Raw genomic sequence first — 57671 nt, 5'->3', positions numbered from 1 at the left:
ATTGCTGCACTAGAGATTGGTGCCGTCAAGGCAAGTCCCATTAATGTTGCCACAAGAATTCCCATGATAATGGGCTTTTGTTCCGTCGCCCATACGATCCAACTTCCAAATGTTGTCATAAACTTCGCCATCGGAGGTCCGATAAATTTAGCCACAGCAAATCCTGCAAATATCGTAACAAACGGCGTTACGATAATATCTACTTTTGTTTCTTTGCTCACCATTTTCCCAATTTCAGTAGATATCACAGCAGCTATATAGGCTCCAGCTGGTCCGCCAAGTGAAGCTCCAGCAGCCCCTGTCGCAACCGCAGCAAAAATAACTAATGGAGGAGCCCCAAGCCCATAGGCAATCGCAACTCCAATTGCTGGTCCCATCAATCCCATCGCCAAGTCGCCCATTTCCATAAAAAATGGCCATGTAAATTGCTCACCAATTGTATGAATAATTAAACCTATAATCAAAGACGAAAAAAGTCCTAATGCCATATAACTGAGTGCATCGATTAAATATGCTTTAGTAGAAACATGCACTCCTTTTCTTTTTAAAAAGTTCTTCATTCTAAAACCTCCTGTAATTCGCTTTACATAACTAGTGTAAAGACAGGTGTATGTTTTGTCTATAACTTTTTTAAAAAATAAGCACTCCCTAGTTACCGGAAGTGCTTGCACAAGCATTATTCATTTATTTTCGTTGAGGAGGCAATTTTCATTAATAACTCAGCGTCTTTGGAAAGATCTTTTAATTCCGACTCAGTCGTGACCTTCACACCACCCACACCAGTAGTTATTTCGTAAAGTCCGTCCCCATCATCCATAATGATTAAATATCCTAATCGATTATCTTTTTTAAAAGTTCGATCGACAAGAATATTTTCTTCATTACTTTTTTCTGTTTTATATAATGCTTCGCTATCCATGTTCTCAAATGGATTATAGAATAGAATATAAGAATGTGAACCTTTTTCCAATATAACATTATTAGGCTCTTCATTTTTAACTACGAGACCTGTCGGTAGATGAAATTCAACCTCGTCTAAAGTTTCATTAATTGGTGATATATTTAAAAATGCTTGTTCAGCACGATTCTCCGCTTTTACTTTTTCCTCTTCAAATGATTGGCCACATGCAGCAATGAAGATAGCTGTAAATGCCATCATCAGGCATAATGTGATTTTTTTCATAATGATCCTCCTTGAGTGATAACTATTTACCATCATACTACTTTGAAAATCTACTTGACAACCCTATTTTATAGTGAAGCATGCAACGGGATTATATTTTCTACTGATGGTAATATGAGGGTATGATAATGGAGGAGGGGAATATTTAATGAGGTTAACCGTTTATTTAGCTGGTGAAATTCATAGTGATTGGCGTACCGAAATGAAAGCGAAGGCAAAGGCTCTCCAGCTTCCTGTCGATTTTGTCGGACCTATGGAGGATCATGATCGCTCCGATGGAATTGGCGCAGAAATTCTAGGTGAACAACCTAATCCTGTTTTTCATGATGCTGCTGCATCTAGTTTTAATAACTTGCGGACAGAAGTATTAATGCAAAAATCGGATATTATCATTGCCCTCTTTGGGGAAAAATATAAACAGTGGAACACAGCGATGGATGCTAGCGCTGCTATTGCTCTTGGAAAGCCGCTTATTTTGATTCGACCGGAGGAACTGCATCACCCGCTTAAAGAGCTCTCTAGTAAAGCAAACACTACGGTCCTAACAGTCAACCAAGCGATTAAAGCACTTGCTTATATTTTTGAATGAACAAGGTCATCGATATCCCTACAACCAGTGGCGATATCGATGAGACCTGACCATTTCAGACTATCTAAGCTGTCCAATAAGCATCTTCATAATATGTATAAACATATCTGCCCGATCGATTGCACCATTCGTAAATATTCCAATTGCCCCTTCGTTGGAGCGCACATTTTTTCGCATACTATATTCATCCATTAAAGGTCCTAACTCTTCACCCGTTCGCAATCGCACAGCAATTTCTTCAGGTAGCTTGATTCTTGCTCCTCCTGCTAAAATCGTTTCCCTTTCTCTCCTTGCTACTGCACCCCAATTGCATAAAAACAATCCGAATGAAGTTTCCATTACTCCACCTTCTAAACCAAAAGCCATATCGATATCAGGATTCCCCAGACAGAATTCCGCTCGATTTATTGCTCCTTGCATCGTCTCTTCGTCAGAAAATGGCATATTGCTCACATTTGATGGAGCATCCACTTGTAATAATGTTGATGTGTACCCCGCATTTATTAATGCTGTTTCTACTGCTTTTACCTTTGCGATATTGCAAGAACCGATAGCGACATTCATTTTCTACTCTCCTCGTTTAATAAATTCAATTCCATTCTTATAGAATCGATAACCTACAAGGGGCTATCTTAACCAATTTTGCGAATAAATAAAATTCGTTCGTCCGCCAGATATTGTGTTTCTCGCCTTTTAGTACTTTGCTTTGATAATGAACGAATGTAAATAACGCCCACATTTTATAATAAACACTTATACTTATATTATAATGGATGATGCGATTTTGTTGTATCAAAAATAAGGCTGTCCTGCAGTCAATAGATTTACTGACTACAGGAACAGCCTTATTTTAATACATCTTTAACTTTTTACAGCACCATCTGTAATACCCGCAATAAATTGCTTACTAAATAAAAGGAATACAATTAATATTGGGATTGTGGCCATAAATGTACCAGCAAGGATCATAGAGTAATCTGTAAAATAAACATCGTTAAGTGTCCTCAATGCAATTTGAATGGTATGGGCGCTTTTATCTTTTAATACAATGAGTGGCCATAAAAAGTCATTCCATGCTCCCATGAATGTGACAATTCCAAGTGTTGCTAAACCTGGTCGGACTGCAGGAATAACGATATTCCAATATGTTCTAAAATTGCTACACCCATCAATTCTTGATGCCTCGATAAGTTCGTATGGTACTGCTGATGAAATAAATTGTCTCATCCAAAACACCCCAAAAGCAGAGACCATTCCTGGAACGATAACTGCTCTTACATCATCTAACCACCCTAATGCACTAACAATCATAAAGTTAGGAATAAGCCCTAATTGAGGAGGAATCATCATTGTAGCAAGCAAGAAAATAAACAATCCATCCCGCCCTTTAAATTCTAACTTTGAAAATGCAAAACCCGCTATGGAACAAAAGAATAAAACCGATAACGTTATCGCTGATGAGATAATCAACGAATTCAAAATAGCACCAAAGAAATCAATTCGTTCAAATACTAGTTTTGCATTTTCAATAAAATTAGCCCCTGGTATTACAACAGGCGGAAATTTATTTATCGCATTTGTTGTATTTGACCCTATAACAAACATCCAATAAAAAGGGAATATTGAAATTAAAGTGCTCAAGGTAATAAATACATACAATAATATTTTTGGTATTTTTTTTTCTCCTACTTCTTTCACAATGCCATCCCCCTTCTTAAACTGATTTGATTCTTTTTGTAAGCAATACATTTATAAGAGAGAAAATAATAATAATAATAAATAATAACCAAGCAATTGCTGCAGCATATCCAAAAGAAAATCTTGTAAATGCTTCTTGATACAAATACAATGTTACCGTTAAACCTTGATTACTACCTCCAACTCCAAATAACAAAGGTTCGGTAAAAATTTGCATACCCCCAATTGTTGATTGAAGCACAGTAAATATGATAATAGGTTTTAATAATGGAACTGTAATATAAAGCAATTGTTGCATTTTGTTTGCTCCATCAATAATCGCAGCTTCATATAAATCTTTTGAAATCCCTTGTAAACCAGCAAGATAAATTATCGCGTTATATCCTACCCAACGCCACATTACCATGGCTGAGATCACAACATGCGTTCCAATATAAGAGCCCGCCCAATGAATTGGATCTATTCCTATAAAAGATAATAGATAGTTAATAACCCCATATTTTGTACCAAACATAGCGGAAAAAACAATGGCTACAGCAACAATGGAAGTTACATTAGGCATGAAAATTCCTAACCTAAAAAATGCTTTTCCTTTTAAAAATGCCTGATTTAATAAAAATGCAATAACTAATGCAGCCATTAATTGAGGAATGGTAGATAACGCCCAAATACTAAAAGTATTACCTACAGCCTTCCAAAATAAAGGATCGTTCGTAAATAAGAGTTGATAATTTCTGAATCCTACAAATTCCTTACTCCCCAATATATCCCACTTATGAAACGAAAGATACGCCGTAAATAATAGCGGAAATACCCCAAATACACCAAATAAAATAAAGAATGGAGATATAAATAAATACCCAGATCTCCTATCCGCAGATTTTTGACTATATTTCCTCCCTCTTATATTAATACTTTCTTGAATAGCTAGTTTTTTCTCCACATAGATACCCCCTTCTAAAAGTGTTATATATCGTAATATCAAATCCCATTCCACTTTATTTATTTCGAGACAAACATCTTCTCCAGAGAAGTTAAAACAAATAGTTGACACTTAACGTTTAGAATGAAGAGGCAGTAAGCGATACACTGCCTCTTCATTCATTAGTTCTTTTAGCGTTCAACCTGCCTTTTAACTTCTTCCATTGCTTTATCCCAAGCATCATCAGCTTGTTCCTGTCCATCCGCAATCGTAATTAAAGCATCTCCCATAATCGTATTAATTGTCCCTGTATCTGGTCCACGGTATACATATTTCACCTTTTCAGCTGCTTCAGAAAATATAGCTCCTAAATCATCACGATTAAAAAAGTCATCAGCTAGATTTTGTACGTCAGGTTCTTCATAAATACTCGGGGTAGAAGGAAAGTTTCCACTCTTTTGAAATATTTTCAGTTGAGTTTCCGCAGACATTAGCCATTTGATAAACTCATAAGCCTCTTGCGGATGTTTGCCTTGTGCAGGCAGAGTTAACAACGACCCTCCCCAGTTTCCTGATCCACCAGGCATAAGCGCAATATTCCACAATCCTGCGGTATCTGGCGCATCACTTTTAATATTTTGCAACATCCATGGCGGGAGAAATACAGTAGCAAAATCTCCTGCAGCTAACGATGCAGACCATTCGGTAGTTCCACGTTCTGTATTGTTATGAATATCCATAGCTTCAACTGAATAATCCCACGCGTTTTTAATTAATTCACTATTTTCGATGATTAATGTACCATCGTCATCATAATATTGCTTTTCACCTTGTTCTCTTGCAGCGGCATATAAATCCGCTACATGGTTAAACATATTTTTTCCAGTAGCTGCCTTTAATTTTCTTCCAGCTTCGATATAATCTTCCCATGAGCTCAATTGTGCTGACACCTCATCTGGATCTGTCGGAAGTCCAGCTTCTTCAAATATATCAACACGATATGCCATTGCCATTGGTCCCACATCTGTCGGTATACCTAGTACTACTGATCCATCGTTAGTAGAAGCTTCTCTCCAACGCCACTCAAGATATTCATCTTTTATATCCGCAGCTCCATAATCTAATAAATTAAAGAAATGCTTACTATTTTCTTTAAATTTCTCAATATATCCTGATTCAACCCCAGCAATATCAGGTGCACCAGAGCCTGCCCCTAATGTTGTAAGAAGATTTTGGTGATGGTCACTGTACTCTGCTTCTTGGACCTTAATTTTGATATTAGGATTTAGCTCTTCGTATTCTTTAATATAATCATCCATGCCCATCCCCGGCCATAACCACATCGTTAACTCTATTTGACCACCTGACTTGCTAGAGTCGTCTGATCCTGCCTTATCTGAAGATGAGCAGGCAACTAAACCGAAGATCAATAACATAAAACTAATCATGAGAGCAAATCTTTTCATTTTGATACCCCTTTTCATTTTTTTATCTTAAAAATCCATAAAAACCATCCTTTGTTTTTTATGGATTTAATAAGTATTTAATAAGGTTTCGATCAAATATTTACGTTGCTTCTCAAGTCCTCTAATTTATAAAGCGCTTACAATACTGCTAATTATATTCCTAGTCTACCAATTACTGGGTAGCAGTTAATATATTACCATACTAGCATTCTAAAAATCCAACTGTCAACTAATTATTCTAAATATTATAATTAAATAGAATGAATAGATTTCCCCTTTTCGACTTATCATTTTTCGTACGATCTTTAGCGCAATTGTACAAGAGAATCAATGCTTCTACATGGAAAGTATAAGCAAAATCCCAGTAATCTAATAGTACCAAAATAGCGACAAATAGCCCCCCTTAAGCAAGTAATTTGTTAATAGGGGCCATTTTGAACGTGAGTATAATAAGCTCCAATAAGAGCATGTTTACATGAATTTTAAGTAATAACCTTTAGTATTAGTTAAGCCATAGGGGGAAATCTCTATTTATTGCTAATAATTGAATCAACTGTTGTACGATCACTAGCTTTTACCAACTTAACGATCATTTCTTTTGCCGCCGCATAATCATCTACATGAATAATGGAAGCATGTGTATGGATATAGCGAGAACATATACCAATTACACCACTTGGCACCCCATCATTTGCTACATGTACTCGGCCTGCATCTGTCCCACCTTGAGAAACAAAATATTGATACGGGATGTCATGTGTTTCAGCCGTATCGAGGATAAATTCACGCATTCCCTTGTGTGTCACCATGGAACGATCATAAATCCGCAATAGCGTTCCCTTACCAAGCTGTCCGAATTCCTTGTGATCACCTGACATATCATTAGCGGGGCTTGCATCAAGTGCAAAGAAAATATCAGGTTGGATCATATTGGCCGCAGTTGCAGCACCACGCAGTCCAACTTCTTCCATTACAGTTGCACCAGAATAAAGCACATTAGGGATTGTTTCTTCTTGGAGTTCCTTTAACAATTCTATCGACAATCCACATCCATAACGGTTATCCCATGCTTTTGCCATAATTTTCTTGGGATTTGCCATCGGAGTAAATGGACAGATAGGTACAATCTGTTGTCCTGGTTTAATGCCAATTTTCACAGCATCCTCTTTATCATCGGCACCAATGTCAATCAGCATATTTTTCACATCCATCGGCTTTTTCCGTTGATCGTCACTCAATAAATGCGGAGGAATAGAACCAATTACACCATTAATCACGCCCTGCTCAGTAATGATATGAACGCGCTGTGCTAACAACACCTGGCTCCACCAACCGCCAAGTGTTTGAAAACGAATCATGCCATTCTCCGTAATATTCGTCACCATAAATCCAACTTCATCCATATGTCCGGCAACCATGACTGTCGGTCCGCTTTCATCTCCAACTTTTTTGCCAAAAATACTGCCAACCCTATCCTGGACAATTTCATCAGCATACATTTGAAGCTGTTCACGCATAAAATTTCGAACCGCATGTTCATTTCCTGGGGTACCAGGTAGTTCAGTCAATGTTTTAAATAAATCCAGTGTATCCTTATTCATTCGTATCCACTTCACTTTCCGAATTGATAGTTCACATTTTACAGAACTTTCAACTTCAAAGCCATAAATCTGTGCTTCTTCAGTCGAATAAATAGGTTTATTCCTGTATACTGAAGCTAGGAATAAACTGTGGAGGTGCAATATTTTGAATTGGAAAACATTCCTTACCGGAGCTTGCGCCGGGTTAATTGGCGGATATCTCCTTCGTACTAAAGTAAACGATAAAATGCCCATCTCTGGAGAAAAAGTGCTTGCTAACGTAAAACAAGCATTCAAAAAAGAAGGACGCATTGACGGTTCATGGTTACAAATGAAACCGGAAGATTACCAAAAATATGCGATTAAGACAAAAATTTATCGTGGTGGAATTACGACGAATACTAACGGCACTCGTCAGCAATTTGAATTTATTGCTGATGCTTATACAGGAACGGTACTAAATGTGTATCCGATTTAAGGAAAAAACACCTAAAACAGAGTAAGTTAACTGTTTCAGGTGTTTTTTATGTTTATACCTATTCGTATTTTTATCATTGTATCGTTTTGGCTTTTTATAATTAACCTTGCTTTCTTTCTCTTTTCACCGCTTCCACGATATTGCCTTCTTCATCCCACTTAAGCGCCCGATAATGGCCATCATGATAAAAAGTAAACCAGTCTTTCGATTTCATTGTAGCTGGAATCCATTCCTGTTTCGCTTGGATTGAATCCATTGGATAATCGTCATATGCGAGGACCCATAATACGTTCTGGTGAGCATGTGTCGGCATAAGATCGCCCATATGGACGAGGCGTTCCCCGTCACTTTCAATTGTAATAATACAGTGACCGTCACTATGACCTCCTGTGTGAATCATCTTGATATCATGTTCAATTTCCTTTTCATCAGTAAAAGTTTGCATCTGATCAACAATCGGCTCCCAGTTTTCTTTCCAATACGTATTTCTTGAACGTATATTGGGATTACGCATTTCATTCCATTCAATGTCTGATGCATAAATAACGGCATTTGGGAACATTGAAATTAATCCATTCTCTGTACGTTTTGTTAGCCCGCCAGCATGATCAAAATGCAAATGAGTCATACAAATGATGTCTATATCTTGTGGTGTTAATTCTAACTCAGCCAATGATTCCACTATTTTCGACTCTTCCGTCACCCCATAATTTCGCTTTTGCTTATCTGATAACTTCCCATAACCTAGACCAGATTCAATCAATATATTCTTTCCATTCATCTGCAAAAATATTGGGTCTGTCCTTAGTTCAATCTGATTTTTCTCATTCACAGGATATTTTCTTGACCATAAAGGTTTCGGTACCACACCAAACATAGCCCCTCCATCCATAAAAGTGTCTCCACCATTCAACCAAGTTAGCGTTAAACTTCCGAGTTTCAACGTCTCCATCATGTCACCCTCTCGCTCTCTTTTCCATGATTGTAACATTATTAACTATTTTAGAAATGACAAAAAAACTGATGATTGAAGATCATCAGTCTAACTTATTTTGATATTTTACTTCACAACGATAAATGGGATGCCCTTTAGCTGAAAACTTCTCTTCGTATTCTGTCATAATATTGCCTTCACATTCACTGTTATGCAAATCAAGACTAACATATGTTAATAAAAGTCCATATTTAGAAAAACTCATTAATGAGTATTCAAAAAGTCCCCGATTATCTGTTTTAAAGTGAATTTCTCCCCCATTTACAAGAACATCTTCATATACTTGTATAAACGATTCAAACGTTAGACGACGCTTTTCATGACGTTTTTTTGGCCATGGATCGGAAAAATTTAAATAAACACGCTCTACATCACTTTTTGCAAAAAACTTCCGTAAATCTTCTCCGTTTGTATTTATTAATTTTACATTTGGCAGCTCAGCATCAATAAGTCTATCTAATGCAGCAACAATGACACTTTCTTGTAGCTCTATTCCAATATAATTAATTTCCGGATTGGCTTTTGCCATTTCTGTAATAAAGCGGCCTTTACCTGTTCCTACTTCAATGTGTACTGGAAAGCCATTATCAAACAAAGTACACCATTTCCCGTAATATTGTTTGGGATTTCCAATAACATATTGGGGATAACTTTCTATTTTTTCTTTCGCCCACGGTTTATGTCTTAAACGCATCTTTCATGCTCCTTCTTTTATAAAATGAAACCTTTATTTTATCTATGAATAATCATTAGTCAACTGTTTCATACTAGCATTACGTTCATCAGAAAGGAAGTTAAAAATGTCTCTTACTCATAATAATCAAGTTCAATTATTGGAAGATATTTTAAATAATCATTTAGAAGATTGTTGTGGAACTGTTTCTGAATGTCAGCAGCTAGAACGACTTGTCCAATCATTAATGGAAAACCAAGCCGTCCCTGAACAAATGAAACCCCTTCTAGAAAAAGTATACAGTTACTGCCAAGAAGGAAGCCAGGCTGCTAATCTCGACAACCATATTCATTCACATCAAGAAGATCTTTCCCAATGGGTCGGAGAAATCGACACTTATTCATCGCTACTTTAATTGTGAATAATACATATTCAAATTTTAAATACAAAAACGAGAAAGCAAATATGCTTTCTCGTTTTTGTATCCTTATGAAAAGTTAATTATATACAATACCGCCGTCAATCATAATAGATTGGCCAGTCATATAATCGGAGTCTGGAGATGCCAAGTAAGAAACAAAGTTTGCCACATCTTCCGGTTCTTGTGTCCGGCCCAGAGCAATACCTTCCGCGAATTTCTTGAAGGCTTCTCCTTTTTTCAGTCCCATATACTCAACCATGCCTGCATCAATCCTATCCCACATCCCCGTTCCAACAATTCCAGGGCAGTATGCATTCACTGTGATTTTATCTTTTGCTAGCTCTTGTGCGGCAGCTTGTGTGAATCCACGAACAGCAAATTTTGAAGCAGAATAAGTACCTAACATAGAAAATGCTTGATGTCCTGCAATACTACAAGCATTAATGATTTTACCACCTTTTTCTTGCTTCTTCATTTGCTCTGCCGCAGCTTGGATGCCATATAGCACACCAAATACATTTACTTGAAAAACCTTTTCCAACTCTTCTGGTTGAACATTAACAAGTGGATCTACCTGTTCTATTCCCGCATTATTAATAAAAACATCGACGCTCCTGAACTTTTTAACAGCTGTTTGCACTAATTCCTTTTGATCCTCTGGTATGGATACATTTCCAACAAATGAAGCAACATTTATATTTTGTTCTTTGAATTCTTTAACTGTGGCACTTAGCACTTCTTCGTTCATATCACTTAGTACAATTGCAAAACCATCGTTTGCTAATCGCTTTGCTATACCTTTACCAATACCTTGTGCGCTTCCAGTGATAACTGCCGTTTTTTGATTTCCCATTAGGCTACATCTCCCAAAATATATTTGTTTTTCACTTAATATTTTCTTATATAAGATGTGCTAAACCACCTTACAATAAACCTAAAAAAACGAGAAAGCCAAAGCTTTCCCGTTTCTTCTATAGGATTATTGTACTGTTGCTTCCCGCATTTTCTTGAATATACCCCTATCTTTCAAATTGTTCATGGCAGCCGGAACTAGAAATCTGTCTACTCCGTAATATGCTGTACCTTTTGCGACAAACAATAGGATTATTGCTAGTGCTAACAAAACTGGATTTGTGCTGATCGTACCAGCCATTAAGAAGTTTAAGTTCATAAATGCTCCTGCTACTAAAGCCGGGATTGTAAGTGCACCTAGGATTAACCCTACCCCGATCAGTACTTCTCCCCAAGGAATTAAAACATTAAATAACTTAACGTTTGGCAATGCAACTGTTTCGACGAATCCAGCGTACCATCCTTGTACGATAGGTGCTTCACCACCCGCTTTTGCAATTGTGCCAGTAAGAAATCCAGTTGCGTCAAAAGCACCTAATTTATGCCAACCTGCTTGCAACCATTGCACACCTAGCCAAATTCTTAATGCACCCCAGATCATTGCTACCCAACGATTTTCATACCACTTTGTCATTACATTCACTCCTTTAATTATTGTGTAAATTCTTGTGAAGTAATTCACATAATTTCTTAAAAAAATATAATTTCTTTTGTCAGCTGATTCATGTTACTTTGTTGTGAGTTATTTCACATATTCTTTACACTCTTAATATACTACGTTTTTGCTTCACAAGCAAGTGTATGTGAACTATTTCACAAATGTGACACAATGTGCACTTAGTGTTTTTAACAATTCAACAAAAGGATTGGAGAACCTCTTAAAGTTTTTAAAAAACTAGAAACTCATATTCTCAGCTTAAACGATAAAAGCCTTTTCCTCATCTTGCTTGAGGATAGGCTCAAAATTAGGATACACTGATTTTTAGCAACAAGAGCATCGTTTTATTTTGTAAGTTTATATGCCTCTTCTTTTGGATGATCTAATTGCATTTGTTCAAGCTCAAGTCGTAGTTTTTCTGTTTCAAGTAAAAAATTTTCGTGTTTAAGTTTTTCTAGTTCTATTTCTTCCTTAATAATGTTGCTTTTAGTTTTGGCACTCTTTTGAACATGATCTGTCACTATAGCGATAATAGGTATGGAAAAAATCATCACAACTGCAATTATTCCCGTCAAGAAAAACACCTCATTCATCATTATCTCTTACCTTTAAGTATAATGTATTTTCTGAATAAAATAAATATATCTAGCGACTAATTTTTTCTAGAATAGTTCTCTCTCTTTCTAATCCAAAGGCTCAATACTCCTCCATAAATAAAGTGATGCATAACTTAAGTATGGTTGCCATTCTGTACTATATTTATGTATTTCTTCTATCGTTGGTTTTCTTTCCAATTGAAACAACATCTTAATTGCTTTTTGAATACCTATATCCGCACTTGGAAAAAGATTCGGTCTCCCTAAACCGAACAACAAAAAGTTCTGTGCAGTCCATGGACCAATTCCTCGTATCTTCACTAATTCCTTTATGATATCCTCGTCTGGAAGAAGTATTATTTTTTCTAGATTTAACTGGCCTTTGACGAGTTGCTTCGATAAGTCAATAATATATTCCGCTTTTCGTTGGCTAAACTTTAGCTGCCTTAATTGCTCCATCTCCAATTCGGCAACCTTTCTAGGAGTAGGATAAAACGGGACTCCTTCTAACTGAAAACCGAATGTTTTCACGAACTGCTCTGTAAGTGAAATAGCAAATGTCATATTGATTTGCTGATGGATTATAGATTTCACCAAATTTGAATATAAGGAGAAATCAAGTATAACCGGTGTTCCACGGTGAATATTGAAAAGATTTTTTAAAGTAGTTTGCTTAAAATGTTCATGGATATTTTTCAGGGAAACATTCCATTGAAAAATAAAGCTGATTTTTTCTAATACGCTTTCTTTTGTTAGTGCATCAAAACCAGTTACAAGAAACGCTGGTTCCTCCGTTGTGCCGATTGCCTTTACTGTTGCAACTTCCGGAGTCGTTCCGTAAATAGGTACCTTCACTGTCCTTTCCTCGCGATCTACAATATGAAGCGGGTCCATCGAAAGCCTGCTCAAGGCTAGATCAAAATGATAAGGACCATCAACCTTCACCATTTCCTCCCACATAAATTTCCACCCCTACTTTATCATTTTAAAAAGTATATATATGTCTATACTACCTTTCCTGATTTTATCTCAAATAAAAGAAAACTTCCCGTTCTTCACCATCCATCTAAGGGTCATAGAGCGGAAAGAGCTTCTTATTGACTATGCAAGAACGGAGCAATATAACTGAAAAGAGAAAGCCTAGTTGATTGAAGCTTGAATCAACGCCGATCCACTCTCACGTTAATTGTAGGCATTTACTTAATAATATTGGAGAAGGCCACTTAACTACAGGTAAGAAGGGGACGCCTGCAGCCAAATCATAGCAGACATAAGCTAAAAAACAAAAAAGGAAGGACATCCAAAAAATCAACTACTGCGATTTTTTGAATTGTCCTCACCTTTTTCTTATAAATACTTCATTCCTTTTCAATTCGACAAGAGCGGATTTTTCAACTTCTCTTTGAACATATATTCATCAAGGCTTTTAAATACGTATCCTCTTTTCTTCAAATCCTTTATGACTCGTTCTAAGGCGTCTGCATTGTCTTTCGATACGGTGTGTAGCAACATAACAGATCCTGGGTGGACTTGTGCCATGATGTTGTCATAAGAATACCTCCAACCCTTTTGTTCATTAGTAAGCCAATCCTTAAAAGCGAGTGACCAGAGAACATGAACATAGCCCTCTTCTTCGGCAATTTTCATTGATTTTTCACTTAAAATTCCCCGTGGAGGCCGTAGATACTTCATATCTGTTTGACCAGTTAATTTTTCTGTTTCCTTCTTCACCTTAGCGAGTTCTAATCTTATCTTGTCCTCACTAATTTGGGTCATATCAGGATGGCTCCACGAATGGTTTCCAATAATATGTCCTTCATCAGCCATTCGCTTTGTTAAATCTGAAGCACTTTTCAAATAATGACCAGTAACAAAAAACGTTGCTGGGACCTTTTCTTTCTTCAAAATATCAAGAATTTTCCCTGTGTAACCATTTTCATATCCATTATCAAATGTTAAATATACTATTTTTTCATCTGAATTTCCTTTATAAAACCCACCATATTTATCGAGCAATTGATCGTACTCACTTCCTGCGTCTGCTTGCTGTTCATTTTTTGCTTTTTTGAATCCCCAATGAATTGGTTGATTTGATATTGCGTGTGCGCTTGCAGCATAAATGAAAATCACGAGCACAATTGGAACAATCATTTGCCAACTTTTCATCTAATCCTATTCCTCCTTTCACTCTTTTCCTATTAGATTTTTCTATTGTAGCTAAATCATACGTAACAAAAAAAGGGACCAAGTAAAAATGATACAATACCATTTCTACTTGGTCTCTATTTAGCTTGATCCCTGAAATCCAAAGTTCAAATGCCCTTGTAGTGGAATCCAAGCACCAATCGATTGAGACGTAACATTTTTAACGTCAATTTTTCGTTTCGTTCCTTTGATAACTAAATACACTTCACCATAAGTAACTTTTCCCTTTTCATGGATAGCTGGTGCATAGGTATATAAATATCCTAACTGCCCTTGGCCTATATTGTAAACTTGATGATGTTTTGTTCCTCGTCCTATCACTGTTTCAAACGTGAGTGGCAAATTCGTTTTTTCCATTGCACTTAATAATATCATTTTCTGTACGTCTTCTACTTGTGGCACTTTAGCAGTAAGTCCACCTTTAATGGACTTCTGCGCTTCCTGTACGTAATTGATTTGATAATTTGCTGTTCCTTGCCTATTATCGTAAAAGTTAGTATTGATTTTCTGGTATTGCCAATTAGGTTCAGTTCCATTTGATTTATAGCTCAACGGCCATTCCCCTAAATAAATCGTAGCTCTCATTCCTAATGAAAACGGTGATTTATTAATAGCAGATTCGTTTAGGATCTTAATAAGGTTTGGATTATCAATTTTCACTTTGGATGTTTCAAGCAATTCTTTTGTAAAATCACTCGGTTGTAAATAGGATAGATTCTCTTCCGCTTGTGGCATGGTATTTTCTTTTTCTATATTGATTACTGAACCTGGCAACTTTAAGCTAGTTGATTTACTTTCAGCTGATGAGGTTGATCCGTAACCAATCACAAAAAATAATATGATACATAAGTGAATAACATGTGTATGCCATTTCATAAGGGTAAACTCCTTTCATCAAACAACGGATAAACCGTCCATTACCCCTTATGATTTTCCTAAACTAGTTTGATTATCCCTATCACAACAAATAAAAACCAATTGCCATAATAAAGTATGCAGCGAGTAATGTTGCACCTTCAAACCAGTTTGATTCTCCATCGTTAGCGATTACGATGGATAAAAGTACAGCCGTAACCATAGCGACAATTTCAGGTAATGTAAATATAAGTGGCATGGAGGCTGGGAAAAATAAAGAAGCTATAACAAGTATCGGCGCCACGAACATCGCAATCTGTAGGGTCGATCCAACTGCTATCTCAACTGCAACATCCATTTTATTTTTAAAGGCCATTAAGATAGCCGAAGCATGCTCAGCTGCATTACCAACAATTGCTACAATGATTACCCCAATAAATAATTCACTCCAACCAAATTTTTCACCTACTGCTTCAAACGTGTGAACAAGGCGTTCAGAAGTATAAGCAACAGCAAGGGTTGAGAGCGCTAAAATAATAGTCGCCTTCACTTTGCTCCATTCTGGGACTTCCTCTATTTTTTCCTCCGATTCTTGCGCCTGGTATACACCACGGTGTGTAACAAGTTTAAAAAATAAGGCAGCTAAATACAGAACAATCATGATAATAGAAATTCCGACACTTAAATTAATTGTTTTTTCTGGATTCATCCCTTGGGAAAAAACTTCGGGAATCACAAATGCGACAATTACCGCAAACATGAGTAAACCTGAATTATGTCTAGCATCAAAAACATTGAATAACTGCCGCTTATATTTCATTCCCCCAATGAAAAAAGACAATCCACCTACGAGCAAAAGGTTTCCAATTACAGAACCAGTCAGGGAGGCAAGCACTACTCCTATTAGACCTGCCTTTAAGGCAAAAATAGAAATAATCAACTCGACAGCATTTCCAAATGTAGCATTTAATAATCCGCCAATACGGGGACCAGCAACAATTGTTAAACTCTCGGTAGCCCTGCCCATAATGCTTGCGATCGCAATGATTGTCAGACAATAAACACCAAACATTACTACGCTTGGAAAATGTAGTAGCGAACCAATCACAGATAATGGAAATCCAATAGCAACCATGATTAAAAATATTTTATTCATCATATTTATCCTCCAAGTCAAACAGCGTCTATTCGATAATCTTAAATGTTTCTGTTACTTCAATTGAGCCAAGGACGGATTGTACCATTGAGCAATTCTTTCTCGTAAGATTCATTGCTCTCACAATTTTCGCTTCATTAAGTTGTTTTCCTTTTATATCAAAATGAATTTTTATTGATTCAATACGATTAGCTTTTTCTATATTCCTGATCGCATCAGCTTTAATCTGAATATCTTGCACTTCCATTCTCATTTTCTCTAATATTTTCCGTAATACACCGCCGCTACATACCGCTACCGATGAAACAAGTAATTGGTATGGCTTAATTCCATATTTTTCATCCCCAGAAATATCAAGTCTTCCATAGGAAAAATCCCCGTAAAAACCGCCATCCTTCATGTTAAATTCCACTTTCATCTCTCCCTTTATTCTTATTTTCGATGATTATATCAACTTTTCCCTTAATTTTTATTTTTAATCTTCCATATTCATCTTGATATTCGCGCCTTTTGCTATTAGGCTGAAAAAGATAAACTAATTACTACTCGGGAGAATTGATGATGAACAAACAACAGAAAATACAATTTTGGATTTTAATTGGAATCGTAGCCATTTCCGGTTTTTCACAAGGTATGCTGCTCCCTCTAGTTGCAGTAATTTTTGAAAAGGCTGGATTACCTTCCTCTCTAAATGGATTGAATGCTATTGCTTTATATATTGGAATATTACTCGCCTCTCCTATTATGGAGACACCACTTAGAAAAATCGGCTACAAGCCAATGATATTAATTGGTGGGTTCACTGTAGCTATTTCCTTATTTCTTTTTCCATTTTGGCAATCATTTTGGTTTTGGTTTGCCCTTCGTTTTTTTATTGGCATTGGCGATCATATGCTTCACTTCGCTTCCCAAACATGGATTACTTCTTTTTCTCCGCCGGAAAAAAGAGGTAGAAATATTTCTTTATACGGATTGTTTTTTGGACTCGGTTTTGCTGCCGGTCCTTTTATGACAAGACTTGTAGAAATAAATGAATCCTTGCCTTTTCAAATTTCAGCAACCATTGCAATTGTCGCCTGGATAGCTGTATTTTTTGTGAAAAATGAATATCCTGAGAGTGGAATGGGAAATGCCACTATATTAGGGACTTTTCAGCGCTTTGGCCAAGTATTTAAATATGCATGGGTCGCTTTTCTTCCCCCTTTTGGTTATGGATATCTAGAAGCGTCATTAAACGGAAATTTCCCTATCTATGCTTTACGGATGGGAATTACAATTGAATCCGTCTCTATACTTTTACCAGCATTTGCAATCGGAGGAATTGTATTTCAATTACCACTAGGTATGTTAAGTGATAAGTATGGTCGCCACAATATTCTTGTGTGGACGATGCTTGTTGGATTTATTAGCTTTACAGTGGCAGGATTCGTTGGAAACTCTAATGTAGCTATATTCCTTTGTTTCTTCATAGCTGGAATGGCAGTTGGTTCTTCTTTTTCCCTTGGAATCAGCTATATGACCGATCTATTGCCTAAACATCTACTCCCCGCAGGCAATATTATGTGTGGGATATTATTTAGCATAGGTAGTATGATGGGACCTTTATTGGGAGGGATTACACTACAATTTACCAGTGGTCACAGTTTTTTCTATGTTATTTCAATCATACTCTTAGGAATTTTCTTTGCGTTAATCTTATTTAAACAAAAACAAGTCTTATCAAATTAATTAATTCACATTTTATAATAATTACGATATAATAATTAATATAGTTATTATTCAATTCAGCATTGCTGTCGCCTCTTTTCAGGCGACAGCTTTCGTCATTTAATAAGGGTATTGAATATGATTATTTTTCTCAATTACTCGAAGGAGGGATTAGCAATGCCTCAAGGTAAAACGATTATTATTTCGAATACGTCACATTCTATACCTCCAATATTATTAAAATTATTACCTCATCTTGAATTAGTTGCTGCCATAATAAGCGGTATACTCATTCTATCTGGATGGTTTGCCAGTAAAGCCAGTAGTGATTCTCTCTCCATTATTTTACTCCTGCTCGCTTTTCTCATTGGCGGTTTTGCTAAAGCGAGGGAAGGCATAGCGGAAACAATCAAGGACAAGGAACTTAATGTTGAAATGCTAATGATTATTGCAGCGGTTGGCTCTGCAACAATAGGCTATTGGGTGGAAGGCGCTATATTAATATTTATATTTTCATTAAGTGGTGCCCTTGAGACATATACGATGAATAAAAGCCATAAAGAGATATCTACCCTTATGGATATCCAGCCAGAAAATGCTTTAAAGATAACAAATGGAAAAGAGGAACTTGTTGCTATTACAGAACTCTCTGTTGGTGATCACGTGCTAGTGAAAGCAGGAGAACGTATCCCTGCGGATGGAAAAATAATCAAAGGACAAACAACAGTAGATGAAGCCACTATTACAGGTGAATCGTTACCGGCATTTAAGAGTATTGGTGATGACATATTTACAGGTACTGTAAATATAACTGGTTCTTTCACTGCAGAAGTCACAAAGAAAAGCAATGAAACTCTATTCCAAAAGATTATTGAACTCGTGCAAAATGCACAAAGTGAAAAATCACCTTCCCAACTTTTCATTGAAAAATTTGAAGGAACTTATGTTAAATTAGTTTTGCTTATCGTTTTACTCATGATGTTCCTTCCTCACTTTGTACTCGGTTGGTCTTGGACAGATACATTTTATAGAGCAATGATATTACTTGTAGTTGCATCTCCGTGTGCATTAGTTGCTTCAATTATGCCTGCTTCCTTATCCGCAATCTCAAATGGTGCTAGGCACGGCATATTATTTAAAGGTGGCGCACATTTGGAAAATGTAGGTAATGTGAAGGCTATTGCATTTGATAAAACAGGAACATTAACGAAGGGACGACCAGAAGTAACAGATTTTATTTTGAGAACAAATGGAGACAGTACGCAAATAGAACTGGCGGTTGCTTCTATTGAAAATGAATCGAATCATCCCTTAGCTCAAGCAATTGTTCGATATGTGACAAACAAGCATGAATCCAAATTATCCCCCCCTGAAAGTGTAGAAGATGTTGCCGGATGGGGAATAAGATCAGTCATCGCTGGTGAAGAATGGCTTGTTGGAAAAGCCGATTTCGTCGGGAAAAGAGATGCAGCTACATTCGCCGAAAAATTTGGGAAAAGACTGGAACAAGAGGGAAAGACCCTTGTTTTCGCTAAGGATCAGTACGGGGTAGCAGCAATGATTGCATTAAAAGATATTATTCGACCTGAAGCAAAAAAAGCTCTCACGAATCTTAATGCTATCGGGGTAAAAACGATTATGTTAACTGGTGACAGTGAAAACACGGCAAATGTTATTGCTAATGAAATCAATCTTGGTAATTACATCTCCGATTGCTTACCCGAAACGAAAGTAAACCACCTTAAAAAGCTTAAAGAAAAATACGGCGTGATTGGGATGGTGGGAGATGGAATAAATGATGCACCAGCACTTGCCACAGCTGATATAGGCATCGCTATGGGTCAAGGCTCAGATATTGCCCTCGAAACTGCTGATGTCATTTTAATGAAAAATGAACTAGCAAGGATCGAACAGGTAATTCTCCTCTCAAAAAAGATGAATCGGATCATTAAACAGAACATCTTTTTCTCTATCATTGTCATATTAGCTTTAATTGCATCCAATTTTTTTGCACTAATTGATCTCCCTATTGGTGTAATTGGACATGAAGGCAGTACAATTCTAGTTATTTTGAATGGATTAAGATTATTACGTTCGTAAAAAAGCACTTGCTCCGTCATTGAACGGAGCCAAGTGCTTTTTATGATTTCAACCTCTTATTTCATCTAGCTTTTCACGTTATAATTCACAATTTCCTTTTCTTTCGCCCATAAGTGAGTTTATTTCTCCTCCAACCATTATAATAATAGCTGAAATATAAAACCATAGCATGAGAATAATGATTCCCCCTATACTTCCATATGTGGAAGTATAGTTTCCAAAGTTGGTAACATAATAAGAGAAACCGAGTGAAACGATAATCCAGCCGACACTTGCAAAAATGGCACCTGGAACGGCAGTCATGCATTTTATTTTCATACTTGGAGCTAGATAATATATGCCTAGAAAAACGATGAATAAAATTAAGGGACTAAGCACCCAACGCATGATCCCCCATATACTCAAGAACATTTCTGATTGACCAAAGTTTGAAAATATAAAAATACCAAGTTGCTTTCCGAATACTGGCAACAATAATGCTAAAATAAATACAAATATCATAGCGAGTGTTAACAAAATTGCTAATCCTCGAGCGACAATAAATGACCGCTTTTCTTCCACATCGTAGGCTCTATTAATAGATTTCATAAGGGCATTCATTCCATTAGAAGCAGACCATAATGTACCAATAACCCCAATGGATAATAAACCTCCATTCCGGCTCTCTAACACCTCTGTTAATGTTTTCTGTATCATCGTCATTGTTTCTTGAGGTGCATAGTCTTTAATGACATTAAATACATCTTCTTGCGCTAATGGTGTGTACGGTAATAATGTCACTATAAAAATAAGTAATGGGAATATAGATAAAAGAAAAAAGTACGCTAGCTGTGCAGCCATTCCTGTTACATCATTATCCATTATCTTTTTTATAAGCGGCTTAATAAAATTAATCATCTTATTTTTATTTTTTCTAAAAATTAATCGACTCTTCCCCATATAACCACCTCATATTTATAAAACTCCTTTGTACTATCTATATCTTTTACCTCTTAATTCTTTTGTAAAACATATTGCTTATATCTTTTAACATTTTAAAATAGCATTTGACAATCTACCTGAATAATGAAATTATGGAAGATATGATTACTTCCAAGGGGATGAGATAAATGGATTTAACTAAAAACACGCCAGAAAATATTGAATATATGGTTAACCACATTGTTACAAAAATGAAAATGGTAAATATAGGAGCAGTAAAATCTGACAGCCTAGATGAAAATAAATATGAGGATCTCCTTGATATCTATGAACTAGTAAAGAAAAAAAACAGCTTCAGTCCCAGTGAAATGCAAGCACTAGCAGAAGAACTTGGACAGCTTAGAAAGGATTAATCTAGGGGAATTCATTAAGTTTTCTAAGTTAATTTGAAGATAAAGGTAGTTGGAAGAGCTTTTTCCAACTACCTTTTTTAAATTACTCATAATGGCGTTGCCAAACGACGTGGCGCACTTAGCCATTGTTCCTTATTGTCTAGCTACAGCTCCCAACGACTAGCAAACTTCAGGATGCTTCCTACAATAAGTCAGCATCGCTTCGCCTTTCAGGCTCAACGTGTTTCCTTTATCTCGTAAATACAAAGGTTCCTCGACTAAAACCGCCACTTCCTGTAGTAGCATCGACGCACCCACACGTTGTGGGCGCAGTTTGTACGTCGTTAAACGGTCGCTTCCACCTTTCTTATTCTTAATAATATTTCGGGCGGCGGTCGTCGAAGATTGGGATTCGGCTGCGGATTTCTCCTATTTTATCAGGGCTAATGTTACCAATTACAAGTTCTTCTCCAATACCTCCCTCTGATATAACAGCTCCCCATGGATCAATGATCATGGAATGGCCAGCAAATGTATTATTTGTATCTTTTCCTACTCGATTGCAAGCAATCACATAGCTTTGATTTTCAATGGCGCGTGCCTTTAATAGAATTCGCCAATGGTCAACCCTCGCTTCCGGCCACTCTGCTACTACGAATAAAACTTTAGCGCCTTTTAGGACTGGTTTACGTAACCATTCTGGGAACCTAATATCATAACAAATAAAACTTGCTGCCTCTTCCCCTTCTATTGTAAACATCGTTTCATCCTCACCAGCTTGTAAATATAAATGTTCATCCATTAGCTGGAATAAATGGAGCTTACTATATTCATGGATCAACTTTCCCTCTTTATCGATGATATACATCGTATTGTTTACACCTTCATTCGTTTTTTTAGCTACCGAGCCCCCGACGATATGAAAGCTATGTTTCTTTGCTTGTGCTTGTAAAAAATGTATGACATTTTCTCCTTCTTCATGAGCTATTTCATCAAGACGTGTTAAATCATACCCAGTTGTCCATAGTTCAGGTAGTACGACGACTGTACATTTTTCCTTTGCAGCTTTTTTAAACCATTGTTCTGCTATCTTAAAATTTTGTACTGGATCTCCATAAGCAATATCCATTTGAATACAGCCAACTTTCCATTCCATCATACCACTCCTCTATTTTAAATTTTCGATACTTTACAAATATTATATTTCGTTATAACATTTACAACTATATATGAAAAGCTAATAGTCTTATTATAATAACCAGAGGTGCTATTATGAAAAGGTTCGAAACTTCAAATATATTAAAACAATTACCTACCCAATTTTTTGCTTCACTTGTACAAAAAGTCAATCAAGCTATTGCTGATGGCCATGATGTGATCAATCTCGGGCAAGGTAACCCTGACCTACCTACGCCTATCCATATTGTAAAACGCCTAAGATCGGCAGCTGAACAACACAGCAATCATGGCTATCCTCCATTTCGCGGCAAGCCTGAGTTAAAACAAGCTGTAACAGAATTTTATCAGCGAGAATATGGTGTGCATCTGGATCCCAAAACAGAAGTTGCGATTTTATTTGGCGGTAAAGCTGGGCTTGGCGAATTGCCACAATGCCTTTTGAATCCTGGTGATACAATGCTTGTTCCCGACCCGGGTTATCCAGATTATTGGTCAGGAGCCGCATTAGCAAAAGCTCATATGGAAATGATACCGCTCACTGCTAATAATAAGTTTCTCCCTCAATACGAAGAAATTCCTATGGATATTATCAAGAAAGCAAAGCTATTAATTCTAAATTATCCTAATAATCCAACTGGTGCGATAGCGAACTTAGACTTTTTCAAAAAAACAGTTGATTTTGCATCCCAAAATGATATTTGTGTTGTTCATGATTTCGCCTACAGTGCAATAGGTTTTGACAATAAAAAGCCAATTAGTTTTTTACAAACACCCGGCGCAAAGAATATTGGTGTGGAAATATACACAATGTCAAAAACTTATAATATGGCAGGCTGGCGGATCGCTTTTGCTGTTGGAAATCCTTCCGTCATCGAAGCTATCAATCTCATACAAGACCATTTATACGTAAGCCTGTTTGGGGCGGTACAAGATGCAGCAATTGAAGCCTTGTCTAGCTCACAAGAATCCACCAATCAATTAAATGCTACTTATGAAAAAAGGCGAAATGTACTTATTTCAAGCTTGCATGATATTGGCTGGGAAGTCCAGTCACCCCCAGGATCTTTCTTTGCATGGCTAAAAGTTCCTACGGGGTATACCTCAGAATCATTTGCAGATTTATTACTTGAGCAAGCTCATATTGCTGTGGCTCCAGGAATTGGTTTCGGTAAACATGGAGAAGGCTATATTAGAGTTGGTCTTCTAACTACAGAAGAACGTCTCCGCGAAGCTGCACACAGAATAGCTAAACTTGATATTTTTTAAAATGAAAATAAAAGAAGAGAGGCAATCTCAAGCTTGAATTGCCTCTCACTAAAGTTTATTATACAATTATCTGTCTATTCGAATCTCTTAAACCTTTCATCACGCGAAGCAATCTATCTATTTCTTTTTCTTTCACTTCATTAATACAAGAAATTTGCAGCCAATTTTTTTCTTGCAAATAAGAACTTTCATAATGCACGCTAAAGCCATTTAAATACAAATTATCTCCTAGTTGCTTTGCACATTCTCCTTCTGGTGGAGAAATCGTTAAAATTGTTGGTGCAGTAACGCCTTCATTTGCTAAAACAGAAAATCCTATTTCTTCCAAACCTTTTCTGATAACTAAAAAGCGATCTCTCATTTGGTCGTATACTATTTCCGACTGATCGTATCTCTTCAATGCTGCTGCTAATGCTCCTACCAGGTTGGAAGATTGGGTATATGGAATTCCTCCTGACTCAGCATATATACCAAGATCAAGATAGCGCGGCAAGCTATTCGTTTGTTTGACAGCCTCCTCATGAAAAACGAAGGAAAGACCTGTATAACTCGCTAATGCTTTACCACTCACTCCTGATGCAAATGCAACGCCATCTAAATCGATTGGAAGTGTGCCAATGGAACTAATACAATCTATAGCTAGTTTGCTCCCACACTGTTTGCTAATCTTTTTTAATATCTCTAAGTCATTTAAAATTCCTGTAGATGTTTCACAATGCACCGCCCAAATCCAGCGATAATCTTCTTTTTCTACTTGCCATTGTATTTCATCTTCTGTAAATGCCATTCCCCATTCTGCTTCCAGTCTATCAAATTGCAATCCAAATCGTACAGCATGATTGACTAATCGCCTTCCAAATTCTCCATTTACAAGTATTAATCCTTTCCCACCCAATAAGCTTAATTGTCCAGTCACAACATCATTTGCTAATGTACCAGTCCCATGTAATAATTGGACAAAATTAGCGTTAACTAGCTTTTTTAATTTCATTTGTACATCCAGAAGTAAATTATCAAATTCCTTAGACCTATGGGAATATGGAGTAGTAGCAAGCGCTTGTTGCACTTCAGCTGGGATTGTTGCGGGTCCAGGCAGAAAATTATTTTGCTCTTTTAAAATCCTTCCCGCTATTCCTGCATCAAAAGTAGCTTTCGTTAAATACATTGGTTGAAAAGCTGCATCTTCATCTCCTGTTAGGAAAGCAAAACCTTGAAAACCCATTTGCCCATATAGTTTTTGTTCTCTCGTTGTCCCAGAAATAACAGCGGCATCATAGCCCAACTTCAAACAGAAACGAATCAACGCTTGCGCTATCCCTAGAAATACTCGCCCATTTCGATATTTTTGGTCAACTGCTAGCAATCTTATCTCACATGGATGGTCTACATGAACAGGTAGATGCTGCTCGATTTCACCAATTTTTCCATCAAGAGAAAATGGTCGATTACTGCGCACGCAAATCATGCCAATAACCTGCCCCTCTTTCAAACAAACAATATATGTATTTTCATCATGAAACTTATCTACTAGTGTATGTGAATCATTTTTTTCATGTTGAGGAATTTCCTCTACAAACGTCCGGTAATTTAACTGTTTAATTTGGTCAAATTCCGCTGGTTGATTAGCAATCTTATAGATGAAACTCATCAGCTGATTTTCCTTTCGATGAAAATTTTTTCGGTAATATTGCGTCGATGCGCAAAAATGACAAGTGCAGAAATGATACTAGAAACAATAATTGCTGGCCACTCGAAAGAAAATAGTATCATTATAACTGGTAAAATAAATAGAGCAGCCATCCCTGCTAACGTAACACTTTTAAAAACAAGATAAATAATTAAAAAAACACCGGTAAATACAGAAAATAAGATCGGATGAAAAGCAAGCATTCCACCAATATAAGTAGACATCCCTTTACCACCATGAAAGTGAAGTACGACTGGAAATATATGACCGATAATTACTGCTAATAAAATAAATAATTGCCATTCTAAAGTAAATCCAAGCCATCTAGCCAATAATAAGGTTATTGCTCCTTTCCCGGCGTCGCCAAAAAAGGTAATAACAAATGCAGATTTACCGAATAATCTACCTGCATTACGTGCTCCCGCATTTCCGCTTCCTTCATGATAAATTTCTTTTTGATAAAAAAATTTAGCGAGTACGTGTCCCGTTAACATATTTCCGATTATATAAGCTCCTATTAGTAAAATTATCTCCTTCATAATACTCCCTTAATACAACGCTTATTTGTACATAATTTTAACATAATTTGGTCACATTTGTTATATAAAAAAAAAGAGAGACCTTTTATATTGAGAAGTAAACAAAAAACAATGGCTCTCCATTGTCGGGAGCCATTGTTTAACAATAAAATGATCAAAGAAGTTTTATTGATTCTCTAATAAATGCTGGCAAATCATCTGGTGTTCGACTTGTCACCAATTGATTGGAGCAAACAACAACTTCTTCATCTTTATAATCTACGCCTGCATATTCCATGTCCACTTTAATAGATTTATACCCTGTTGCTTTTCTACCTTCCAAAGACTTAGCAGTAATTAATAACTGCGGACCATGACAGATAGCGAAAACAGGTTTTTTCTCATCCATAAATGCTTTCGTAAATGTAACAAATCTTTCGTCAGCCCTTAGTTGATCAGGTGAAAAGCCCCCTGGAAGAAATAAAGCATCAAAATCATCAGGGTTGACTGTATCAATCCCTTCATCAATCTTAACCTTTGCTTTTCCCTGTTTACCAGTGACTGTTTTACCTGCTTCTTTTTCAATAGTAACAACTGTGTGTCCCTCTTCTTTAAACGCTGAAGCTGGATCAGTATATTCCGAGTCCTCGAACATATCAGTAATCAATGTTGCTATCTTCTTACCCATTATTAACCTCATCCCCTATTCTTATAGTCTCTTCTTCATCTATCTTCCCTCTCAACAAATGATAAAACATAGTTTTCACAAGTTTGTCATGATCAGATTCGTGATATTATCATGCTAAATTTGGTATGATAGATAGAGTGATAAGAAAGAGTGATAAGCATGAGGAAAATCCTTTTAATATATACAAGTGCTACAGGAAATACAGAAATGATGGCTGAAGCAATTATAGCTGTAATAAAAAATAACCGGTTGCAACTTTCGATTAAAGATGCATTTGATGTCGAACCAGAGGAACTTCTTCATTATGATGGGATATTGATTGGAACATATACATGGGATGGTGGAGTCATTCCTGATGAATTCATGGATTTTTATGAAGAATTGGACGCTCTTAACTTGAAGGGAATAAAAGCAGCTACTTTCGGTTCAGGTGATTCTTACTACACTTCGACATACGGATCCGCTATACACCTATTTGCCAATAAGCTTGAAGAACTGGGTGCAGATATTGCACTTGATAGCTTGATCATTGATTTACAACCTGATGACGATGGGATAGAAGCTTGCAATAATTTTGCCGAACATTTTATAAAGACACTAGTTGCCCAATGAAACACTCGCAAAAAATGACAGTCATTCGCTGTCATTTTTTTGTTATTTCCCAAGAAATAATGACGAATTAAGTTTTTCATTATAGACATATTTACTAAAATATTATATAGTTAGCTAGGTAACTATTAATCAGGAGGAATATTATGACGAAACATCAGGAATTATTCCATCAATTATTCCAAACGTCTAGAATCTTTGCAAAAAACCTAAATGAAAAGCTATCTGATCTTGGTATATATAGCTCACAATGGACAATTATTTATTGTTTAAAGCGATCGGGGCCTGCAACACAGGCGGAGCTTTGTCAATATTTAAATGTAGAAGCTCCAACAATGACGAGAACTATCACAAGGCTTGTAAATGCAGGTTGGGTCAGTAAAACAACCGGCAGAAACAATCGTGAGAAACGAATTGAGTTAACAGAAGCAGCACATTCAACATACCCATTATGGGAAAAAACGGTTTCTGAATTTGAAGAAACTGCGTTAAATGGAATCACGGACGCAGATATTAAAACTTTAAATACACACTTTCAACAAATTTTAGGCAACATGAATATTCAGGAGTGATAATAATTGCAAAAACAACCATTATGGACAAAAAATTTCATGGGCGTATCCATGTCAAATTTCTTTTTATTTTTAACTTTTTATTTGTTAATGGTAACATTACCCATTTATACGATGGAACAACTCAATGGAAGTGCAGCTGAGATTGGGCTTGTAGTTACCATATTTTTGATCGGTGCTATCATTGTTCGCCCATTTTCTGGCATATGGATCGTACATATAGGTGAAAGAAAGATGCTTACAATCTCACTTACACTTATACTAATCTCAAGTGTCTTATATTGTTTCTCGAACTCTCTCATTACATTATTGATCTTTCGATTTATTCACGGTTTGGGCTTTGGGATGGCAACCACTGCAACCAATACACTCGTCGCAAAGTTAATTCCTGACAATCGTCGTGGAGAAGGCATGGGGTATTATGCCACTTTTATGAACTTAGCAATGGTCCTTGGTCCCTTTATAGGCCTTACTTTAGTTCAATATATAAGCTTTACAATGATATTTATTATTTGTACGATTTTTGGTGTATTATCCATTCTCTTCCTTTCCCTTATTTCTATGAAACAAATAGAAGCTCAATCTATTACCAAACCGAAAATGCAGTTTACTTTTAAACAACTCATTTATAAAAAAGCAGTTCCTATTTCTATCGTAGCAGGTACACTGGCCATTGGATATGCAAGTATATTATCGTTTGTTTCTGTGTATGCGGCAGAATTAAATCTTATATCAGCGGCTAGCTATTTCTTCGTCGTATATGCAGTATTTCTACTAGCATCAAGACCGTTCACTGGAAAATGGTTTGATCAGTACGGTGAGAATGTGATTATCTACCCTGCCATACTATTATTCGGAATTGGTGTGTTACTACTCAGTCAAGCACAAGGAACCTTTGTATTTCTGTTATCTGGTGCGGTCATTGGCATTGGCTTTGGAACAATTACTTCTGCATTGCAAACAATCGCCATTCGTACTGCCTCTCAACATAGTATAGGGATGGCAACATCTACTTATTTTACATTTTTCGATACTGGCATTGGTTTTGGATCATTTATATTAGGGACAATTGCTGTAAGTATGGGATATTCTAAACTTTACTTTATTTTAGGATTCTTCATCCTCGCTTGTCTTGGATTATATTATTTACTACATGGTCGCGTCCAACATTCCAAGCCTTCGGAAAATTAGTAAATATGAAACTCCTTAAACATAAGGCGATTTTATCATCACTCTTACTTCCTACTGAATTGCAAAAAACAGACGGATTGTATTTAACTGCACCCCAATTGTTAGACACACTCTAACAATTGAAGGTGTTGTTTTTTTATCATTTCTTCTACAAAAACACCTTTCACCTCTACCCTCATATTTTATATCTATTAGCACAATGAAATTCTCTCAAATAACTAAGAGGATGACCATGAGATTATATTCGGTCATCCTCTTCTGCTATATATATTTATTCTGCATCTGCCGGTGTTCGGGGTAAAATCAATACTTCTACTCGCCGATTTAACGCTCTGCCTTCATCTGTGTTATTATCTCCTATCGGAACAAATTCTCCGAAACCTTTGGCACTGAATAAGCGCGGATCGAGTTTTTCATCTTCTAAGAGGATTTTCATAAAGTTAACAGCCCTCATTACACTAAGTTCCCAGTTTGAATTGAATGCGGCATTACGAATTGGAATATTGTCTGTATGACCGCTAATAATAATATTTCTTGGAGGTTCCATTTCCAACAACACAGCCAACTCTCTTGCCGTCTTTTCATCTTCTTTTCTTACCTCTGCACGCCCAGACTGAAATAAAACATTATCTCTAATTGTAAGTAATAATCCTTCGCTAGTTAATGCAGTATCAAATTTATTATTCATGTCATTTTTCTGAATGTAGGCATTTACCTTTGCCTGTACGGCTTCCAATTCTTGCTGATCCTGTAATTCAAATATTTCATGAGACTCATCTATTATTTCCGTTACGTTTTCTTCAGGCTCTACTACTTCATCAGTACCGCTACTTCCTGTCTGCGATTTTTCAGGATGATCTTTACTATGATCCTCATCCTCTACAGGCGATTGATATTCAATCGGACCTGTCCCCCCCATGAAGATTCCATTAAATACTTGAGACATTTGCTGGAATTTTTGAGCATCTACTGCACTTGAAGCAAATAACACAATAAAAAGCGCTAAAAGTAATGTCAATAAATCAGCATAAGGGAGAAGCCACGACTCATCTACGTGACCTTCGTCTGCTTTCTTTTTCCTACGCTTCGCCATCTTGGGCTTCACCGCTTTCTTGTGCTAATTCATTACGTTCCGAAGTTGGTAAGTACGATGCCAGCTTTTGTTCAATTACACGCGGTGCTTCCCCTTCTAGAATCGACAAAATCCCCTCGACCATCATTTCTTTTATACGCACTTCTTCTTTTGATTTGCGTTTTAATTTATTTGCGAATGGATGCCACCATACATAGCCTGTAAATATACCCAACATCGTTGCAACGAAGGCTGCTGAAATCGCTCTGCCTAATTCGTCCGTATTATCCATATTCCCCAATGCGGCAATTAAACCAATAACCGCTCCCAAAACACCTAAAGTAGGTGCATACGTACCTGCTTGTGAAAAAATGGAAGCCCCTACTACATGGCGCTCTTCCATTGCATCAATTTCTTCATTTAACACGTCTCGAATGTAATCCGCACTTTGCCCATCAACGGCCAAACTAATACCATGTCTCATAAATGGCTCATCAATTTCATCAATTTTACTTTCTAAAGCGAGTAATCCCTCTTTTCTTGCTAATTGTGCAAGATCTGAAAAGTGAAAAATCAAATCTTTAGGCTTTAACATTTTACGATCTTTAAATATAATACCGAAAAGTTTTGGAACCCTTTTAATCTCTGATGTAGGAAAAGCCGTAACGACACTTGCTGCTGTACCAACTAAAATGATCAATATCGCGGCAGGATTAAATAAGGCCATGAGACCTACACCTTTTAGTACCATCCCTACTCCTATTGCTACTACTCCTAAAATAAATCCAATTAACGTTGTTTTATCCATTCTTTTCACCCTAAACTTTGTAAATGTCTTATTTAATATATCGACACAATCAAACAAATTTCAATGCTTTTTTATCAACTCAATAAATTTCACAAATTTATCATTGTTTCGCACTAATATTAGTTGTTTTTATTAAGAAATAAGCAAATAGATGAAATAACATACGCTTACTAACTTAAGTTGCCATTCTATCTCCATTCAACAACAAAAGAGAGACCCTCAAGCCTCCCTTCATTCTGTATATTGATATTTGGTTTCTAATCTATCTTGCCATACTGCGACAATACTACAAATTCCCCAATAAATGAATGCGACTAATATATACATAGTCATGAAATCAAATTCTCTACCACCGACGATTTTTGCTCGATGAAATAAATCAGGTACGGTTATCATCGCTGCTAATGATGAAGCTTTGATCAAATCGAGTAATACATTAGACAGCGGCGGTATTGCTATCCTCGTTGCCTGGGGTAAAATAATTAACCTCATCGTTTGCCAATATGTTAATCCAAGAGCACCAGCCGCCTCCCATTGCCCTTTATTTACAGAAGTGAGTGCTGAACGGATTATTTCTGCCATATATGCTGCACTGTGTAGACTGAAGCCAATTAATGCACAAGTGAGGGCACCGTATTCGATCCCCACATTTGGAAGACCAAAATATAGTAAAAACAAAAAAACAAGCATTGGTATTCCTCGCATAAATGATATGTAAAGACGTGCTGGCCATCTCAGAATGGAAAATTTCGACATTCGTCCAAGGGCTATAAAGAAAGCAAGTATTAGACCGATTCCCATGCCCGCAAATGAGATAAGCAAAGTATACCAAATGCCTTGAAATACATATGGAAAGGATTCAATGGCAAGTGGGAGATCAAAAATATGTTGCCATTGGATATCTTTCATCTTACATTCTCCTCATTACTCAAAATCTAGATCTTGTTTTACAGAAACGTCTGCACCACCATAAAATTGTTTAGATAAAGTTGTAATTGTTCCATCTTCATGCATTTCTTTTAAAACTTCATTAACTTTCCCAAGCAGATCATCATTACCTTTTTTCACAACAATACCTTGTTCACTAGGACGATAACGGATGTCTGGATGGATCGTAATATTCAATTCAGGAAATGCAGTCAGAGCAAGACTTTGTAAATAATAATCATTTAGAATGATATCTGTTCTTCCAATTGAAACATCACTTAAATACTGTTCATTCGTTACATTATCGTAAGACACTTCTTTTGCACCGTATTCACGAGCCAACTGCATGTATATCGTTGTAGATTCACCAGCGGCTTTTTTACCTTTTAAATCATTTAAAGTTTTAATTCCCGATAAGTCATCCTTACGCACGACTGCACTACCAAATGAATATTTATAAGGTTCAGAAAGTGAGAATTTTTCCTTTCGCTCATCTGTGATCGAAATATCATTAGCCACTACATCTACTTTACCGCTATTCAGCGATGTTAGCATCCCATCAATTCCCATTTCTAAAAACTTAATTTCAAGATTCAGGCGGCTCGCTATTTCTTTTAAAATTTCCACTTCATAACCAGTTAAATCATCTGTTCCACTTTCATGGTAAGAAGTAGGAAATAGCGTCCCTGAGGTACCCGCAACTATTTCCCCTTTTTCCTCAATTTTTTCCCAAGCAGTTTTCGATTGTTTCCCATCTTTATTATTACTATTTTCATCATTTTTTGTTCCGCATGCCCCAAGCAAACCGACGATTAACACTAAGAATGCGATAAGACCTCTATATGAATTACTTTTTTTCACCATAACAACTCCTCCTTCTTAATTTCCCTATAAAACCATACATGGCAAATGTAATTATTGCAAACGGATTGCATTGTACAATAATTCAAAAATATAAAAACCGCCTCCTTTTATAGTTAGAGACGGTTATTTCTATAATGGTTGATTTTTAACTGATTGTTTCTTTCTCAAATTGAATAGCTGGGCCAAAAAATTCATAACGAATATTATTTTCTGGGATACCTAGGCTATAAAGCATGCCTAAGACATTTTTTAAGAACGGTACAGGTCCGCATACATAACACACCGTGTCTTTTTTTATTTTATCAGCCAAAAACTCTTTGTTTATATAACCAGTGAAATGATGTTTTCCATCTATATTTGCCGGCTTTTCGTATCCAAAATAACTAACTCCATTCGTAAGTTCCCCTACTATTTCTGCCGCTTCACTTGCAAAGGCATGTACTGATTCATTTCTTGCTGAATGAATAAATGTAATTTTTCTTGTTGATTGTGCACGCTCTAATGTTTCTAACATGCTCATCATTGGGGTAAGCCCGACACCACCGCTAATCAATGCAATTGGGTTAGATTCCTCTGTATTTAGTACAAAATCTCCGGCAGGTGCACTAACTTCGATTTTATCACCTATTAGTAGTTGGTCATGCAGGTATGTGGATACTTTCCCATTCGGATGATTTTCAGCTTCTTTTTTAACACTAATTCTAAAAAATCCATTTCCCGATGCACAGGATAGACTATATTGTCTATTTAAAGCATATTTCTCTCCTGGAATATGCACCCGGACTGTAATATATTGTCCAGCTTGATAAGCCGGTACTTTCTTCCCGTCCACTGGCTTCAAATAAAATGATGTAATAACATCACTTTCTTGTCGTTTATTGATGATTTCAAAGTTCTTGAAGCCGTCCCAACCGTTTTCTTGATCTTTGGCCGCTTGATACATTTCTTCTTCTACATCTATAAACACTTGGGCGATTACACCATAAGTCTCTGCCCACGCATTAATTATTTCATCCGTAGCAGCATCTCCAAGTACTTCCTTTATGGCCTCTAATAAATGCTGCCCTACTATTGGATAATGTTCTGGTTTTACCCCCAGTCCGCGATGTTTATTCGCTACTTGCTTTACAGCAGGCAATAGAGATTCTAAACGATCAATATTCGCAGCCGCAGTATAAACCATATTGGCTAATGCTGTTTGTTGTCTACCTTGTGATTGATTCACATGATTAAAAATGTTAAGTAACTCTGGATGATTTTCAAATAATTTTTTATAAAATACTGACGTGATCGTAACTCCGTGCACTTCTAATACCGGTACGGTTGATTTAATAATGTCGATTGTTTTCTGTGAGAGTGCCATAGTTCAATCTCCTTTTAAAGATGTATTTTGAATACACCTTTACTTTATCGCGCTTGAATTACTAAAGCAATATTTTAAATACATGTTTAAAAAAGCTGTCACAAAAACGTCTTGGAATGTTCATGATTAAAAACACATGATGACTTCGACTCTTCTTTAATGAATTATATATTTACCCGATATCATTCTGCATATGCATATTTCTTATTAGCATCTTGATAAATAAGATATAATAAGATCCAAGCAGGTGATTATTATGAGATTAACTAACTATACAGATTTTTCTTTACGCACCTTGATTTTTCTAGCAGCTAAAGATCCTAGTGAACTGTCAACCATTACTGAAATTGCCGAGGCATATAGTATATCTAAAAACCATTTGACGAAAGTAGTTCATGAACTTGGTAAAATCGGAGCAATAGAAACATTGAGAGGAAGAGGTGGAGGTATCCGTCTAGCTATTCCTCCCGAAGAGATAAATATAGGTGCGATTGTCAGAAAAACGGAAGAAGATTTTAAACTTGTTCCTTGCTTTGAAGAAGGAGGATCGCATACATGTGTTATTTCACCTGTATGCAGTTTAAAACATGCTCTCCACAGAGCTTTAACAGCTTATTTATCTGTTCTTGATGAATATACCCTCGCTGATTTAGTAGCTACTCCCCATGATTATCGAGTTTTATTAGGAATAGAAACACGCGAATAAATTACTTTTACTAAATTACGGGATTAATCATAAAAAACAAATTACTGCTTTATTGGCATTCTTCTTTGAGATTGGTAAAATGGATAAGAAGATTCTGAACTCGAAGGAGAATGCTGAATGGAAAATTTCCAGAAAAATCTAGACAAATATGCTGAACTTGCCGTTAAAGTTGGTGTTAACATTCAAAACGGCCAGACACTAGTCGTCAATGCTGGCATTGATAACGCCGAATTCATAAGACTTATCGTAAAAAAATCTTATGAAGCTGGAGCAAAAAATGTAATTGTTAATTGGAATGATGATGTCGTATCAAAATTAAAGTATGATCTAGCTCCAGACGAAGCTTTTCATGAATACCCAGCTTGGCGAGCCCGTGAATTAGAGGAACTAGCCGAAAACAGTGCTGCATTCATGTCCGTCGTCTCTTCTAGTCCTGACTTATTAAAAGGAGTCAATCCAGATCGCATCGCTAATTTCCAAAAAGCAGCTGGTAAATCTTTATCTAAATATCGTCAGTATATGCAATCTGACAAGGTAAGTTGGACTGTTATTGCCGCTCCATCCCAAGATTGGGCAGCAAAAGTGTTTCCTAATGAAGCACCTGAAGAACAATTGTCTAAACTTTGGAATGCTATTTTTAAAGCCACAAGGGCGGATCTAGATAATCCAATTGATGTATGGAAAACGCATGACAAGACGCTCTATCAAAAAGTTGAATATTTAAATAAAAAGCGCTATAAAAAGCTTCATTACACTGCACCTGGAACAGATTTAACAATTGAATTGCCTAAAGGACACCTATGGGCAGGAGCTGGTAGTGTTAATGAAAAAGGTCATGAGTTTATGGCGAATATGCCAACGGAGGAAGTCTTTACAGTCCCTCACAAAAATGGGGTAAATGGATTTGTTGCTAGTACAAAACCATTAAGTTACGGCGGTAATATTATTGATGAATTTACAGTTACATTTGAAAATGGCCGGATCATTGATGTGAAAGCGAAAGAAGGGGAAGCTATTTTAAAACAGCTTGTCGAAACAGATGAAGGATCACATTATCTAGGTGAAGTTGCTTTAGTACCTTTTAATTCACCAATTTCACAATCAAACATCTTATTTTATAACACTTTATTTGATGAAAATGCATCCAACCACCTTGCCATTGGTAGCGCCTATGCTTTTTGTCTTGAAGGTGGAAAACAAATGTCTCAAGAAGAATTAGCGGAACATGGTCTAAACTCAAGCATTACCCATGTTGATTTCATGATTGGCTCCGCTGAAATGGATATTGACGGAATAACGGAAGCTGGAGAAGCAGAACCGATTTTCCGCAAAGGTGATTGGGCATTTTAAACAGCCAATCATAAAAGCGTGAATTGAAATTTTTTGAGGTGTCCTTATAAGATGAGCTTGACCTTTTGCCAAGCTCCTAGTTGAGGTCAATAAGGTGGTTGAAATGAGCTCATTTCAACTACCTTTTCAAATTATTTCTTACGTTATAAAAGTGAATAAGTGGTTGGGAAAGATCCCCCTTTTTCACAGTTAGGAGAAGCATTCGCTCGCCCTTTAGAAAATGAGCGATAAAATCCGAGAAAAAGAATCTTTCCAATCGGAAAATAAAAAGACTATAAACGGCCGTTTTCCGGTTTGTCTACAGTCTTAGAGCCCAGCATTTTTTCTTCAGGCTCTTCCCTATTCTATATATATCTTTTATATTTTCTATGCTTCTTCTTATCAGCATGGTTTTCTTTTCATAATAAAGGTGAACTACTTTTATCACTTTATTATTAATAATATTCGATTTCGGTTTCCCACCCCTGGTTTAATATAGCTTTTTGAGATGTACTAATATCTTCATCTAAATCAGTTACAATCCCCTTTTCCTTCGCTTCAAGAACCACGGGAATTTCGTAAAAAAGTTGTGAATGGACATGCTTTTGCAAAGTTTTTGTTGAAACAAATTTATTTTCCATGTCAAGCAATGCATCGGATCGCCCCTTTATCACCAAGCTATTATCCGAATGTCTGAATACAATAGAGCCATCAGAATTACACCTAATTCTACTCGTCAATCTATCCATATAGCATCTTCCCTCCTTGAGAATTTTGTTAAGCTTCTCAACATCCGGTTGTGCCACAATAACTTGACTTACCCTTCTAACTCTTTACCCACTCCTTCCATTCTTTAAACATAAAAGTTCTAAGTAAATCCTGACTAGAGCACGTGATGATAACAAATGCTATAATGATGTGGACGTTAAATTATTAGAGGTGAAAGTCTTGGAACAACCACAAAAAAAGTTTATGAAAGAATCTGTAACAATAAAAACAAGTCATGTATTTCCCCCAGATGCTAATCATCTTGGTACTTTATTCGGTGGTAAATTAATGTCATATATCGATGATGTTGCATCCATTGCCGCACTTAAATTTGCTAGAAACCTTGTTGTAACTGCATCAACTGATTCAGTAGACTTTATTAAGCCCATACGAGTTGGTGACGCTGTAACTCTTGAGGCGATGGTTACTTGGACAGGCCGCAGTTCAATGGAAGTATTCGTTAAAATAATGGCTGAACATTTATTAACGGGTGAGCGTGCTGTAGCAGCATTATCGTTTTTGACCTTTGTCGCTTTAGACGAAAATGGTAAACCAACAGCAGTGCCTCAAGTAATTCCAGAAACTGCCGAAGAACGTTGGCTAAACGAAACAGCAAGTACAAGAGCCGCACACCGTAAAGTTCGCAAACAAGAAAGCAAAGATCTTGTAGCGTTTTTCTCTGATAATGCAAAAGGCAACTAAACAGCCGTTCCGCTACGGCTGTTTTTCTAATAGAGACCTCATTTTTACCTATTTCTTTTCTCCTGCCTTTTTCAAATATTCCCCATTACATGATCATTCAATATTTTACAGAAGGATTAAGTTTTAATAACATGATTACATTGGTAATTTTATGCAAATCCTCTCCTATCAATATTACTCTTGATTATCCAGCATCCCACACTGTAATATTTCCTTTTTTCCATTTTATGTATCAAGCATTTTTATATAAAATTGTCTATAATTATGGCAAAGCGCAGGCGCCACTTGTACATAGTGGATATTGAAGTTACATATGAAACCTCTGAATATAAAAATTCATGCTTTTTCTAACGAAATAATCTTAAATTAAATTATGCAAAGGTATGGTGAAAATATGTTTTCTAATACAGAAATAGGTATTGACTTAGGTACGGCAAACATACTTGTCTACACGAAAAATAAAGGTATTATTATTAATGAACCTTCCGTAGTAGCTGTAAATAATGATACAAAGAGAGTTCTTGCAGTCGGCATAGAAGCTAAAAATATGGTAGGGAAAACACCAGGTAATATTACTGCAGTTCGCCCATTACGTGATGGCGTTATTGCTGACTTTGATATTACAAGCCAACTTCTTAAAGAGGTCATGAAAAAGGCAGGAAAGACTTTAGGTTTTGCTGTACGCAAACCAGATGTTGTTGTATGTACTCCTTCAGGCGCAACATCTGTGGAACGTAGGGCTATTCATGATGCAGTAAAATCTTGTGGCGCAAAAAATGTACACCTTATTGAGGAACCTGTAGCAGCGGCCATCGGAGCTGACCTTCCTGTGGAAGAGCCGGTTGCGAATGTAATTGTTGATATTGGTGGTGGTACAACAGAGGTCGCTATTATATCCTATGGCGGGGTTGTTACTTGTAATACTGTAAGAGTCGGCGGTGATTTATTCGATGAAAATATTATTCATCACGTAAGAAAACACTATAATCTGCTTATAGGTGAACGTACCGCAGAACAAATTAAAATTGAGATAGGTCACGCTTTAATCGAACATCCTGAGAAAACAATGGATGTTCGTGGTCGGGATCTTGTTACTGGCCTGCCACAAACTGTTACACTCAACTCTATCGAAATACAAAATGCACTAAAAGAATCATTGCTTCATATATTAGAAGCAATTAGAGCTACGTTAGAAAACTCTCCTGCCGAATTAAGCGGTGATATCGTCGATCGTGGAGTAGTCCTAACAGGCGGTGGTTCTCTCCTAAACGGAATTCAAGAATGGCTAAGTAAAGAAATCATCGTGCCAGTTCATATAGCACCAAATCCTTTAGAATCCGTCGCAATCGGCACCGGCAGATCACTCAAATTCATTAATAAGTTACAAAAAGCAGCTAAATAAAGAAAAGTGGAGGCAACCTTGAACAGCCCCGATTAGCTATTTAGTGACGTACCAATTGAACCCGCATGATGTGGTTCCTCATCGTTAAAACCGTAAGTGGCGGTTTTAGTTGAGGAACCTTTTGTTCCGAGATAAAGTCAACAATGTATGCCTCCGTATTAACTTATCATAGGAAAAATCCTGAAGTTTGTTAGGCGCTGAAAAGCAGAGGTTAAAACTTTAAATAACTTTCTTTCCATTTAAAAAGCCCCTAGAAGAAAACTCTTCTAGGGACTTTTAATTATTATCTCTTATTCTTGATCACTATCTTTTATTTCTTCTTTTTCTTGCCTCTTATCTTCACGCATTTCAGCAGTCAAAGCATCGATGCTTCCTCGGACATTGTGCTTACCCGACAGGTTTTCTAGCATTTCTTTTACATCTATTCCAGATGATGCTTTCAATGTTTCCTGCATCGTCGCCATTAGATTTGTTGCATAGCCTGATACTTTATTCGCGCCACCTTCACTGTTTCCACCAGTATCAACAACAGTAATTTTGTCGATATTGCCAAGTGGTGCAGCAACTTGTTTTGCATATTCAGGAAGCATTTTTAGAACCATATCGAGAACTGCAGCTTCGCCGAATTGCTCGAATGCTTCCGCAACTTTTTCCTTCGCTTCCGCCTCTGCAAGTCCTTTCAAACGAATAACTTCCGCTTCAGATTCCCCTTGTGCTCGTTGTGCATCGGCTTTCGCTACACCATCAAGACGTACGCGTTCCGCTTCCGCTTTGGCTGTTGCTTCTACTCGATACTGATGAGCATCAGCTTCTGCCATCTGCTTCATCTTCTCTGCATTTGCAGCTTGTTCCACAGAATAACGATCCGCATCGGCTTTCTTCTTCACTTCAGAATCATATTGGAGTTCACGACGTAAAATCTCTTTCTCTTCAAGCTCAATTTGCTTTTGACGCTCGATAATCTTAATTTGCATCTCATGCTCTGTTACTTCTTGCTTTGCCCGAGCAGTTTCTAAATCGTATGCTTGGTCAGCTGTAGCTCTAGCGATATCTTGCTCGCGACGATATTCTGCCATTTTTAATTGATTAACCTTTTCAGCCTCAGCAATTTCAGTTGCGCGCTCAAGCTCAGACTTCTTCGCCTCTTTGGAAGCTTCTGCGCGTTTAATACGTGTCTCTTTATCTGCATCAGCAGTCGCAATATCAGCGTCTCTTTTCACTTGTGCAATCCGTGGTTTACCGAGTGAATCTAGATATCCATTTTTATCACGTACTTCTTTAATTGTAAAAGAAACAATAATTAATCCCATTTTCGCCAAGTCTTGTGAAGCAACCCGTTGCACTTCTTGAGAAAACTTGTCGCGGTTTTTGTAAATTTCTTCTACTGTCATCGATCCTAAAATCGAACGTAGATGACCTTCCAATACTTCTTTCGCTTCATTTTCTCGGTCTTCTTTCTTCTTTCCTAAAAATTGCTCTGCAGCAGTTGCAATTTCACCAATCGAACCGCCTATTTTAATAATGGCAGTTCCATCTGCCATCACTGGAACACCTTGCTCTGTATAAACTTCGGGTGTTGTTACTTCTAGTTTACTAGACAGCAAGCTAAGTGGTTCTGCTTGTTGGAAAACTGGAAGAACGAAAGTACCTCCACCGCGAATAATTTTAATTTTATTCCCGCCGTCATCCGTGTGAACATTTTTCCCACCAAGGTAACTACCTGTCACGATTAATGCTTCATCTGGTCCAGCTGTACGATATTTCGTAACAAACACACCAATTAAGGCAATAAGTATAAAAGCAACAATACCGATAACAACCCAAATACCAAGATCTATTGATTCCATATAGTATTTCCCCCTCTAACTATTTAAGTAAAACTTTTTTGATACGGTATAACATATAGAACACCGCTTTTTACTTCAATGACGAGCACTTCTTCCCCTTCATCAATCGGCGTATCTTCAAAGCTTGCTGCTGGCTTCGAAATCATTCCACTGTAACTCTCTATTACTACCTCGCCATATCCATTTTCAGGTATAGAGATAATAATTTTCCCCACTCGTCCCTCTAACGATTTTTCGGTGTAGCTAAGCGACTGTTCAGCGGAGGCCATTGGAATTAACACAAATACATTCAACAAAACATCAAGCAAGACACTTACCAACGCAGCAATAATGATGATAATAAAACTGTTTAACGATGTAATCTTTTCAAGAATGTATCCCCCTGCAGAAAAGAATGTAATAAAGGCTAAAATCAATACAGGGTTTAAAAATCCAGTAGCTTCAGCAATCCCTTCTAATACATCACCGAAAAATAAATATAAAATCGTTAAACTTCCGGAAACAATAAGCAATATGAGATAGATTGTTTCAATCGGCATACTAAACAGTGTCATGAACATCAATCCCTTTACGTGTATTATATTTCCTTAAATACAATCACCGTCCTTCTTCTTTATTCGGCTTTGATTGTATTTATACGAATGAATGGATAAAAGGTTTCATTTTTATAAAAAAACTATTTTTTAATCTTCTAAATAATTATATACTATTGGACTAAAAAAAGGATAGCCCCGAGATCGGCGGCTATCCTTTTCATCCTATCACTTTTAATTCGCCCTTTTTTCTATTGCGCTCTTCATCTCTTTTGCACAGTTTGACAAACAAATAAACAAATGGAGTATCAAGAATTGCAACTAAAAATTTAAACACATATTGAGTCAAAATCATCGCTAATAAAGCTGTAATTGGCATCGTACCATAAAAAGCAATCATAATAAAAATCGTCGTATCCACAAGCTGACTAATCATCGTTGACGCATTATTACGAATCCATAACTTCTTTTCTCCATGTTTCTGCTTCAGCCGGTGAAAGACAGATACATCTAGATTTTGACTAACAAGAAAAGATAACAGACTTGCAATTGTCACTCTAAAGCCGGCAGTAAATATCGTTTCAAATTCTCCTTGAAATTCATAAAAAGAGGCTGCAGGCAATTTAATTGTAACAAAGATAAAAATGACTGCCATCATTTGTGTGACCAATCCAGCAGTTACTGTTTTCCTGGCCACTTCTTTTCCATACACTTCTGTAATTGTATCTAATAATGGATAAGTAAATACATAAATAATTACAGCAGCCGGAAGAATAGCCCAGTTTCCTATACTAAATAATTTCACGGCTAAAATATTTGATAAAATTAATAATCCAACGAACGCTCCATTTAAATATAATAACACTGTTTAATCTCCCTTATCGATTATCCACTTTCTCTGGATACATATCATGGTTCATCATACGATGATCAGCCATCTGTACATACTTTGTTCCCGGCTTCCCATAATTACAGTACGGATCAATGGACAAACCACCTCGTGGAGTGAATTTCCCCCAAACTTCGATATAACGCGGTTCTAAAAGCTTAATTAAATCATTCATAATGATGTTTACACAGTCTTCATGGAAGTCTCCGTGATTTCTAAAACTGAATAAATACAGTTTTAGAGATTTACTTTCAACAATTTTCTGATCAGGTATGTAGCTAATATACATCGTCGCAAAGTCCGGTTGGTGTGTCTGTGGACAAAGGGATGTAAATTCTGGACAGTTAAATTTCACAAAATAATCCCTGTTTGGGTGTAAATTATCAATTGATTCAAGCACATCCGGGGAATATTTAAATAAATACTTCGTGTTTTGATTACCTAATAATGATAAGTCTTGCAATGTGTCTTCATTTCTTCCAGCCATAAAAAAAGCCTCCCTATTCTTTACCCATGTCAAGGAGGGGTTCACAACATAAGGAAATAAAAAAAGCCATATCGCGAATGGATATGGCTCTTTTCATCATCCATAGTTTTTTATAGAGGGTTTAACGCTATGAACCTCTCCCGTTTGGGTGTATGTAATTATATTGGTATCATACTGGACAAATTAATTTTCGTCAATCGGTGCCTATTACTTTTATTAATCAGAACTTTTAAGTAATATAATAATATAAAAGAAAGGGTGGAAAAAATGTCATTATTAACAGAAATTCTCGATTACAACAAAACTTTTATCGATGAAAAATTATATGAGGCCTATACAACTACAAAGTTTCCTGATAAGAAACTCGTTATTTTAACTTGTATGGATACACGCTTGGTTGAGCTGTTACATAAAGCAATGAATATGAAAAATGGTGATGTTAAAGTCGTAAAAACTGCTGGAGCTGTAGTAAAAAATCCATTTGGAAGTATTATGCGAAGTCTATTAATTGCTGTCTATGAGTTAAAAGCAGATGAAGTATATGTTATTGGTCACCATGATTGCGGTATGAGTATGATTGAAAGTGAAAAAATGCTTGAACATATGACATCACGTGGTATTACACAAGAAACGATCGATATTATTAAAAACTCTGGTGTTAAGCTTGACCAGTGGCTTGAAGGCTTTGACAGTGTGGAACTTAGTGTGGAACATAGTGTTAACATGATTCGAAACCACCCACTTATGGCAGACGAGATACCTGTACACGGTCTTGTGATCGACCCTGAAACTGGAAAACTTGATTTAGTCGTGGATGGATATGATAGATAATTTGTAGAAGGAATCTCCCCCAAAAAGAAGACTTCTTCTAATAAAACCTCTTGCCAACAAATTTAATGGCAAGAGGTTTTATTATTTATTTTGCATTATGATTAAAATTTTTTTCAGGCAATTCGTCAATTGTGCTGGAATCATTAGAGTTCAGAGCAGATCCAATAAAATAAACGAGAAAAACTGCAATCGCTCCCAACACAGCTGCTAAGCCTAGCAATACCCCTAATTGCATGCAAATCCCCCCTTATACAAAATAATCATACAGATGTACACGAAAAAAGAATGGAACTGCCTTCTTTTTTCAAAGCGGCTGAATACAATAGATAAATGATAGACTTACTTATATTTAGTATAGAGAAGATTTTGCTGTTAATCAAAGAAACTTTGTATTATAATAGGTAAAGTAAAAAATATGTGACTGAATTATGGCTCCGTAGCTCAGTGGATAGAGCGTAAGTTTCCTAAACTTTGCGTCGCAGGTTCGATTCCTGCCGGGGCCGTACCTTAAAAGATAATGACAGCAAGACTTGCAGCGTTTTATCGTTTCACTAACACTGTCCCAAGACATATAATTGCTCACCTTCAGTATACTAAAGTGCAATTTAACATATTTCACATCCACATGAAAGACTCCGTTCATATGAGCGGGGTCTTTTACTCTGCTTTCATCTGTCTATCCCATCAGAAACCTTAACATTTCTTAACAGCCTACTACTACCGCTATTATTTACTTAAATCTCATTGTCTTAGTTTGAACTATGTTATCCACTGTTTCGGAGGGGATTTTAGCTACTTTTCCTATGAACCACTTGGCGGCACTTTCAACTTTAGCTATATTAATTTCTTCTGCGTTTAACCGATCGTTAAATTCTCCTCTAAGTCTTTCGACTTCTTCCGTTCTCGTTGCTCCGGAATATATATTTGCAATGACGGGTTTACTTTTGTCGTAAGTGTATGGACCTACTAACGTATCCTTACCTTCGAAATCCACAGTACAAAGCCCCATTTGCGGGTTGCCCGCGCTATCAAATTGAACTAAACCCACATCTAGTTGTAGTTTGAAATCTTCTTTATCTTCACCCAGAATCACTTGTAAAACTTCCATCTTTTCTATTATTGTTCCTTTGGTTCGCTCTCTCAAATATCTAGCTAAATCTTCTCGATAATCTTCGTATACACTACCACTAGTAGACATAAAGGCATTACCTGCATCCAATATAATATCCTTATCTCTTTTTGACACCACACCACCACCTTGTCCCGTTGCTCTAGAATCAGCAGCAATCATAACAAAGGGACTATTTGTTGGCGGTACTACGCAAATCAACAATACCACTGTCATTCATATCACCACCATTATCAGAATTATAGAAATTCCCCCAAACAATTACTAGCAAGTATCGTAACTTAAGAAGGCCGTCCGTCGCTCGGACGCCCCCCCTTTTAATGCTTGGTCAAGGATCGATCCTCAACAACAATAAACCGCCAACTTTGTCTAATATACATTGAATATGCCTTATTTCATTAGCCTCTGTGTGGACATTGAATATGTTACTCTCCCTCTACCCTTTGTATGAGATGCTCATACATTATAAACGCTGTTTTCTCACCAATGCCTTCCATATCCGTGAGCGTCTGCATCCTTCCCTTTATTTTATTCCATGCCTCCATGACAGCTACTTTTAGAGGGATGATCTTGGCATTCACTTGGATTCATGTTCCAATCCTAATTTTGATTTCCATTTTCAACATAAGTAACTAGGTATTTTATAGATTAAGATATAAAAAACATTGAAATGGTCTCAGTCGGTTCCTAAACTTCGCGTCGCAGGTTCGATTCCTGCCAGAGCGTTTATTGAACTTTCTTTGTGCGGTTCTCCATTATCTTGTGATCCGCTCTTTTGTGTCATATGCAAGATTTCCTCCTATTATCTGTTAAAAATTCAGAATTTTACGTTTACTAATGGTATGTAAGGGAAAATAAATATTATCACTTTATTTTTTCTCGGTATGTAACCATTTGATTGGCATACATTTTTAGAAATGGGAGGGATTTAAATGGATTTATGGATAACGATCGGTCTTGTTGCTGTGTTGGCTTCCATCGCCGTATTTCTCTGTTATTTCATTAGTGGCGCACTTAATTTTGATGATGCTAAAAGAGTAGACAAAGCTCGAACAGGTAAAATTGATCAAGATTCATAGTAAAAAAGGCGCCTGTGTTTCATACGATAGGCGCCTTTTCTCTATTCAAAATTGATAATTTAGACTGATTAACTTCATTCTCGTCATTTCTTTTATCGCATATTTAACTCCTTCATGCCCATAGCCTGAATTTTTTACACCCCCATATGGCATGTTGTCAAACCTCAGAGTAGGAACATCGTTGATTAGTACTTGACCAACTTCTAGTTCATGTGCAAAATATAGTGATTGCTTCAAGTTATTTGTAAATACTCCTGCATTCAGTCCATATTGACTGTCATTCATCTGTTCTAATGCCTCTTCTGATGATTTCACACGATTAATTACTACAACTGGACCAAACACTTCTTCACACATTACCTTGTCAGAAGCCTTCACATTCGAAAGAACCGTTGGCAATATGCCACTCTCTCGCCCATTACCACCAGTGAGCAATTCTGCACCACCATCAACAGCTTCTTTAACCCATTCAAGTACACGCGCTTGCGATTTTTTATTTATCATTCCCGTAATAATTGTTTTCTCATCAAGTGGATCTCCAAAAGGAAGCTTCTCCGTTTCCTTTACAAACATATCCAAAAACACATCCGCTATTTCTTCATGAACATAAATCCTTTGTGTATGGATGCATACTTGTCCATTGTACGCAAATGCCCCATTTACAGATTTCTGTACAATATTGCTAAGCTCGTTTTTTACAGAGGAATCGACATACAGTGCTGAGTTGCTACCAAGCTCTAAAGTCATTCTCTTTAGCCCCGCTTGATTTTTAATCTCCTTACCAACCTCTGGGCTTCCTGTAAACGAAATCTTTTGCACCCTCTCATCTTCCAGTAGCACTTTTACTAAAGCTTTTCCTTCACCTGGAACAACATTTAATGCCCCATCTGGCAAACCAGCTTTCGTAAACAGTTCAGCCAATTTTAATGCGGATAGCGGGGTTTTTTCAGCTGGTTTAACAACAATTGTATTTCCTGCAGCAATTGCAGGTCCTACTTTATGGACGGTAAGATTTAGTGGGAAATTGAACGGTGTCACTGCTCCAACTACGCCTATCGGTTCAAAAACAGTATAAGCATCCCTTCCAGCTCCACCTGTAGCAGCTCCAAGAGGAATATACTCCCCTTGACTCTGTTTTGCTGCTTCTCCGGAAAATTGTAAAGTTTGTACAGATCGTTCGACTTCTGCTCTTGATGCCGTAATTGGTTTTCCTGCCTCTGCTGTGATAAGTTTCGCAAACTCTTCTCTTCTCTCATGGAGTAAGCTTGCAGCTTTGAATAAGATGTTTGCACGCTCTAAGGCAGATGTCCGTTTCATTTTTTTAAAAGCTTGATAAGCTGAAACGACTGCCTTTCTCATATCTACTGTTGTCCCTTCCGACACATGTGCTATCAGTTCGTCGTTATACGGATTGATTAATTCATACATTGTATCCGCTTTTATATATTCACCATCAATATATAGACCTATTTTCATCTTCTCACCTCATCATTGATTTGATTTAACTATAACAAAATGTCTAAAAAAATTCGTATATTCTGTTTGACATCTCTGTTCATTCTGTATATGTTTGATATTAACAGTATGAACTGACAAATAAAAAAGTGGGTGATTTGTATGTTAAATAAAGCAATCTGTTCGCGATGCGAAAAAGTAATACAAGAAAATGAAGAAGTATACGCTAAATTAAATTATCCAAAACACAAACTAATGGTAGAAATTAAGTCATATTTACAAAAGAAAGGTGAATTTATTTGTACAGATTGTTTTAATGAAATAAAGAAATAATTATTTCATTCACAAATTGAGGCTCTTTCTAAAAGGCTATTGTTTATGAAATAGCTAAAATTCTAAATAAAAACAATGTAGGTGTTCAGATGAATATCATCATTTCTAATAATAATGATCAGCCAATATACAGCCAAATTAAAGATCAGCTTAAAGAACAAATTTTACGGGGAGAACTCGTAGAAAAGTCGGCTCTTCCATCGATTAGGAAACTAGCAAAGGATTTACAAATTAGTGTAATTACAACGAAAAGAGCATATGACGAGTTAGAAAGGGAAGGTTTTATCGAAACCTTCCCTGGAAAAGGATCATTTGTAGCTACTCAAAACCATGAATTACTAAAAGAAAAACAAATGAAACTGATGGAAGATAAGCTAAGTGAGGTCATTCTGGATAGCAAAGCATACAACATCAGCTTAGATGAATTAATCCAAATGCTAACTTTACTGTACGAGGAGTGAGTGAATTGGAAAACATTATTGTAGTAAAAAATATTTCGAAGACATTAGAAGACTTCCAGTTAAAAAACATTTCATTTGATTTTAAAAAAGGTTTTATCATGGGATTAATTGGACCAAATGGTGCAGGAAAAAGTACGTTAATTCGCTGTTTAATGGATTTGATGAAGATCAACAGTGGGGAAATTAAATTATTTGGCATGACCCACCTGGAAAATACGAAGGATATCAAAGATAAAATTGGGTTTGTTTATGATGAAAGTTATTTTTACGAGGATCTCACATTAGAGAGAAACAAGCGAATTATTGCACCTTTCTATCGTAATTGGGATGAACAAGCATTTTATAACTATATTGAAAAATTCAGTTTACCATTAAAAATGAAAGTGAAGCATTTATCTAAAGGTATGAAAATGAAATTCGCAATCGCTATTGCCCTTTCACATCATCCAGAATTAATTATTTTAGATGAGCCTACATCGGGTCTGGATCCTATTTTCCGTAGAGAATTACTCGATATTTTACAGGAATTTATCCAAGATGAAAATAAATCTATTTTCTATTCTACTCATATTACAACCGATTTGGAGCAAATTGCAGACTATATTACATTTATCCATGATGGGAAACTAATCTTCAGTGAAGAAACAGATATGATTTTAGAAAATTACAAGCTTATAAGAGGGCCAAAGGAGCTAGTTGATCAAATTAGCAGCTCTCATATTGTCGGGATAAAACAAACCGAGATGGGCTTCGAGGCAATTATGAAGGATTTTAAAACAACTGATCTGAAACTAACCGAAAAACTAATATTGCTTCAACCTACTTTGGAAGATGTCATGTATTTCACAGTAAAGGGAAAATCTTTATGAAGCAATTAATCCTAAAAGATCTATATACACAGAAAGGAATTGGGTTCTTCTTTCCACCTTTCTTTGTATTCATGATATTTATTAATCATGGTTTTATTTTTGGAACAGGAAATTTTTTCTTAATAGCAACGACTTTCGCCGCCATATGGCTATCTGTGGTTTCTAATTACGGCATCGCATCTATAGATTTACTGCAGAAAAGATTCATTACTAGCCTTCCAGTGACGAGAAATAAGATTGTACAAGCAAAATACCTAGCTTCCTTTGTATGGTGGGGAATTAGCTTTCTATTTTTTGGATTTATTTATATAATGATAGTTTTTACAACATCTGAAAGTCTGAACTTACCAGATTGGCATAGTATCATATTCTCTCTCGGTATCATGAGTATATCTATTTCATTTTTTTATCTTATTTATTTTTCTCTTGGCTATCTAGCCGCTATATTTATCACAATGCCGTTCGTATTGTTCGGATTTTTTGGTGTAGAGATGCTTTTATTGCTTATTGAGATTGTTGTTATACCAGGAATTACTCATATTATTTTTCTTGCTGTCTGTTTTTTAATAACAGCACTTTCCTATTGGGGAGCTGTAAGATTCTTTGAGAGAAAAGATATATAAGGAGGTCCATTATGTTTCATTTAATCAAAGCCGATATAAAAAGTACCAAACTAATTTCAATACTAAAACTCATACCAGCTGTGATTGTCCTTGCCCTTTTCGCCAATGAATGGAATATCCATTTTTATTATCCCGTAATTGCTTTAATTACACTTGGGCTTTGCATTGAATCTTTCTCTAAACAAAAAAAGAACGGTGATCAGCTACTTGTCATCAGTTTACCAGTTACAAGAAAAGAGTATATTATAGCGAAATATATCATTATCATTCCTTGGTTTATTATTGCCTCCTTCATTATGACTGTATGGATTTTACTGTTTGATAAAAACCTTTACTTTTTCAATTTTAATTATTGGATGATCACGTTTTTATTAACAGTAATAATTGCTACTTATTACTTTATTGTATATCAAATTTCTCATGCAGCAGCATTGATTCTTTTCGCTGCATTAATCAGTATTACTATTACCCTTAATTTACCGGAGAAATTCTATCATATATCCCACTACTCCTTATATCCAATTGCTTTAATCATAACCTTTATTTCTTATTTGATTATCATCATTCGATTTCAAAAGACTGATATCACCTAATGCGCTACCAGTTACTGAATTTTTGAGCTACAATGAATGATAAGCTAGAACAATATTTTACTGTTTAGACAGAAGAAAGGAACATTCCATGCATACAATAAATAGTTTACTTGACGATTTAACTAATCTATCGATAGATAGAAAAGGAACATTACTCGTACACTCTTCTTACAAAAGTATTGGAGAGGTAGATGGAAAAGCGGATACCGTTTTAGATGCATTTCAGGAATACATGAAAGATGGATTGCTTGTACTCCCGACACATACGTGGGATTCAATTAATGCTAGTAATCCGATTTTTTCGGTACAAGATTCACCTACATGCGTTGGTATACTTACGGAGCTGTTTAGAAAGCGTAAGCATGTTATCCGGTCTGCTCATCCTACTCATTCTGTTGCAGCTATTGGGGAAGATGCTATTCCCTTTACATCTGGTGACGAAAATTTTGACACACCATGTGCTCGCGGTTCAGTATGGGGCAAGTTACTTGATCGAAATGCGCAAATCATGCTAGTTGGTGTCGATTTGAAAAGAAATACATATATTCATGGAATTGAAGAATGGGTAGATATTCCAGGGAGAATGACGGATAGCTTTGAGCAGTTGCAATCTGTTTTACCAGACGGAACAGTAATAAACGTTCCTTCACGAAGACATAGTGGTTTATCTTGGTCTGAGCACTTTTGGAAAGTCGATGACATCTTGCTAAACCGGGGAGCAATGTCAATTGGTACATTTGGCGATGCGGAAACAAGAGTTTGTGATGCAAGGAAGCTTAATGATGTTTTAATGGAAATGTTGCATGATCTACCAGACTTATTTTCCGATAATGAACCACTCGATAATAATACAATTGAATTTTATTCCAATAAATAATACTAAGAAGTTTGGCAGTCATTCAGATAAAAAATCAGGGGCCGTATTTGGCCACTGATTTTTTATTAATTATTTTACAGATCCCATCATTCCAGCTACAAAATGTCTTTGCATGAGGAAGAAGACAAGTGCTGTTGGTAATGTTGCAATCACGATTGCCAACATGATCACCCCAAAATCCGGTGAATATCCTGAACCTAGATTAGAAATAAGTAATGGTATTGTTTGGTTTTCCGGTGACTGTAAGACAACTAACGGCCATAAATAATTATTCCAACTCGACATAAACGTAATAATTGCTGCTGCTGCATAAGTTGTTTTCATTGTTGGCATGAAGATACGTAGAAATATTCCTATTTCACTCAACCCATCAATTCGCCCCGCCTCAATCATCTCTCTCGGAAACATTTTTGTGCTTTGTCTAAAGAAAAAAATAAGAAATGCGGTAGTCATAGTTGGTAACACTACTGATGTCAATGTATCGATACCAATCGATGGCATCGTTTGTGAGATGGACCCGAACATCCGATATAACGGAACCATCAATGCTGCAAACGGAATCATCATCGATAGAAGCAGTATATTAAATACCATATCCTTAGCTTTGCTTTTATACACTTCAAATCCGTATCCTGCCATAGAAGCAATTAAAAGCGCTAAAACTGTTGTTGAAATTGATATTTTCGCTGAATTTAATAATGCAGGTACGATATCAACCGTTTCAAGAAGATTCGTTAAATTTTGCATGAAATTACTGCCCGGTAATAATCTTCCTTTTGTTACATCAACTGATTTATTCGTCGCACTTACGATCATCCATATAAAAGGGAAAACGGAAACAACCGAAGCAATGATCAAAAATATATATATAAATATACGGTTTACTTTAGTCATTTCGATCACCTGCCACTTTAAATTGTAATATGGCTAAAATCACAATAAAGAATACGATTACATAAGATACGGTTGCTGCATAACCAAAATCCGGTGTGTACTTAAATGAAAGATTGTAAATATATTGAGATATGGAGGCCGTGGCATTACCTGGACCGCCTTTTGTAATATTCATAATTTCATCAAAGATCTGGAGTGTCCCAATGGTCGATGTGATGGAAGTAAATAATATAATAGGCTTCAACATCGGAATTGTTATTTTAAAAAATTGTTGAAAACCATTTGCTCCATCAATTTTTGCTGCTTCATAAATAGAATTGTCTACATTCTGTAGTGCGGATAAATAAAAGATCATATTATATCCAGTCCAACGCCAAGTAATGGCAATGATGATCGTTATTTTCGCCCAAAAGGGATCAGTCAACCAATTGATAGCTTGAGGTACAAGATGAAACTTTACTAATATTGTATTTACTAAACCATCCGCTGCAAATAAATATTTAAATATAACAGAATAAGCTACCAGAGATGTCACACAAGGTAAAAAAATTAAAGTTCTGAAAACACCTTTTAATTTCAATGTTCTATCATTCAATAGTACAGATATAAATAATCCTAATATAATCATGATTGGTACTTGAACAATTAAATAAATAAAGGTATTTTTGACTGCTGCTAGAAAAGTAGCATCAGAAAACAGCCGTTTATAATTATCTAGCCCAACAAACTGTAAGTTCGTACCTGTACCTGATTTAAAAGATAAGATCAATGCCTGTACCATAGGATAAAAGTAAAACGCACAAATCATGAATACCGCCACTATGATAAATGACCAGCCAATGGCATTATTCTTCATCCTCGTACTCATATAATACCCACTCCTTATTTAGAAAAGCGCAAGGGACCCTACCATCACGTTGAAACTTGGAAGTAACTTTTCAGTAAATAAATACCTTGATTCAATTGTCTACTACTTAGTTCGGGTGTAGCAGACAATTGCTCAAGGTTATTTTCCTCCCTTTATTTAATCTGTGATTCTGCTTGTTGTTGGGCATCTTTCAGGACATCGTCAATATCCTTTCCAGATAAGTAATTCTGCATTTCTACTACTAAGATGTCATTAATCGCATACGTATGCATGCCGTAATTAATACCGATAATTTCCTCCATCCACTTGGCAAAATCACCTGAAACAGCTTGATCGCCAAAGTATGGATCTTTCTCATTGTACGCTGCGCTATCAGAGACCGGAGTATAAGTTCCAAGAGCACCAACTTCTGTTATTAATTTCTCATAAAGCTCTTCATTTTCACCAAATGTTTTTCCAAGGAACTCTGCAGCTTTTTCCTTGCCTGGAACATCTAATACATACCATGAGCTTCCCCCTAAGTTAGAGGCATTTATTGAACTGTCTATCGGCAATCGTGGTATTGGGACAACCGCCCATTTTCCAGCTTGAGATTCCTCTGCTTTAATAGAAGGAGTGATCCAGTTCCCTGTAACAACTGTTGCAACTTCTCCACTATTAAAATTAGCAAGAAATTGGTTCCAGTCAGAGTGCGGCTTAACAATATCTGCATCTAACATCTTTTTATATATTTCAAAAGCTGATTTCAAAGCTTCATTACCTTCAAGGTTTGGAGTTACTCCATCTTCTTTTGTGTACCAAGTTCCCGCAGTTTGAGTCATTGATCGTATTTCACCTAAGTCATTAGGATCGATGGAGATCATATGCTTTCCTGTCTTTTCCTTGACTACCTTGCCGATCTCAATATATTCATTCCAATCAATTCCTGCTAAATCCTCAGCAGAGTACCCGGCTTCTTCCAAGTAATCTGTTCGAACATATAATCCAGTTACTCCTGTATCAAAAGGTAGTCCATAGTTTTTACCATCCATACTAGTCGGTGCAAGCTTATATTCAGCAAAATCCTCGTTATTAAAATAATCTGTCATCTCGTAAAAAGAATCCGGAAATGCTTGTAAAAAGCTTTGTGCTCGATAATCCTCGATCAATACAATATTTGGTAAGCCTTTGGTTGTACCAGAACTAAGGCTTGTGTTTAGTTTTTGAACGATGTCGTCTTGTGCATTTTCAATAATTTTTAGTTTTACATCATCGTTGCCATATGTCTCTTCAGCAAGCTTTAACGCTGCAATATTAAAGTTTGGATCCCATGCCCATACAGTCAGTTCATTATCATTTTTGCTTCCAGATCCCTCTTCCTTGGAACCTGAAGAACACGCAGCTAGTAATAATAGGCTCGCTAACAATACATACAGTAATTTTTTCATTAGAATTACCTCCCGTTATTTTTGCAAACGCTTTCTTTTTCGTATATTCATATTAACATGCATGAAAAAAAGATCGTTAGGACGATCTTTAGCTCGAATTATGACTTTTTTTAGCCGAATAACTAGATTCATCATATTCATATAATTTTATTTAGTTTATATGACTTTCTTTAGGTAAGATGAGTGGCAAACGAATTTTCACTCTTGTACCTTCGTTGATCCGACTCCTAATTTCTACTCCGTATGCCTCTCCATACAATAATTTTATCCGGTCATTCACATTGTTTACACCGATACCACTAAAAAGTTGGCGTGTACTTTTATAGCTGGGTAGTCCTCTTTCTCTATTTACATGCATACCATCCCCATTATCAACTATTTCGCAAATAAGCTGCTCCCCTTCTTGAGCCACCATAATGTGGATAAAGCCATCTGACTTTTTATTAAACGCATGAAAAAAAGCATTTTCAATAAAAGGTTGGATAATTAATTTGGGCAGCTGAAATGTTAAACAGTCCGGTGAAACATAATAATTCACCTTAATTCTTTGTCCATATCGCATTTGATTAATAAATGCATAGTTCTTCATATTAATTAGTTCTTGTTCCACTGATATCGTTTCACTAATATTTCCAACGGTATTTTGTAGCAAAGAGATAAGTGCGTGTATTGTTTTCGCAGCATTTTCTTTATTCCCTTGCTCTACCATTATTTTAATAGATGCAAGTGTATTATATAGAAAATGCGGATTGATTTGTTGTTGCAAAGCTGCTAATTCAGCTTTACGCTGTTTCTTTTGTGTTTCCATTAGCTCCTCAACATATTCATGAAGTTCATCAAGCATACTATTAAATGTATTTGCTAATTGCATAGTTTCATAACTTCCAGAAGCAGTGACATACTGATCAAATTCATATTTAGGCATACTAGATATTTGCTTCACAAGATCTGTTAAGGATTTTGTTAAACGTCTTGAAATGAGAAAAACAATAAATAAGGCAATACTAACAATTGAAATACTTATAAAAACAATCGCTTTCGTATCGATCAAATTTTTCATCACAAGTTTCCTATCAACCAAATTAACAATATACAAATCAAAGGAGGGTAAGTACTCTGATAAAATAATTTGATTTCTTTCCATCACATCTGCATTTTTATAATCTATTCCACTCTCAGCAATATTTCGAGCATAGTTTAATAGATTTTTATCTTTTTTTCCAATCCATTCATCTCGATTACTTGAGATCATTAAACCCGTGTTATCTAATATGATAATATCATTGCCATCACTCGTATAATTTGTGTAAAATTGTTTAAATTTACTTTCCTCCATTGCAAAATAGAGCACCCCATAAATATATCCCGATGTACGCTCCGTTAAGGCTTTTGAAGCAATAATTGTCGGGGTGCCCGAATAACCATTCATCTCATTCGGATAATCATAATGATACGTCAACTTTTCCGGCTGATCATACGACTTCATGGTGATCGCATGTGATACCAATTCTCCAATTGGCATGGACCATATAGCTGTATTTGTAGAAAAACTCCGCTCATTTACACCTAGCAAATTAATCCCGACATCATAAGCATCTAAATGCGATTTTATGCGACTCATTTGTTCACCCATCTGATAATAAGATTTTGACATGGACAATGAATCCGAATCACTCTGTGTAAGGTAATCTTTGACCGTCATGCTACTAGATATGTTATTCACTGCAGTCACAATTGAGTAACTGAAAGATTCAAAGCTATTTTTCATTTGATTAATAACCTTTGAATTTGTAATGCTAAAAGTTTCCATAAATAGCTTCTCTGACATCCGTATCGTGCTATAAGTGATTGCTATAGAAATGGTTACAATGCTAAGCAACATTACAATGAACATTTTAATAAATAAGCCATTATTATTTAATTTTGTGAAGAGTTTTTTCATTTTCTTCCTTCTTTGTTTGGTGAAATTGTTTTCGATACTTACTTGGTGATGTTCCCATCATTTTTTTAAATACTTTACAAAAATAGCTATGATCAGAATAGCCAACTAAATGACTAATTTCGGAAATAGGAGTAGTGTTTTCTCTTAATAGCTGGGTTGATTTTTCGATACGTACCTTATTTAAATACTCATTAAATCCTTCATTATTATTCATACTAAAATAATTTGATAAATACGAAGGGTTAAAATGAAAATGATTTGCCATTTCCGTTAAACTAAGCACTTCTGCATAATGTTTATCAATATAATTAAGTAATTTCTGCATATTTGGTTGTACCATATTTAACCTTGTTTCTGAGATTACGTGCCTCGCTACTGTGATACATTCATCCAACTGAAGAAGGGCTTCTCTTGCTGATGAAGCGCCATCGATTTTCGCCAAATAACCATATTTTGCTCGTTCCAAATGGTGATTATCATACTTCATATTTCCTAATAACGTCGTTACATTAAAAATAATATTTCCTATAAATGACTTAAATGCTAATACGTCCATTGTATAATGTTGTGCTAAATAGTTAGTATGCTTCTCTAAGTATGTAAATGCATCATCAAACTGTTCACGTTTAAATACCTCTATAAAATGTGTTAATTTAAAGGATTCTTTCTTATCGGATTCTAATGGCAATTCATCATATATAAACACTGTCTTTTCGGGCAAATAAAAGCGATACTGCATTAAAGGCAACAGTTTCTCTTCATGCATATTCTTCACTTCAGCAAATTGGACAAACGGTTCACTTAATGCAATAGCAACAATCCTTTCAGAACATTTTTTCGATTGAGCGATAGCCTTAATAAAATATTTAATCGCGGGTAATTGATCCTTGTCCATATTTAGTAAAAAGGTGATTGTATTTTCAGTTATAATAAGCGAATGGTAAATAATATCAGTCAATTCATCTTTTATTATATCGGAAATATATTGTCTCAATAACCAAAGATCTCGTTCACCTTTCTTATCCCCTACCTCAGCCTCCACTGCAAATAAGCAAAAATGACTATTAGGGAATGCTTCATTAATAATGACATCGTCCTCTGTCACATTAAACCCTGACATTACCCGATCAAGTACACGCTCAATGGATGAATGTGAAGTACTTTTATTTTTTAATAAATGAAAAGAAGGTAATTTACTCGCCGCATGTTGCAATGATCTTAATAGTTCCGGTCCTTCTAATTTAGGCTTAAGAATATAGTCTGACACTCCATGCTGGAATGTCGAACGTACATAATCAAAATCACCAAAACTGCTTAATACGATAATTTCAATCTGCGGATATTTTCTCTTTATTACCCTTGTTAACTCTTCTCCATCCATAACAGGCATAACCATATCAGTAATGACGATATGAGGTTGTTCGGTCTCTATTATTG

At 36.2% G+C, this 57671-nt stretch carries 61 protein-coding genes and 1 tRNA gene (2 of these 62 only partly in view); 22 read left to right on the top strand and 40 right to left on the bottom strand.

The genetic code is table 11. From position 1 onward, the window contains the following. Both BLE01S_RS02025 and BLE01S_RS02020 read right to left on the bottom strand, forming a co-directional pair. On the bottom strand, positions 1 to 560 hold the 5' portion of the coding sequence (locus BLE01S_RS02025) for a PTS sugar transporter subunit IIC (protein WP_066136781.1). Its footprint begins 457 nt before the window's first position; 560 of the gene's 1017 nt are visible here — the first part of the coding sequence; it begins with the start codon at positions 558 to 560; its stop codon lies off the left edge, out of view. 116 nt (positions 561 to 676) lie between these two features. Beyond that, positions 677 to 1183: an LptM family lipoprotein gene (locus BLE01S_RS02020; protein ID WP_066136779.1), complete on the bottom strand. Its 507-nt coding sequence runs from the start codon at positions 1181 to 1183 to the stop codon at positions 677 to 679. 148 nt (positions 1184 to 1331) lie between these two features. On the opposite strand from BLE01S_RS02020, the gene BLE01S_RS02015 reads away from it, so the two are divergent. Beyond that, on the top strand, positions 1332 to 1772 hold the full coding sequence (locus tag BLE01S_RS02015) for a YtoQ family protein (RefSeq protein ID WP_066136777.1): 441 nt from the start codon (positions 1332 to 1334) through the stop codon (positions 1770 to 1772). 60 nt (positions 1773 to 1832) lie between these two features. On the opposite strand, the gene BLE01S_RS02010 is transcribed toward BLE01S_RS02015, so the two are convergent. The 5 genes from BLE01S_RS02010 to BLE01S_RS01990 form a co-directional block, all read right to left on the bottom strand. Further along, positions 1833 to 2336: a DUF84 family protein gene (locus tag BLE01S_RS02010; protein WP_066136775.1), complete on the bottom strand. Its 504-nt coding sequence runs from the start codon at positions 2334 to 2336 to the stop codon at positions 1833 to 1835. 297 nt (positions 2337 to 2633) lie between these two features. After that, positions 2634 to 3470, bottom strand: a complete 837-nt coding sequence (locus BLE01S_RS02005) for a carbohydrate ABC transporter permease (protein ID WP_066136773.1) — start codon at positions 3468 to 3470, stop codon at positions 2634 to 2636. A gap of 16 nt (positions 3471 to 3486) precedes the next feature. Then, the gene (locus tag BLE01S_RS02000; protein ID WP_251521959.1) at positions 3487 to 4413 is read right to left on the bottom strand and encodes a carbohydrate ABC transporter permease; all 927 of its coding nucleotides are present in this window, start codon (positions 4411 to 4413) and stop codon (positions 3487 to 3489) included. A gap of 170 nt (positions 4414 to 4583) precedes the next feature. Further along, on the bottom strand, positions 4584 to 5858 hold the full coding sequence (locus BLE01S_RS01995; RefSeq protein WP_066136771.1) for an ABC transporter substrate-binding protein: 1275 nt from the start codon (positions 5856 to 5858) through the stop codon (positions 4584 to 4586). Between the two features lie 527 nt (positions 5859 to 6385). Further along, positions 6386 to 7459 (bottom strand): M42 family metallopeptidase, encoded by a 1074-nt coding sequence (locus BLE01S_RS01990; protein WP_066136769.1) that lies wholly within the window; start codon positions 7457 to 7459, stop codon positions 6386 to 6388. 145 nt (positions 7460 to 7604) lie between these two features. Between BLE01S_RS01990 and BLE01S_RS01985 the strand changes: the two genes are divergently transcribed. Next, positions 7605 to 7916, top strand: a complete 312-nt coding sequence (locus BLE01S_RS01985; RefSeq protein ID WP_066136763.1) for a PepSY domain-containing protein — start codon at positions 7605 to 7607, stop codon at positions 7914 to 7916. 100 nt (positions 7917 to 8016) lie between these two features. Here BLE01S_RS01985 and BLE01S_RS01980 read toward each other — a convergent pair whose 3' ends face one another. Together BLE01S_RS01980 and trmB are read right to left on the bottom strand one after the other, a co-directional pair. Next, positions 8017 to 8868, bottom strand: coding sequence for a YtnP family quorum-quenching lactonase (locus tag BLE01S_RS01980; protein ID WP_066136760.1), 852 nt, complete (start codon positions 8866 to 8868; stop codon positions 8017 to 8019). 85 nt (positions 8869 to 8953) lie between these two features. Further along, positions 8954 to 9604, bottom strand: coding sequence for a tRNA (guanosine(46)-N7)-methyltransferase TrmB (trmB, locus tag BLE01S_RS01975; protein ID WP_066136759.1), 651 nt, complete (start codon positions 9602 to 9604; stop codon positions 8954 to 8956). Between the two features lie 106 nt (positions 9605 to 9710). On the opposite strand from trmB, the gene BLE01S_RS01970 reads away from it, so the two are divergent. Then, positions 9711 to 9998 carry a YtzH-like family protein gene (locus BLE01S_RS01970; protein ID WP_066136757.1) on the top strand — a complete coding sequence of 96 codons (288 nt, stop codon included), beginning with the start codon at positions 9711 to 9713 and terminating at the stop codon, positions 9996 to 9998. Positions 9999 to 10080: 82 nt separating this feature from the next. On the opposite strand, the gene BLE01S_RS01965 is transcribed toward BLE01S_RS01970, so the two are convergent. The 8 genes from BLE01S_RS01965 to BLE01S_RS01930 all read right to left on the bottom strand — a co-directional run bounded on the left by BLE01S_RS01965 (position 10081) and on the right by BLE01S_RS01930 (position 16738). Then, a complete protein-coding gene (locus tag BLE01S_RS01965) occupies positions 10081 to 10857 on the bottom strand; it encodes an acetoin reductase (RefSeq protein ID WP_066136755.1) in 777 nt (258 codons plus the stop codon). Between the two features lie 126 nt (positions 10858 to 10983). Then, the gene (locus BLE01S_RS01960) at positions 10984 to 11490 is read right to left on the bottom strand and encodes a DoxX family protein (RefSeq protein WP_066136753.1); all 507 of its coding nucleotides are present in this window, start codon (positions 11488 to 11490) and stop codon (positions 10984 to 10986) included. A 368-nt stretch (positions 11491 to 11858) separates the two neighbouring features. Further along, positions 11859 to 12089: a hypothetical protein gene (locus tag BLE01S_RS01955; protein WP_066140767.1), complete on the bottom strand. Its 231-nt coding sequence runs from the start codon at positions 12087 to 12089 to the stop codon at positions 11859 to 11861. A 108-nt stretch (positions 12090 to 12197) separates the two neighbouring features. Beyond that, positions 12198 to 13070, bottom strand: coding sequence for a DNA-3-methyladenine glycosylase family protein (locus tag BLE01S_RS01950; RefSeq protein ID WP_066136751.1), 873 nt, complete (start codon positions 13068 to 13070; stop codon positions 12198 to 12200). Positions 13071 to 13478: 408 nt separating this feature from the next. After that, positions 13479 to 14276, bottom strand: coding sequence for a delta-lactam-biosynthetic de-N-acetylase (pdaA, locus tag BLE01S_RS01945; protein ID WP_066136748.1), 798 nt, complete (start codon positions 14274 to 14276; stop codon positions 13479 to 13481). 120 nt (positions 14277 to 14396) lie between these two features. Then, on the bottom strand, positions 14397 to 15191 hold the full coding sequence (locus BLE01S_RS01940) for a YfkD famly protein (RefSeq protein WP_066136747.1): 795 nt from the start codon (positions 15189 to 15191) through the stop codon (positions 14397 to 14399). 82 nt (positions 15192 to 15273) lie between these two features. Next, complete coding sequence (gene cax / locus BLE01S_RS01935) at positions 15274 to 16326, bottom strand: calcium/proton exchanger (protein ID WP_082788657.1); 1053 nt, start codon at positions 16324 to 16326, stop codon at positions 15274 to 15276. Between the two features lie 28 nt (positions 16327 to 16354). Then, a complete protein-coding gene (locus BLE01S_RS01930; RefSeq protein ID WP_066136743.1) occupies positions 16355 to 16738 on the bottom strand; it encodes an OsmC family protein in 384 nt (127 codons plus the stop codon). Between the two features lie 149 nt (positions 16739 to 16887). Here BLE01S_RS01930 and BLE01S_RS01925 point away from each other — a divergent pair, with 149 nt between their 5' ends. Continuing rightward, positions 16888 to 18054, top strand: a complete 1167-nt coding sequence (locus BLE01S_RS01925) for an MFS transporter (protein ID WP_066136741.1) — start codon at positions 16888 to 16890, stop codon at positions 18052 to 18054. A 156-nt stretch (positions 18055 to 18210) separates the two neighbouring features. After that, entirely contained in the window at positions 18211 to 20133 is a 1923-nt protein-coding gene (locus tag BLE01S_RS01920) for a heavy metal translocating P-type ATPase (protein ID WP_066136740.1), read from the top strand. A gap of 78 nt (positions 20134 to 20211) precedes the next feature. On the opposite strand, the gene BLE01S_RS01915 is transcribed toward BLE01S_RS01920, so the two are convergent. Next, entirely contained in the window at positions 20212 to 21072 is an 861-nt protein-coding gene (locus BLE01S_RS01915) for a YihY/virulence factor BrkB family protein (protein ID WP_082788550.1), read from the bottom strand. Positions 21073 to 21242: 170 nt separating this feature from the next. Between BLE01S_RS01915 and BLE01S_RS01910 the strand changes: the two genes are divergently transcribed. After that, the gene (locus BLE01S_RS01910) at positions 21243 to 21467 is read left to right on the top strand and encodes a DUF1128 domain-containing protein (protein ID WP_066136739.1); all 225 of its coding nucleotides are present in this window, start codon (positions 21243 to 21245) and stop codon (positions 21465 to 21467) included. 352 nt (positions 21468 to 21819) lie between these two features. Here BLE01S_RS01910 and BLE01S_RS01905 read toward each other — a convergent pair whose 3' ends face one another. Beyond that, entirely contained in the window at positions 21820 to 22602 is a 783-nt protein-coding gene (locus tag BLE01S_RS01905; protein ID WP_066136737.1) for a carbon-nitrogen family hydrolase, read from the bottom strand. A gap of 116 nt (positions 22603 to 22718) precedes the next feature. On the opposite strand from BLE01S_RS01905, the gene BLE01S_RS01900 reads away from it, so the two are divergent. After that, positions 22719 to 23891 (top strand): pyridoxal phosphate-dependent aminotransferase, encoded by a 1173-nt coding sequence (locus BLE01S_RS01900; protein ID WP_066136734.1) that lies wholly within the window; start codon positions 22719 to 22721, stop codon positions 23889 to 23891. A gap of 58 nt (positions 23892 to 23949) precedes the next feature. On the opposite strand, the gene BLE01S_RS01895 is transcribed toward BLE01S_RS01900, so the two are convergent. From BLE01S_RS01895 to BLE01S_RS01885, 3 genes are all read right to left on the bottom strand, one after another. Further along, complete coding sequence (locus BLE01S_RS01895) at positions 23950 to 25539, bottom strand: aminotransferase class V-fold PLP-dependent enzyme (RefSeq protein WP_066136731.1); 1590 nt, start codon at positions 25537 to 25539, stop codon at positions 23950 to 23952. Beyond that, the gene (locus BLE01S_RS01890) at positions 25539 to 26117 is read right to left on the bottom strand and encodes a glycerol-3-phosphate acyltransferase (RefSeq protein ID WP_066136728.1); all 579 of its coding nucleotides are present in this window, start codon (positions 26115 to 26117) and stop codon (positions 25539 to 25541) included. The genes BLE01S_RS01895 and BLE01S_RS01890 overlap by 1 nt, the downstream gene beginning before the upstream one ends. A 154-nt stretch (positions 26118 to 26271) precedes the next feature. Beyond that, on the bottom strand, positions 26272 to 26784 hold the full coding sequence (locus tag BLE01S_RS01885; RefSeq protein WP_066136725.1) for a type 1 glutamine amidotransferase domain-containing protein: 513 nt from the start codon (positions 26782 to 26784) through the stop codon (positions 26272 to 26274). Positions 26785 to 26943: 159 nt separating this feature from the next. On the opposite strand from BLE01S_RS01885, the gene BLE01S_RS01880 reads away from it, so the two are divergent. The 3 genes from BLE01S_RS01880 (at position 26944) to BLE01S_RS01870 (ending at position 29156) form a co-directional block, all read left to right on the top strand. Next, complete coding sequence (locus BLE01S_RS01880) at positions 26944 to 27396, top strand: flavodoxin (protein WP_066136723.1); 453 nt, start codon at positions 26944 to 26946, stop codon at positions 27394 to 27396. A gap of 143 nt (positions 27397 to 27539) precedes the next feature. Next, positions 27540 to 27965 (top strand): MarR family winged helix-turn-helix transcriptional regulator, encoded by a 426-nt coding sequence (locus tag BLE01S_RS01875; protein WP_066136720.1) that lies wholly within the window; start codon positions 27540 to 27542, stop codon positions 27963 to 27965. Between the two features lie 6 nt (positions 27966 to 27971). Then, on the top strand, positions 27972 to 29156 hold the full coding sequence (locus BLE01S_RS01870) for an MFS transporter (protein ID WP_066136717.1): 1185 nt from the start codon (positions 27972 to 27974) through the stop codon (positions 29154 to 29156). Between the two features lie 271 nt (positions 29157 to 29427). Here the strand turns inward: BLE01S_RS01870 and motB are convergent, their stop codons facing one another. The 5 genes from motB to hmpA form a co-directional block, all read right to left on the bottom strand. Beyond that, positions 29428 to 30249 (bottom strand): flagellar motor protein MotB, encoded by an 822-nt coding sequence (motB, locus tag BLE01S_RS01865; RefSeq protein ID WP_066136714.1) that lies wholly within the window; start codon positions 30247 to 30249, stop codon positions 29428 to 29430. After that, positions 30236 to 31036, bottom strand: coding sequence for a flagellar motor stator protein MotA (gene motA, locus BLE01S_RS01860; RefSeq protein ID WP_066136711.1), 801 nt, complete (start codon positions 31034 to 31036; stop codon positions 30236 to 30238). The genes motB and motA overlap by 14 nt, the downstream gene beginning before the upstream one ends. A 231-nt stretch (positions 31037 to 31267) precedes the next feature. Next, the gene (locus tag BLE01S_RS01855; protein WP_066136708.1) at positions 31268 to 31945 is read right to left on the bottom strand and encodes an amino acid ABC transporter permease; all 678 of its coding nucleotides are present in this window, start codon (positions 31943 to 31945) and stop codon (positions 31268 to 31270) included. A 15-nt stretch (positions 31946 to 31960) separates the two neighbouring features. Next, positions 31961 to 32827 carry a transporter substrate-binding domain-containing protein gene (locus tag BLE01S_RS01850; RefSeq protein ID WP_082788549.1) on the bottom strand — a complete coding sequence of 289 codons (867 nt, stop codon included), beginning with the start codon at positions 32825 to 32827 and terminating at the stop codon, positions 31961 to 31963. Positions 32828 to 32972: 145 nt separating this feature from the next. Then, complete coding sequence (hmpA, locus tag BLE01S_RS01845) at positions 32973 to 34190, bottom strand: NO-inducible flavohemoprotein (protein WP_066136705.1); 1218 nt, start codon at positions 34188 to 34190, stop codon at positions 32973 to 32975. Between the two features lie 256 nt (positions 34191 to 34446). Between hmpA and BLE01S_RS01840 the strand changes: the two genes are divergently transcribed. Continuing rightward, a complete protein-coding gene (locus BLE01S_RS01840; RefSeq protein WP_066136702.1) occupies positions 34447 to 34896 on the top strand; it encodes an Rrf2 family transcriptional regulator in 450 nt (149 codons plus the stop codon). 117 nt (positions 34897 to 35013) lie between these two features. Beyond that, complete coding sequence (locus BLE01S_RS01835) at positions 35014 to 36246, top strand: aminopeptidase (RefSeq protein ID WP_066136699.1); 1233 nt, start codon at positions 35014 to 35016, stop codon at positions 36244 to 36246. A 434-nt stretch (positions 36247 to 36680) separates the two neighbouring features. On the opposite strand, the gene BLE01S_RS01830 is transcribed toward BLE01S_RS01835, so the two are convergent. After that, positions 36681 to 36974, bottom strand: a complete 294-nt coding sequence (locus tag BLE01S_RS01830; protein ID WP_066136696.1) for a hypothetical protein — start codon at positions 36972 to 36974, stop codon at positions 36681 to 36683. A gap of 223 nt (positions 36975 to 37197) precedes the next feature. On the opposite strand from BLE01S_RS01830, the gene BLE01S_RS01825 reads away from it, so the two are divergent. Continuing rightward, positions 37198 to 37695, top strand: coding sequence for an acyl-CoA thioesterase (locus BLE01S_RS01825; protein WP_066140758.1), 498 nt, complete (start codon positions 37198 to 37200; stop codon positions 37693 to 37695). 394 nt (positions 37696 to 38089) lie between these two features. Beyond that, positions 38090 to 39097 carry a rod-share determining protein MreBH gene (mreBH, locus tag BLE01S_RS01820; RefSeq protein WP_066136693.1) on the top strand — a complete coding sequence of 336 codons (1008 nt, stop codon included), beginning with the start codon at positions 38090 to 38092 and terminating at the stop codon, positions 39095 to 39097. A 290-nt stretch (positions 39098 to 39387) separates the two neighbouring features. On the opposite strand, the gene floT is transcribed toward mreBH, so the two are convergent. The 4 genes from floT to queF form a co-directional block, all read right to left on the bottom strand. After that, complete coding sequence (floT, locus tag BLE01S_RS01815) at positions 39388 to 40944, bottom strand: flotillin lipid rafts scaffold protein FloT (protein WP_066136690.1); 1557 nt, start codon at positions 40942 to 40944, stop codon at positions 39388 to 39390. A 23-nt stretch (positions 40945 to 40967) separates the two neighbouring features. Beyond that, the gene (locus tag BLE01S_RS01810) at positions 40968 to 41498 is read right to left on the bottom strand and encodes an NfeD family membrane protein (protein ID WP_066136687.1); all 531 of its coding nucleotides are present in this window, start codon (positions 41496 to 41498) and stop codon (positions 40968 to 40970) included. A 199-nt stretch (positions 41499 to 41697) separates the two neighbouring features. Beyond that, the gene (locus tag BLE01S_RS01805) at positions 41698 to 42342 is read right to left on the bottom strand and encodes a queuosine precursor transporter (protein WP_066136685.1); all 645 of its coding nucleotides are present in this window, start codon (positions 42340 to 42342) and stop codon (positions 41698 to 41700) included. Between the two features lie 13 nt (positions 42343 to 42355). Further along, positions 42356 to 42853 (bottom strand): preQ(1) synthase, encoded by a 498-nt coding sequence (gene queF / locus BLE01S_RS01800; protein WP_066136682.1) that lies wholly within the window; start codon positions 42851 to 42853, stop codon positions 42356 to 42358. A 267-nt stretch (positions 42854 to 43120) separates the two neighbouring features. On the opposite strand from queF, the gene BLE01S_RS01795 reads away from it, so the two are divergent. Next, positions 43121 to 43684, top strand: a complete 564-nt coding sequence (locus tag BLE01S_RS01795) for a beta-class carbonic anhydrase (protein WP_066136679.1) — start codon at positions 43121 to 43123, stop codon at positions 43682 to 43684. Between the two features lie 85 nt (positions 43685 to 43769). On the opposite strand, the gene BLE01S_RS20950 is transcribed toward BLE01S_RS01795, so the two are convergent. Then, positions 43770 to 43919 (bottom strand): hypothetical protein, encoded by a 150-nt coding sequence (locus BLE01S_RS20950; RefSeq protein WP_169800011.1) that lies wholly within the window; start codon positions 43917 to 43919, stop codon positions 43770 to 43772. A gap of 195 nt (positions 43920 to 44114) precedes the next feature. Between BLE01S_RS20950 and BLE01S_RS01790 the strand changes: the two genes are divergently transcribed. Beyond that, positions 44115 to 44187 (top strand) — tRNA-Arg (locus BLE01S_RS01790). A 227-nt stretch (positions 44188 to 44414) separates the two neighbouring features. Here BLE01S_RS01790 and BLE01S_RS01785 read toward each other — a convergent pair. Further along, positions 44415 to 45029 (bottom strand): hypothetical protein, encoded by a 615-nt coding sequence (locus tag BLE01S_RS01785; protein WP_066136676.1) that lies wholly within the window; start codon positions 45027 to 45029, stop codon positions 44415 to 44417. A 716-nt stretch (positions 45030 to 45745) separates the two neighbouring features. Here BLE01S_RS01785 and BLE01S_RS20945 point away from each other — a divergent pair. Beyond that, the gene (locus BLE01S_RS20945; protein WP_169800010.1) at positions 45746 to 45892 is read left to right on the top strand and encodes a hypothetical protein; all 147 of its coding nucleotides are present in this window, start codon (positions 45746 to 45748) and stop codon (positions 45890 to 45892) included. A gap of 45 nt (positions 45893 to 45937) precedes the next feature. Here BLE01S_RS20945 and BLE01S_RS01780 read toward each other — a convergent pair whose 3' ends face one another. Continuing rightward, the gene (locus BLE01S_RS01780) at positions 45938 to 47368 is read right to left on the bottom strand and encodes an aldehyde dehydrogenase family protein (RefSeq protein WP_066136673.1); all 1431 of its coding nucleotides are present in this window, start codon (positions 47366 to 47368) and stop codon (positions 45938 to 45940) included. 401 nt (positions 47369 to 47769) lie between these two features. On the opposite strand from BLE01S_RS01780, the gene BLE01S_RS01775 reads away from it, so the two are divergent. The 5 genes from BLE01S_RS01775 to BLE01S_RS01755 all read left to right on the top strand — a co-directional run bounded on the left by BLE01S_RS01775 (position 47770) and on the right by BLE01S_RS01755 (position 51103). Then, positions 47770 to 48141: a GntR family transcriptional regulator gene (locus tag BLE01S_RS01775; RefSeq protein WP_066136670.1), complete on the top strand. Its 372-nt coding sequence runs from the start codon at positions 47770 to 47772 to the stop codon at positions 48139 to 48141. Between the two features lie 5 nt (positions 48142 to 48146). After that, positions 48147 to 49010, top strand: coding sequence for an ABC transporter ATP-binding protein (locus BLE01S_RS01770; RefSeq protein ID WP_066136667.1), 864 nt, complete (start codon positions 48147 to 48149; stop codon positions 49008 to 49010). Then, on the top strand, positions 49007 to 49633 hold the full coding sequence (locus BLE01S_RS01765) for an ABC-2 transporter permease (protein WP_066136664.1): 627 nt from the start codon (positions 49007 to 49009) through the stop codon (positions 49631 to 49633). The genes BLE01S_RS01770 and BLE01S_RS01765 overlap by 4 nt, the downstream gene beginning before the upstream one ends. Positions 49634 to 49644: 11 nt before the next feature. After that, the gene (locus BLE01S_RS01760; RefSeq protein WP_066136661.1) at positions 49645 to 50226 is read left to right on the top strand and encodes an ABC-2 transporter permease; all 582 of its coding nucleotides are present in this window, start codon (positions 49645 to 49647) and stop codon (positions 50224 to 50226) included. A gap of 88 nt (positions 50227 to 50314) precedes the next feature. Continuing rightward, positions 50315 to 51103 (top strand): AAC(3) family N-acetyltransferase, encoded by a 789-nt coding sequence (locus tag BLE01S_RS01755; protein WP_066136658.1) that lies wholly within the window; start codon positions 50315 to 50317, stop codon positions 51101 to 51103. Between the two features lie 69 nt (positions 51104 to 51172). Here BLE01S_RS01755 and BLE01S_RS01750 read toward each other — a convergent pair whose 3' ends face one another. The 5 genes from BLE01S_RS01750 to BLE01S_RS01730 form a co-directional block, all read right to left on the bottom strand. Next, positions 51173 to 51997 (bottom strand): carbohydrate ABC transporter permease, encoded by an 825-nt coding sequence (locus BLE01S_RS01750; protein ID WP_066136655.1) that lies wholly within the window; start codon positions 51995 to 51997, stop codon positions 51173 to 51175. Continuing rightward, positions 51990 to 52865: a carbohydrate ABC transporter permease gene (locus BLE01S_RS01745; protein ID WP_066136652.1), complete on the bottom strand. Its 876-nt coding sequence runs from the start codon at positions 52863 to 52865 to the stop codon at positions 51990 to 51992. Before BLE01S_RS01745 ends, BLE01S_RS01750 begins: the two co-directional genes overlap by 8 nt. Before the next feature lie 152 nt (positions 52866 to 53017). Next, positions 53018 to 54292, bottom strand: coding sequence for an ABC transporter substrate-binding protein (locus BLE01S_RS01740; protein ID WP_066136649.1), 1275 nt, complete (start codon positions 54290 to 54292; stop codon positions 53018 to 53020). A gap of 151 nt (positions 54293 to 54443) precedes the next feature. Continuing rightward, complete coding sequence (locus BLE01S_RS01735) at positions 54444 to 56234, bottom strand: sensor histidine kinase (RefSeq protein WP_066136646.1); 1791 nt, start codon at positions 56232 to 56234, stop codon at positions 54444 to 54446. After that, a protein-coding gene (locus tag BLE01S_RS01730) for a response regulator transcription factor (protein WP_066136643.1) crosses the window boundary here: on the bottom strand, positions 56206 to 57671 show its 3' portion. It continues 139 nt past the right edge of the window; the window shows 1466 of its 1605 coding nt (coding positions 140-1605); its start codon lies off the right edge, out of view — the gene reads right to left on this strand; the stop codon is at positions 56206 to 56208. Before BLE01S_RS01730 ends, BLE01S_RS01735 begins: the two co-directional genes overlap by 29 nt.

It is taken from the genome of Lederbergia lenta NBRC 16444 (assembly GCF_001591545.1).
Classification (GTDB): Bacteria; Bacillota; Bacilli; order Bacillales; family Bacillaceae_C; genus Lederbergia; species Lederbergia lenta.
This window is presented reverse-complemented; position numbering and strand designations above follow the sequence as displayed.

Coding starts and splice junctions, on each gene's coding strand:
- BLE01S_RS01995 (WP_066136771.1), bottom strand. CDS start 5,858: ATGAAAAGATTTGCTCTCATGATTAGTTTTATGTTATTGATCTTCGGT.
- BLE01S_RS01835 (WP_066136699.1), top strand. CDS start 35,014: ATGGAAAATTTCCAGAAAAATCTAGACAAATATGCTGAACTTGCCGTT.
- BLE01S_RS01855 (WP_066136708.1), bottom strand. CDS start 31,945: ATGAAAGATATCCAATGGCAACATATTTTTGATCTCCCACTTGCCATT.
- BLE01S_RS02015 (WP_066136777.1), top strand. CDS start 1,332: ATGAGGTTAACCGTTTATTTAGCTGGTGAAATTCATAGTGATTGGCGT.
- queF (WP_066136682.1), bottom strand. CDS start 42,853: ATGGCTGGAAGAAATGAAGACACATTGCAAGACTTATCATTATTAGGT.
- BLE01S_RS01755 (WP_066136658.1), top strand. CDS start 50,315: ATGCATACAATAAATAGTTTACTTGACGATTTAACTAATCTATCGATA.
- floT (WP_066136690.1), bottom strand. CDS start 40,944: ATGGAATCAATAGATCTTGGTATTTGGGTTGTTATCGGTATTGTTGCT.
- BLE01S_RS01745 (WP_066136652.1), bottom strand. CDS start 52,865: ATGAGTACGAGGATGAAGAATAATGCCATTGGCTGGTCATTTATCATA.
- BLE01S_RS01970 (WP_066136757.1), top strand. CDS start 9,711: ATGTCTCTTACTCATAATAATCAAGTTCAATTATTGGAAGATATTTTA.
- BLE01S_RS01990 (WP_066136769.1), bottom strand. CDS start 7,459: ATGAATAAGGATACACTGGATTTATTTAAAACATTGACTGAACTACCT.
- pdaA (WP_066136748.1), bottom strand. CDS start 14,276: ATGAAAAGTTGGCAAATGATTGTTCCAATTGTGCTCGTGATTTTCATT.
- BLE01S_RS01840 (WP_066136702.1), top strand. CDS start 34,447: ATGAGATTAACTAACTATACAGATTTTTCTTTACGCACCTTGATTTTT.
- BLE01S_RS20945 (WP_169800010.1), top strand. CDS start 45,746: ATGGATTTATGGATAACGATCGGTCTTGTTGCTGTGTTGGCTTCCATC.
- BLE01S_RS01950 (WP_066136751.1), bottom strand. CDS start 13,070: ATGTGGGAGGAAATGGTGAAGGTTGATGGTCCTTATCATTTTGATCTA.
- BLE01S_RS01875 (WP_066136720.1), top strand. CDS start 27,540: ATGACGAAACATCAGGAATTATTCCATCAATTATTCCAAACGTCTAGA.
- BLE01S_RS01830 (WP_066136696.1), bottom strand. CDS start 36,974: ATGGATAGATTGACGAGTAGAATTAGGTGTAATTCTGATGGCTCTATT.
- BLE01S_RS01925 (WP_066136741.1), top strand. CDS start 16,888: ATGAACAAACAACAGAAAATACAATTTTGGATTTTAATTGGAATCGTA.
- motA (WP_066136711.1), bottom strand. CDS start 31,036: ATGGATAAAACAACGTTAATTGGATTTATTTTAGGAGTAGTAGCAATA.
- cax (WP_082788657.1), bottom strand. CDS start 16,326: ATGAATAAAATATTTTTAATCATGGTTGCTATTGGATTTCCATTATCT.
- BLE01S_RS01750 (WP_066136655.1), bottom strand. CDS start 51,997: ATGACTAAAGTAAACCGTATATTTATATATATATTTTTGATCATTGCT.
- BLE01S_RS01880 (WP_066136723.1), top strand. CDS start 26,944: ATGAGGAAAATCCTTTTAATATATACAAGTGCTACAGGAAATACAGAA.
- BLE01S_RS01785 (WP_066136676.1), bottom strand. CDS start 45,029: ATGACAGTGGTATTGTTGATTTGCGTAGTACCGCCAACAAATAGTCCC.
- BLE01S_RS01760 (WP_066136661.1), top strand. CDS start 49,645: ATGTTTCATTTAATCAAAGCCGATATAAAAAGTACCAAACTAATTTCA.
- BLE01S_RS20950 (WP_169800011.1), bottom strand. CDS start 43,919: ATGCAATTAGGGGTATTGCTAGGCTTAGCAGCTGTGTTGGGAGCGATT.
- BLE01S_RS01920 (WP_066136740.1), top strand. CDS start 18,211: ATGCCTCAAGGTAAAACGATTATTATTTCGAATACGTCACATTCTATA.
- BLE01S_RS01780 (WP_066136673.1), bottom strand. CDS start 47,368: ATGAAAATAGGTCTATATATTGATGGTGAATATATAAAAGCGGATACA.
- BLE01S_RS01850 (WP_082788549.1), bottom strand. CDS start 32,827: ATGGTGAAAAAAAGTAATTCATATAGAGGTCTTATCGCATTCTTAGTG.
- BLE01S_RS01910 (WP_066136739.1), top strand. CDS start 21,243: ATGGATTTAACTAAAAACACGCCAGAAAATATTGAATATATGGTTAAC.
- BLE01S_RS01765 (WP_066136664.1), top strand. CDS start 49,007: ATGAAGCAATTAATCCTAAAAGATCTATATACACAGAAAGGAATTGGG.
- BLE01S_RS01905 (WP_066136737.1), bottom strand. CDS start 22,602: ATGGAATGGAAAGTTGGCTGTATTCAAATGGATATTGCTTATGGAGAT.
- BLE01S_RS01825 (WP_066140758.1), top strand. CDS start 37,198: ATGAAAGAATCTGTAACAATAAAAACAAGTCATGTATTTCCCCCAGAT.
- BLE01S_RS01900 (WP_066136734.1), top strand. CDS start 22,719: ATGAAAAGGTTCGAAACTTCAAATATATTAAAACAATTACCTACCCAA.
- BLE01S_RS01895 (WP_066136731.1), bottom strand. CDS start 25,539: ATGAGTTTCATCTATAAGATTGCTAATCAACCAGCGGAATTTGACCAA.
- BLE01S_RS01885 (WP_066136725.1), bottom strand. CDS start 26,784: ATGGGTAAGAAGATAGCAACATTGATTACTGATATGTTCGAGGACTCG.
- BLE01S_RS01810 (WP_066136687.1), bottom strand. CDS start 41,498: ATGACACTGTTTAGTATGCCGATTGAAACAATCTATCTCATATTGCTT.
- BLE01S_RS01890 (WP_066136728.1), bottom strand. CDS start 26,117: ATGAAGGAGATAATTTTACTAATAGGAGCTTATATAATCGGAAATATG.
- BLE01S_RS02010 (WP_066136775.1), bottom strand. CDS start 2,336: ATGAATGTCGCTATCGGTTCTTGCAATATCGCAAAGGTAAAAGCAGTA.
- BLE01S_RS01735 (WP_066136646.1), bottom strand. CDS start 56,234: ATGAAAAAACTCTTCACAAAATTAAATAATAATGGCTTATTTATTAAA.
- BLE01S_RS01740 (WP_066136649.1), bottom strand. CDS start 54,292: ATGAAAAAATTACTGTATGTATTGTTAGCGAGCCTATTATTACTAGCT.
- mreBH (WP_066136693.1), top strand. CDS start 38,090: ATGTTTTCTAATACAGAAATAGGTATTGACTTAGGTACGGCAAACATA.
- BLE01S_RS02020 (WP_066136779.1), bottom strand. CDS start 1,183: ATGAAAAAAATCACATTATGCCTGATGATGGCATTTACAGCTATCTTC.
- hmpA (WP_066136705.1), bottom strand. CDS start 34,190: ATGGCACTCTCACAGAAAACAATCGACATTATTAAATCAACCGTACCG.
- motB (WP_066136714.1), bottom strand. CDS start 30,249: ATGGCGAAGCGTAGGAAAAAGAAAGCAGACGAAGGTCACGTAGATGAG.
- trmB (WP_066136759.1), bottom strand. CDS start 9,604: ATGCGTTTAAGACATAAACCGTGGGCGAAAGAAAAAATAGAAAGTTAT.
- BLE01S_RS01775 (WP_066136670.1), top strand. CDS start 47,770: ATGAATATCATCATTTCTAATAATAATGATCAGCCAATATACAGCCAA.
- BLE01S_RS01965 (WP_066136755.1), bottom strand. CDS start 10,857: ATGGGAAATCAAAAAACGGCAGTTATCACTGGAAGCGCACAAGGTATT.
- BLE01S_RS01915 (WP_082788550.1), bottom strand. CDS start 21,072: ATGGGGAAGAGTCGATTAATTTTTAGAAAAAATAAAAATAAGATGATT.
- BLE01S_RS01960 (WP_066136753.1), bottom strand. CDS start 11,490: ATGACAAAGTGGTATGAAAATCGTTGGGTAGCAATGATCTGGGGTGCA.
- BLE01S_RS01980 (WP_066136760.1), bottom strand. CDS start 8,868: ATGGAGACGTTGAAACTCGGAAGTTTAACGCTAACTTGGTTGAATGGT.
- BLE01S_RS01795 (WP_066136679.1), top strand. CDS start 43,121: ATGTCATTATTAACAGAAATTCTCGATTACAACAAAACTTTTATCGAT.
- BLE01S_RS01940 (WP_066136747.1), bottom strand. CDS start 15,191: ATGAAATGGCATACACATGTTATTCACTTATGTATCATATTATTTTTT.